This window comes from Lentzea sp. NPDC005914, from assembly GCF_040629405.1.
Lineage (GTDB): Bacteria > Actinomycetota > Actinomycetes > Mycobacteriales > Pseudonocardiaceae > Lentzea.
Map to the genome: position 1 here is coordinate 1 of NZ_JBEXVQ010000045.1, position 57,671 is coordinate 57,671.

18 protein-coding genes and 1 pseudogene (1 of these 19 running past the window's edge) are annotated in these 57,671 nt (G+C 69.1%); 14 read left to right on the top strand and 5 right to left on the bottom strand.

Annotation, left to right across the window (positions count from 1 at the left end):
* Nucleotides 1-78 precede the first annotated feature (78 nt).
* Nucleotides 79-636, bottom strand: a complete 558-nt coding sequence (locus tag ABZ345_RS40930) for an NAD(P)-binding domain-containing protein (protein ID WP_359860355.1) — start codon at nt 634-636, stop codon at nt 79-81.
* A gap of 138 nt (nt 637-774) precedes the next feature.
* Here ABZ345_RS40930 and ABZ345_RS40935 point away from each other — a divergent pair, with 138 nt between their 5' ends.
* Both ABZ345_RS40935 and ABZ345_RS40940 read left to right on the top strand, forming a co-directional pair.
* The gene (locus tag ABZ345_RS40935; protein WP_359860356.1) at nt 775-2,043 is read left to right on the top strand and encodes an epoxide hydrolase; all 1,269 of its coding nucleotides are present in this window, start codon (nt 775-777) and stop codon (nt 2,041-2,043) included.
* Between the two features lie 10 nt (nt 2,044-2,053).
* A complete protein-coding gene (locus ABZ345_RS40940) occupies nt 2,054-2,806 on the top strand; it encodes a class I SAM-dependent methyltransferase (protein WP_359860357.1) in 753 nt (250 codons plus the stop codon).
* Here the strand turns inward: ABZ345_RS40940 and ABZ345_RS40945 are convergent.
* Complete coding sequence (locus ABZ345_RS40945) at nt 2,790-3,566, bottom strand: alpha/beta fold hydrolase (protein ID WP_359860358.1); 777 nt, start codon at nt 3,564-3,566, stop codon at nt 2,790-2,792. The genes ABZ345_RS40940 and ABZ345_RS40945 overlap by 17 nt on opposite strands.
* 77 nt (nt 3,567-3,643) lie before the next feature.
* Between ABZ345_RS40945 and ABZ345_RS40950 the strand changes: the two genes are divergently transcribed.
* From ABZ345_RS40950 to ABZ345_RS40965, 4 genes are all read left to right on the top strand, one after another.
* Complete coding sequence (locus tag ABZ345_RS40950; RefSeq protein ID WP_359860359.1) at nt 3,644-5,107, top strand: ABC transporter substrate-binding protein/permease; 1,464 nt, start codon at nt 3,644-3,646, stop codon at nt 5,105-5,107.
* Nucleotides 5,104-5,871 (top strand): amino acid ABC transporter ATP-binding protein, encoded by a 768-nt coding sequence (locus ABZ345_RS40955; protein ID WP_359860360.1) that lies wholly within the window; start codon nt 5,104-5,106, stop codon nt 5,869-5,871. The genes ABZ345_RS40950 and ABZ345_RS40955 overlap by 4 nt, the downstream gene beginning before the upstream one ends.
* On the top strand, nt 5,868-6,470 hold the full coding sequence (locus ABZ345_RS40960; protein ID WP_359860361.1) for an amino acid transporter: 603 nt from the start codon (nt 5,868-5,870) through the stop codon (nt 6,468-6,470). The genes ABZ345_RS40955 and ABZ345_RS40960 overlap by 4 nt, the downstream gene beginning before the upstream one ends.
* 79 nt (nt 6,471-6,549) lie before the next feature.
* Nucleotides 6,550-6,858, top strand: coding sequence for a DUF1540 domain-containing protein (locus tag ABZ345_RS40965; RefSeq protein ID WP_359860362.1), 309 nt, complete (start codon nt 6,550-6,552; stop codon nt 6,856-6,858).
* 14 nt (nt 6,859-6,872) lie between these two features.
* On the opposite strand, the pseudogene ABZ345_RS40970 reads toward ABZ345_RS40965, so the two are convergent.
* Nucleotides 6,873-7,280: pseudogene (locus tag ABZ345_RS40970) on the bottom strand (MgtC/SapB family protein); the annotation flags it as partial.
* 162 nt (nt 7,281-7,442) lie between these two features.
* The gene (locus tag ABZ345_RS40975; protein WP_359860363.1) at nt 7,443-8,027 is read right to left on the bottom strand and encodes a TetR/AcrR family transcriptional regulator; all 585 of its coding nucleotides are present in this window, start codon (nt 8,025-8,027) and stop codon (nt 7,443-7,445) included.
* A 101-nt stretch (nt 8,028-8,128) separates the two neighbouring features.
* Between ABZ345_RS40975 and ABZ345_RS40980 the strand changes: the two genes are divergently transcribed.
* The 3 genes from ABZ345_RS40980 (at nt 8,129) to ABZ345_RS40990 (ending at nt 12,194) form a co-directional block, all read left to right on the top strand.
* A complete protein-coding gene (locus tag ABZ345_RS40980) occupies nt 8,129-8,662 on the top strand; it encodes a hypothetical protein (RefSeq protein ID WP_359860364.1) in 534 nt (177 codons plus the stop codon).
* 83 nt (nt 8,663-8,745) lie between these two features.
* A complete protein-coding gene (locus tag ABZ345_RS40985; RefSeq protein ID WP_359860365.1) occupies nt 8,746-11,529 on the top strand; it encodes an AIR synthase-related protein in 2,784 nt (927 codons plus the stop codon).
* On the top strand, nt 11,526-12,194 hold the full coding sequence (locus ABZ345_RS40990) for a phosphoribosylformylglycinamidine synthase subunit PurQ (RefSeq protein ID WP_359860366.1): 669 nt from the start codon (nt 11,526-11,528) through the stop codon (nt 12,192-12,194). The genes ABZ345_RS40985 and ABZ345_RS40990 overlap by 4 nt, the downstream gene beginning before the upstream one ends.
* 129 nt (nt 12,195-12,323) lie before the next feature.
* Here ABZ345_RS40990 and ABZ345_RS40995 read toward each other — a convergent pair whose 3' ends face one another.
* Nucleotides 12,324-13,859 (bottom strand): glycosyltransferase family 39 protein, encoded by a 1,536-nt coding sequence (locus tag ABZ345_RS40995; protein ID WP_359860367.1) that lies wholly within the window; start codon nt 13,857-13,859, stop codon nt 12,324-12,326.
* 549 nt (nt 13,860-14,408) lie between these two features.
* Between ABZ345_RS40995 and ABZ345_RS41000 the strand changes: the two genes are divergently transcribed.
* From ABZ345_RS41000 to ABZ345_RS41020, 5 genes are all read left to right on the top strand, one after another.
* Entirely contained in the window at nt 14,409-40,925 is a 26,517-nt protein-coding gene (locus ABZ345_RS41000) for a non-ribosomal peptide synthase/polyketide synthase (protein ID WP_359860368.1), read from the top strand.
* A 232-nt stretch (nt 40,926-41,157) separates the two neighbouring features.
* Nucleotides 41,158-53,319: an amino acid adenylation domain-containing protein gene (locus ABZ345_RS41005; protein WP_359860396.1), complete on the top strand. Its 12,162-nt coding sequence runs from the start codon at nt 41,158-41,160 to the stop codon at nt 53,317-53,319.
* A gap of 12 nt (nt 53,320-53,331) precedes the next feature.
* Entirely contained in the window at nt 53,332-54,342 is a 1,011-nt protein-coding gene (gene gntD / locus ABZ345_RS41010; RefSeq protein WP_359860369.1) for a guanitoxin biosynthesis L-enduracididine beta-hydroxylase GntD, read from the top strand.
* Between the two features lie 14 nt (nt 54,343-54,356).
* Nucleotides 54,357-56,201 carry an ABC transporter ATP-binding protein gene (locus ABZ345_RS41015; RefSeq protein ID WP_359860370.1) on the top strand — a complete coding sequence of 615 codons (1,845 nt, stop codon included), beginning with the start codon at nt 54,357-54,359 and terminating at the stop codon, nt 56,199-56,201.
* Nucleotides 56,194-57,671, top strand: partial view of an ABC transporter ATP-binding protein gene (locus tag ABZ345_RS41020; RefSeq protein ID WP_359860371.1) — the 5' portion only. 307 nt of this gene lie beyond the right edge of the window; only the first 1,478 of its 1,785 coding nucleotides appear in the window; its start codon is at nt 56,194-56,196; its stop codon lies off the right edge, out of view. The genes ABZ345_RS41015 and ABZ345_RS41020 overlap by 8 nt, the downstream gene beginning before the upstream one ends.

The following is a 57,671-nucleotide window of genomic DNA, read 5'->3' on the forward strand; positions in this document are numbered from 1 at the left end:
GCTCTGGGCGCTGCTGCGCGACGGCCGGAAGTTCACCCCGACCGCGCCACAACCCGCTACCGCAGCGGCTTGACACGATCATTCAGATTCCTTCGCGAACTTTCCGAACGCTGGACTGCCGGGTTCCAGCAGCCGTCCGTCGAACAACGAACCCACGCGCATCGGCTCGAAACCGATGCGGGACAGGAACTCCGACACGACCTCCAAAGCCGCGGGGGAGTCACCGGCCACACCTACGGCGTGCCCAGCCGGCGGTTCCATGTCCTGGTAGGCGATGTGGTTGAGGGTTTTGACGACGTCCGCGCCGGCCAGCCGCCGGGCGACCTCCTCGCTCGTTCCCTGGGGCTCCTCGGCGGGCGGCCAGTGGTTCATCGCGTCGATGACGACCTTGCCCGCGAACAGGGCCGGCTCGAGCGTCGCGAACCGGTGCCACGGGATCGCCAGCACCACGAGATCGGCGTCCGCGACGGCGTCCGAGGCGGATAGCGGCACCGCGCCCGGCGCGAGGAACTCGGTGATCATCTCGATCCGCGACGGGTCACCGGAGCCCGCGATGGCGACCGGGTAGCCCGCCGCCAGTGCGAGGCGCGCGATGACGGGACCGACGTGGCCCGCACCGAGAACAGCGATCTTCACAGCACACCCGACCTGGTTGGTTGACGTGTCATCCAAGCATAACCGGACCAGCCCCCGTTTATTCCGGAGGGGTGACGTACCAGAACGCCGTCACTCGACGCTAGCGACGGACTACTCAGCGTCCCTACGGTGAGGGACGTGTCCAACGAGCCGTCCCGCCGCAGCTTCCTGTCCGCCTCCGCCGCCGCAGCGCTCACGTTCGGGCAGCTCAAAGCCGATCCCGCCCACGCGAGCGACCAGATCCGGCCGTTCCGCGTACGGATCCCGGAACGCGACGTGGCCGAGATGCGCCGCCGCGTCCTGCAGACCCGCTGGCCCGACGCGGAGACCGTCACCGACCTGTCCCAGGGCGCGCCGCAGCGGACCGTGAAAGCCCTCGCCCGCTACTGGGCGCACGACTACGTCTGGCGCACCACCGAAGCCAAGCTCAACGCGCTGCCGCAGTTCATGACCGAGATCGACGGCCTGGACATCCACTTCCTCCACGTCCGCTCGAAGCACGAGAACGCGATGCCGCTGCTGGTCTCGCACGGCTGGCCGGGCTCGGTCATCGAACAACTGAAGATCATCGGACCGCTGACCGACCCGACCGCCCACGGCGGCCAGGCCTCGGACGCCTTCCACCTCGTCATCCCGTCGATGCCCGGCTACGGCTTCTCCGGCAAACCCACGACGACCGGCTGGGGCCCCGACCACATCGCCCGTGCGTGGATCGAGCTGATGAAACGCCTCGGCTACGACCGCTACGTCGCGCAGGGCGGCGACTGGGGCGCGCTGATCGTGGATCTCATGGCGTTGCAGAAGCCCGCCGGACTGCTCGGCGTGCACACGAACCTGCCCGGCGCCGTGCCCGTCGACATCGACAACGCCGCTCGCGCCGGTGGCCCGCAGCCGCCCGGACTGCAGGGCGACGAGCTCAAGGCGTGGCAGGACGTGCTCTTCCGGTACGCCAAGGGGCAGAACTACGCGCGGATCATGGGCACCCGCCCGCAGACGCTGCGGGCGTTCGCGGACTCCCCGGTCGGGCTGGCCTCGTTCATGATCGACCACAACCTCGCGAGCCTCGCGCTGATCGCCAGGGCGTTCGACGGCCACCGCGAAAGCCTGAGCCGGCAGGACATCGTCGAGAACATCTCGCTGTACTGGCTGACGAACACGGCGATCTCGTCGGCTCGGTTGTACTGGGAGAGCAAGTACTCGGTGATCGCGGCCAAGGGCGTCACGCTGCCGGTCGCGGTGAGCGTGTTCCCCGAGGAGGTCTACCAGGCGCCGCGCAGCTGGGCCGAGCGCGCGTATCCGAACCTGATCCACTACAACCGCGTCGCCGCGGGCGGGCACTTCGCGGCCTGGGAGCAGCCGCAGATCCTCGCCGAGGAGCTGCGAGCGGGATTCCGGCCGCTGCGCTAGCTTTCGGGCCATGTGGGACGCGGGTGACGCCTACGAGCGGTACGTCGGCCGGTGGAGCAGGCCGGTCGCGGTGGAGTTCCTGCGGTGGCTGGACGTGCCACCGGGCCGCACCTGGCTCGACGTCGGCTGCGGTACCGGCGCGCTGACCGAGACGGTGCTGGACCACGCCCAGCCGGAGTCGATCACGGGCGTCGACCCGTCCGCCGGCTTCCTCGACCTCGCGCGGCAACGGGTGCCCGGCGCGACGTTCGAGGTCGGCAGCGCGGTCGATCTGGGGGAGCGTCAGGCCGACGTCGTGGTGAGCGGGCTCGTGCTGACGTTCGTGCCCGACGTCGCGCGCGCGATCGCCGAGTTCGCTCGCGTCGGCTCGTACGTGGGATCCTATCTGTGGGACTACACGAGCGGTATGCAGATGATGCGCCTGTTCTGGGACGCCGCCCGCGACATCGACCCGGCCGCGGAGTCCCAGGACGAAGGGCTGCGATTCGGCGGCGTGAGCGACCCCGACCCGTTGCGCTCGTTCTGGATCGGCGCCGGACTGCGCGACGTCGAGGTGACCGGCATCGTCGTGCCCACGGTGTTCCGCGACTTCGACGACTTCTGGGAACCGTTCGAGGGCGGTACGGGCGCCGCGCCCGCCTATGCCGCGACGCTGCCCGTGGAGCAGCGCGACGAGATCCGTGACCTGCTCCGCTCTCGTCTTCCGGAAGCAGGCCCGATCGAGTTGACCGCCAGGGCGTGGGCGGTCAGAGGTTCGCGCTGAGGAACTGCCGCAGGTACGGGTTCACGTCGGCGGCGTGCGTGAGGCTCAGGAAGTGCGCGCCGCCCTCGACGACGACCAGTTCGGCCTTCGGCAGCGCGGCCACGAGCGCCTCGGCCTTCGCGACGGGGTACGCCAGATCCGCCGTGCCGTGCAGGACGAGCGCGGGAACGGTGATCTCGCCGACGCGGTCCAGCACGCCGTCGCGGCTGACCAGGGCGTTCGCGATCAGCCGCAGCCGCTCCGGCTCGACCGCGCTCCACTTCGGCGTCCACTCCGAGGCGTCGTAGTCGCCCAGGCAGATCTTGGCGGTGGCCTCGATCACCGTCTCCGGCCCCTGCGCGATCCACACCTCGGTGAGCTGGTTGTAGGCGGCGGCGATCTGCTCGTCCTCGACCTCGCCGGAGGTGCCCAGTACCGCGAGCGCCGCCACCCGTTCCGGCGCCAGCAACGCCATCCGCAGCGCAACGAAACCGCCCTGGCTCGTGCCGATGACGGCGGCGCGGCCGACGTCCAGGTGGTCCAGGACCGCGAGCACGTCCCCGGCGACGTCCCAGTAGTCGAACGGCGCGTTCGCGGGCGTCTCGCCGTGGCCGCGCTCGTCGACCGCGATCAGCCGGTAGTCCTGCCCGAACGCCGCGACCTGCGGCGCCCACATCGTGACGTCCATGAGGAAGCTGTGCAGCAGCACGACCGCGGGGCCGTCACCGCCGTGGTCCACGTAGGACACCAGCTGCCCGTCGCCCGTCGTCACCGTCGCCATCGCCGGCACACCTCATCTCGCGTTCCCGCATTGTGGATCATCAGCGCCACCTGCCCTGTTCGTTCTACCCTGCCGGGATGCGACAACTGATCAGGGGCGCGGTGCTGCTCCTGCTGCTGTTGATCGTGGTCCCCGCACCGGCGACCGCGCAACAACAACCCGTGGTCAAGGTCGGCACCGAGGGCACCTATCCGCCGTTCTCGTTCCACGACCCCCAGACCTCCGAGCTGACCGGCTACGACATCGAGGTGATCAAGGCGGTCGCCGCGAAGGCCGGGTGGCGGCTGGAGTTCGTCGAGACGCAGTGGGACGCGATCTTCCCCGCGCTGGACTCCGGACGGATCGACCTGATCGCCAACCAGGTGTCGCTCAACCCGGAACGCCAGGCGAAGTACGGGTTGTCGATCCCGTACACGTACTCGCGCGGCGTGATCGTCCGCCGCACGGGCGACACCCGCATCAAGTCGATCTCGGACCTCAACGGCAAGACCACCGCGCAGTCCAGCACCAGCAACTGGGCCAAGGTCGCCCGCGACGCCGGTGCCCGCGTGGAGGCCGTCGAAGGCTTCGCCCAGGCCGCCGCGTTGCTGCAGCAGGGCCGGGTCGACGCGATCGTGAACGACAACATCGCCGTGCTCGACTACCTCGCCACCACCGGCTCGAAGGACGTCGAGATCGCGGGTGACGCGGGTCAGGCGGGCAGCCAGCAGGTCCTGGCGCTGCGCAAGACCGATGCTTCATTGCTGACGCAGGCGAACCAGGCGATCGACGCGTTGAAGGCGGACGGGACTCTGCGCGGCATCTCGCAGAAGTACTTCAAGGCCGATGTGTCCGTTGAAAACGGTGGTGCCGCGGACCTGTCCCAGGGGCGTGGTCCGCGCAGCACCTGGGACGTCATCCGCTCCACCGCGTGGCCCATGTTCGTGGGCCTGGTGAAGGTGACGATCCCGCTGACCGCGCTGTCGTTCGCCATCGGGCTGGTGCTGGCGCTTCTCGTTGCCCTGGCCCGAATTTCGTCCTATCGGGTTCTCTCGGGTCTGGCCCGGGGGTTCATCTCGATCATCCGCGGCACGCCGTTGCTGCTGCAGCTGTTCATCGTCTTCTACGGCCTGCCGCAGGTGGGCCTGAAGTTCCCGCCGTTCACCGCCGCCGTCGTCGCGTTCTCGCTGAACGTCGCGGGCTACGCCGCCGAGGTCGTCCGCTCGGCGATCCTGGCCGTGCCGCGCGGCCAGTTCGAGGCGGCGGCGACCATCGGCCTGAACTACCCGCAGACCCTGCGCCGCATCATCCTGCCCCAGGCCGCCCGCACCGCCGTGCCACCGCTGTCCAACACGCTGCTGTCGCTGCTGAAGGACACCTCGCTGGGTTCCGTGGTGCTGCTGACCGAACTCTTCCGCGAGTCACAGCTGGCAGCGGCCGAGAGCAACGAGTTCCTGGCGTTGTACTCGTTCGCGGGGCTCTACTACTGGCTGATCTGCGTGGCGCTGTCCGCCGGGCAGAAACGACTGGAGACCAGGCTGAACAGGTACGTGATCGCATGACCGACATCCGCATCGAGGTCTCCGGCCTGCACAAGTCCTTCGGCTCCCTGGACGTGCTGCGCGGCATCGACTTCTCGGTTCCGCGCGGCACCTCGACCGCGCTGCTGGGCCCGTCCGGCTCCGGCAAGACGACCGTGCTGCGCTCGCTGAACGTCCTCGACACGCCTGATTCCGGTGTCGTCCGGATCGACGACGTCTCCGTCGATTTCGCTGCTCTGCCCGCGGACAAGGCAGGACGTGCTGTTGCTCAACGGCTGCGCGGGCAGAGCGGCATGGTCTTCCAGTCGCACAACCTGTTCCCGCACCGCACGGTCCTCGAGAACCTGACCGAGGGCCCGGTCGTCGCGCAGAAACGTCCGGTCGACGAGGTGGTCGCCGAGGCGCGGGTCCTGCTCGACCAGGTCGGCCTGGCAGATCGGGCCGACTCGTACCCGTACCAGCTTTCCGGCGGGCAGCAGCAGCGTGTCGGCATCGCCCGTGCGCTGGCGTTGAAGCCGCGCGTGGTGCTGTTCGACGAGCCGACGTCCGCGCTGGACCCGGAACTGGTGGGGGAGGTGCTGGCGGTGATCAAGGATCTGGCCTCGCAGGGCTGGACCATGGTCATCGTGACGCACGAGATCCAGTTCGCCTCGAACGTGGCCGACCAGGTGCTGTTCCTCGACGGCGGCGTGATCGTGGAGAGCGGCCCGCCCGCGCAGGTGATCGGCGCCCCGCGAGAGGAACGCACGCAACGGTTCCTGCGCCGAATCCTGGACCACGGTTGACCCTGACGGAGCTCCCGTGGGACCCGCTGAGCCCGGCCGAGGTGGCCGGCCTGTTCGGCGGCGTTCAGTTCTGGGTGGCCGGTGGGTACGCGATCGAACTGGCGGTGGGCCGCCCGGTGCGGCCCCACGGCGACATCGACGTGTTGTTGTTGCGCCGCGACCAGTTTGCGGCGCAACGCGCGCTGGCCGGGTGGGAGTGGTGGGCGGCCGATCCGCCCGGAACGCTGCGCCCGTGGCGGCCCGGCGAGATCCTGCCGCCCGACGTTCACGACATCTGGTGCCGCACCGCCGATTCCTGGCAGGTGCAGGTGATGCTCGACGAATCCGACGGCGACGACTGGGTTTCGCGACGCAATCGACGCGTGCGCCGAAGGATCGAGACGATCGGGAACGTCAGTTCTTCCGGCATCCCGTACCTGGCTCCCGAGATCCAGCTCTTCTACAAGTCCCGATCGCCACGAGCAAAAGACGCCATTGATCTCCACGCGGCGTTACCGCTGCTCAGCGCCACGCAGCGACAGTGGCTGGCCGATGCGATCACCGAGACCGGCGGCTCGCACGCGTGGCTGGAAATGATTCTTGAGGATAGGCTCGCCTAATTCCCTTCGAATTGCGGGCCTTCTGCCGTGGTGGCATCGTCCGAATCACCGAACCTTTCCCACCACGGCAGGAGCGGACATGACCACCCTCGAGAACCCGGCGATGCCCGCCGTCCACGACTGCAGCGTGAGCGACTGCTCCTACAACCACGACGGCTGCCACGCGTTCGCGATCACCGTGCGCGGCGACAACGGCGCCGCCGACTGCGGCACGTTCATCCCGTTGAGCACCAAGGGCGGCCTCGACAAGGTCGTGGCACAGGTGGGTGCCTGTCTTCGCACCGACTGCACGCACAACGCCTCGCTGGAGTGCACGGCGCAGAGCGTGCGCATCGGGCCCGGCGCCGGCGACCACCACGCGAACTGCCTGACTTACGAGCCTCGCTAGACCTCTTCGTCCAAGCGGTCGACAGCCCGGCCCAACTCCCGCAGGCCGACGTTGACCGCGATGATCGCCACCGTGCCGGCCGCCGCCACGACGTGCAGCCCGGCGCCCGCCAGTGACCCCACCGCGGCCGCGCACCAGAGCGTGGCCGCGGTGTTGAGTCCGCGCACCGAGAGACCGTCGCGCAGGATCACGCCCGCGCCCAGGAAACCGATGCCGGACACCACCTGTGCGGCGACCCGCGTGGGGTCGCCCTGGCCGTCGAAGCCTTGTGCCGACAGCAGAACGAACAGCGCCGCGCCCACCGCCACGAGGGCGTTGGTGCGCAGGCCCGCCATGCGCGAGCGGTACTGCCGTTCGAAACCGATCAACGCGCCGAGGCCCATGCTCTCGGCAATGCGCAGTGTCATGTCGAAGACGTGCATCGTGTGACTCCCCTTGTGTGCAGGGGTGTGCGTCACACGCCAGAAACCGAAGCGTGTCCAAATAGGACGTGCGAGGTGAATGACCTGCGCGGGCTGCTGTCGCCTGGCATGTGTCGCTCACCTCGCTTTCTCGTGTCTGGTTGGTAAGACCGGCGGTCCACGTTAGTGAACCGGCTGTGAGACCTGGGTGAGAAGTCCTTCGACACCACGGAGAAAGGTGTCGCAGACCACCTCCGCGTCGGAGAGGCACCCTGCCGCCATGGCGCCGTCGCGCAGCATCACGAAGTGCCGGGCGGCCGGTTCGGCGGTGGCCTCCTGGATCTGGGTGAACAGCTCCGTCACGGTGTCGTGGAACCACTGGCGGTGTGCGAGCACGGCCTGATGCACCGGGTGGTCGGGCTCGGGGTACTCGGCGGCGGCGTTGAGGAAGGCGCAGCCGCGGAACTCGGGGGAGCGGATGCCCTGCGCGATGGCCCTGGCGAGTCCGCGCAGGGTGTCGGCGGGGTCATCCGCCCGGGCTTGCGCCGCCTGGGCGCGCATGGCCGCGTCGACCTCGTTCAGGTAGGCGACGACGAGCTCCTCCTTGCCCAGGAAGTGGCGGTAGAGGGTCGCGCGGGTGACCTGCGCCTGCTCGACGATGCGGTCGATGCCGACGGCGTGGATGCCCTCGGCGTAGAAGATCCGCAGGGCGGTGTTGAGCAGCCGGGACCGCGCTTCGGACGGCTTGGTCGGTTCGGTGCGCGCCATGGTGCCGATTCTAGTCGATAGAACGTTCGGTCTTGACGGGAAGCGTCCGACCCGTCACTCTCGAAAGAGGTAGAACGTTCGGTCTCTTTGAGAGGACCTCCATGACCGCCGTCGCTTCATCCACCGGCAACACCGCGCAGGCGCTGCGCAAGCTGTACCTCGTCCGGTTCGGGTTCGCCGTCGTCTGGGCCGCCCTGCTGGTCCTGACCAGCGCGAACCTGGGCCCCGTCGCCATCACCCTGCTGGTGCTGTACCCGCTGTTCGACGTGGCAGCGGCGGTGGTGGACGCCCGCTCGTCGCACGCCCCCGCGCTGTACGTGAACATCGCGATCAGCCTGCTCGCCGCGGTGGGCCTCGCCATCGCCGGTACCGCGGGCATCCTGGCGGTGCTGCGCGTGTGGGGTGCCTGGGCGATCGTCGCGGGCCTGGTGCAGCTGTTCGTGGCCGTGAGCCGCCGCCGGATGGGCGGCCAGTGGCCGATGATCCTCAGCGGCGGCATCTCGGTGCTGGCCGGCTCGTCGTTCGTCGTCATGGCGTCCGCCGAACACCCGACGCTGGCGAACCTCGCTGGTTACGCCACCATCGGCGGCATCTTCTTCCTGGTCTCGGCACTGCGGCTGCGGCGCTCGGTCTAGGCCGATCGCCGAGGTGGGTCAACGGGCTCGGGCGCCATTGAGGAGAATGTCCCCGACGGCCCGTCCCAGCTCCAGGAGGATTGTTGATCCACAAGTTCTCGGTTCGCTCCGCAGGCACCGCGGAGCCCGACATCCGTGAGCTAGGCCGATCGTGGGAGCTCGACGACCTCGACGTGTGGCGCGACTACTACGTCGAGTTCGAGGGAGCGCCGGAGCCGTCGGCACTGACCGAGGTGGCCGCGGTGCTCGGCGACCAGCTCGACGTCGAGGTCGTCCTGGACCAGCCGCTGGAGCCGGGTGACGTGCAGGTCGCCTACAAGCGCGGCGTGGTCGACAACGAGAGCGACTCGATCATCACCGTGTGCGCCCTGCTCGGCGTCAAGGCGCGCGCGGGCAAGGTCGCGACCAGCTACCGGTCGGCGTCGCCCCGGCTGCGCGACCTGGTCGCCTCGACGCGGTTCAACGCGACGATCGAAGAGCTGCACGACGAGGAACCGCGCTACGACACGCTCGTGCCGCAGGGGCACTACGAGTCGGCCGCGCAGTACGACCTGCGCGGGCTCGACGACGCCGCCCTCACCGAGCTGGGCGTGGCCGGCGGCCGCAACCTCTCGCTCGCCCAGATGAAGCACGTCCAGCACGTGCAGCGGACGCTCGGCGACGAGTTCGTCACCGACGTCCTGCTGGAGGCACTGGACGCGCGCTGGAGCGACCACTGCGCGCACACCACGTGGAAGTCGCTGGGCAGCCTGCTCGGCCGCCTGATCCAGGCGGCGAAGGACGTCGACAACCCGAACGTGCTGAGCATGTTCCACGACAACGCGGGCGTCTGGGACTTCTACGACGGCCACGCGATCGCGATCAAGGCCGAGACGCACAACGGCCCGTCGGCGATCTCCGGCTACTTCGGCCAGCTGACCAAGCTGGGCGGCGTGTTGCGCGACATCCTCGGCACTGGCTTGTCCGCCGACCCGATCGGCAGCTTCGAGTACACGGCGATCGGCGAGCCCGAGGCGCCCGCGCCGATCAAGGGCCGGCCGGACGCGCGACGGCTCGCCGGCGAGACGATCCGGGCGATCAAGGAGTACGGCAACACGTTCGGCGTGCCGATGATGTCGTCGCGCATGACGTTCCACCCCTCCTACCGCGCCAAGCCGTTCGCGCTCGGTGGCAGCATCGGCCTGCTGCCGGTGTCCGCGGCCCAGCGCGGCACCCCTCGTCCGGGTGACTTCGTCGTGCTGATCGGCGGCCTGACCGGCAACGAGGGCATCCACGGCGCGTCCGCCAGTTCCGCGGGCGCCACGATGGACACCGCCGCGGTGCAGATCGGCGCGCCGCTGGAGCAGGTCAAGTTCCGCAAGGCGCTGATCGAGCTGCGCGAGGCGGGCTGCATGAGCGCGCTGACCGACGTCGGTGGCGCGGGCCTGAACAGCGCCGTCGGTGAGATCGGCGAGGCGTGCGGGGTGTGGATCAACACCGCGCTGGTGCCGTTGAAGACCGCGGCGCTGCCGATGTGGCGGATCCTGCTGTCGGAGTCGCAGGAACGCATGCTGCTCGCCGTGCCGCCTGAGCACCAGGAGCGCGCGAAGAAGATCCTCGACCGGCACATGGTGCGGTCGACGGTCATCGGCCGGTTCGCGGACACGGGCCGCTACCACGTGTTCCACGCCCCGGACCTGACCGAGGAGGCGCTGATCGCGGGCGCACCGGACGCCGTGCCCGCGCACCAGGGTGAACTCGGCTTCGACGTCGCGTACGACCTGCTGGACATCGAGGTCGAACGGTTCGAGGTCGGCCCGCCGCCGCGTCCGGCCGACGTGGTGGAGTGGCCGGAGCTCGCGCCCACGCAGCTCGCCGGGCTGCTGGAGGAGGTCGTCGCCGACGCGGAGGTGGCGTCGCAGCACCACGCCGACTCGCAGTACGACTCCACGGTCCAGGGCAACACCTGGTACGGCCCGCACTACGGCACCGTGAACTCGGTCCGCACGGCCTACTGGGCGGGCACCCCGGTCTCGGGTTCGCCCGCCGCCGCCGTCGTGAACACCGCGTTCAACCCGTGGATGTTCGAGGCGGACCCGGTCGCCGCCACGCGCCAGATGTTCTGCTCGGTGCTCGCGGGCCAGGTGCTCGCCGGCGTCGCGGTGAAGGACGTCTGCATGTGCGACAACTTCTACACCCCGCACCTGTCGCCGCACTGGCGCGAGTGGCTGGTCGGCATGGTCGACGAGCTCGCGGTGCTGGTCCGCCACTTCGGCGTGCCGCTCATCTCGGGCAAGGACTCCTCGGCCGGCTCCGTGCACACCGAGGAGGGGCTCGTCAGCGTGCCGCCCGCGGTGTTCCTGAGCGCGCTGGGCAAGGTGCCGCACACCGACCGGCTGCTGCGCGAGCAGTGGACCACGCCGGGCAACGTGCTCGTGCGCGTCGGTCTGGCCACCTCGTCGCCGGTCGGCACGGTGGCCGCGCGCAAGCTCGGCCTGCCGTCCGGTGGGCTGGACGACCTGGCACTGTCCGATGTGGACAGCTACCTGACCGCGCTCGCCGCGAGCAGGAACCTGTTGCGCAGCGGTGCCCGCATCGGCGCCGGCGGCGTCGCGGCCACGCTCGCCCAGGGCGCGCTGGCCAGCGGCATCGGCGTGAGGCTGGAGTCCGCGACCACGGAGTCGCTCTTCGCCGAGCACCGCGTCGGCGCTGTCGTCGAGGTCGCCCCCGGTGACGTCGCCGCCCTGCCCGCCGAGCTCGCCCCGGTCGTCCTCGGCACGCTCGAAGGCACGCTGGAGGGCACCGGAATCGTGCTCGACGGCATCGACCTGTTCGCCCCGGCCGCGCGCGACGGCTGGCTCAACTCGTTCACGGCGAGGATCGCATGAAGCCGACCGTCAACGTCCTGTACCTGCCCGGCACGAACTGCCAGGAGGAGACCGTCCGAGCGTTCGCCGAGGTGGGTGCGACCCCTCGCATGAGGTTCGCGGCCGACCTTCTCGCCGGCGACGAGCGGCTCGACGACGCCGACATCCTCTGCATCCCAGGCGGGTTCTCGTTCGGCGACCACCTCGGCGCGGGTGCCGTGGCGGGTGCGTTGCTGCGCAGTCATCTCGCGGACCAGTTCGAGGCGTGCCGCACGCGCCCGTTGATCGGCATCTGCAACGGCTTCCAGATCGCGGTGCGAGGCGGCTGCTTCGGCAAGGTGGGCCTGAAGGTCAACAGCGCCGGCACGTTCCGCAACGAGGAGAACCAGCGCCACGTCGTCGACACCGACAACGACAGCCCGTGGCTCACGGGCCTGGGCGGCCAGACCCTCTCCTTCCCGTGCGCGCACGGCGAGGGCCGCTTCGACCCCGGCAGCGAGACCGCCGGGTACCGCGTCGCGCTGCGGTACGAGAAGGACTCCAACCCGGACGGGTCGTTCGAGGACGTCGCGGGCATCACGAGCCTGGACGGACTGGCGTTCGGGCTGATGGACCACCCGGAACGGGCCGTGGACCGCGAGGTTCGGCTCGCGTTCTTCGAGAACGGCGTGCGCGCGGTCCGCTGACATGGTTGGTGGGACCGGGCCGCGAGGTCCGGTCCCACCGTCCCGTTCGGGGTCGAGTGCGCCTGGATGGACCGCGGACTAGGGCTTCCACCCGTGGGACTGGGCGAGCGTGACCGACGTGTGCTCCGGCTAGTACGGCCCCACCAGCCGGTATCCGGGCCACAGTTCGGCCCACGGCGCCCGTGGACCGCGGCACACCGAGATGGACCGGCCCTGCTCCCTGGTGTCCAGCCCGTGCCCGTTGTCGATGCGTGCCACCGCGGTGCACTCGCGGAAGTCGCGACCCAGCCGGTCGTCGTCCGCGGCCACGGTGATCACGACGTCGGCCGTGTCGGGCGGCGGTCCCCAGGTGTACAGCTCGTTGTGTCCACTGTAGACCTGGGGGAGCGGGTGTTCGGCGCGCATCCAGTTCAACGCGCCCGCTTCGCCGAAGTTCCGGGTCAGCACCACGGCGCGTGATCGTTCGTCGGCGGGCAGTGCGGCGTAGGCGTCGGCGACCTGTCCGGCCAGCCGCTGCCAGCCGATGGTCTCCGTCGTCAGGCTCGTCATGGGGAACCGCGCGAACATCCGTTCCGGCGCCACCGGCAGGATCATTACCACCTGCAGCAGGGCGAACACCGACATCACCGCCACCGCCGCCGGCCAGCGCGTCCGGGACTGGGCGAACCACCGGTCCGCGACCACGCACCCGGCGGCCATCAGCGGCACCAGGTAGCCCTCGGTGTAGTCGATGCCGCTGGGCGCGACGGCGAGCACCAGGACCGTGCCGGCGAGGTAGGCCGCCGCGAGTGCCCGCGCCGGGTGCCACTCGGGGCGGCGCAGCAGACCGGCCAGGCCCGCCACCAGGATCGGGGCCACGGCCGGACCGATCAGGAACGCCACCTCGAGCGGCGACAGCAACCGGTCCGCCCAGTCGCCCTCGGCCAGCGACCGCGCCATGACGAGCTGCGGCCAGCCGTTGACGGCCTGGTAGACCAGGTTCGGCGCGCTGATCACCAGCATGAGCCCGGCGCCGGCCCACAACCACCGGCTGCGGAGTTCCCGGCGCGGGCCCACGAGCAGTAGCGCCACCAACAATGTCAGCGGCAGCAGGAGGATGACGTACTTGGCGTACGTGGCCGCGCCGCACGTCGCACCGGCGGCCAGCCACCACCGGCCGTCCCCGCGCAGCAGTGCCCGCAGTGCGAACAGCGCCACCGCGCACCAGGCGACGAGGTCGGGGCTGTTGGTCAGCAGGAAGTGCGCCGCGACGAGCACGGTCACCGACGTGCCGGCCGCGGCCGAGGCGAGAACCTGTGCGCGCCGCCCGCCGCCCAGTTCGGCGGCGACCAGCGCGGCGAGCACGACGACCGCCACGCCGCACAGCAGGGCCGCCAGCCGGATGCCCCACACGGTGTCGGCGAACAGCATCGAGGCCGCCTTCGCGAGCAGCGGTGTGAGCGGTGGCTGGTCGAAGTAGCCCCAGCGCGGCTCGTCGCCCAGCAGGCGGAAGTACAGCTCGTCGGCGGTGAGCCCGTAATTCCGGCGAACGGGAACACCAGGGCCGCGTGGAGCATCGCGACCACCGCCACCGCGCGTCCCGCCAGAGGTACGGCGCTGGTCCGCGCTGCCACGTTCTCCGCCGTCAACAACGGAATCGTCTCCCCCTCGCACGTCTCCGAGCACCGCGTTGGCGATGCTATCGACAAGATCGGCTCGGCCTGTTGCTCCGATCGGCAGCAAACACCTCGAGTTCTCCCGGCAGACATCCGCACGACCTATTTGGACTGAATGGTTCGGCATTTGGCGCAATGGCGTTCGGTTGGCGAAGAATTCCCTCGGTTGTATGTATTTAAAAGGGTGGTGGTGACTCGTCGGCCCTGGCGTAAGATAGTGGTCACTGGGTGTATTTGCGCGAGCGCGGCAAGTGATCATGGTGCTGTACTGCTGCGATAGGCGTATGTGCAGATTGTTGAAATTTATGGGACCGTGAATTGGGCTGTTCAGCGGATTCATGCCGGTCGCGGGCGTGGTTAATCTGCGTTTTGTCGCTGTGCGGCACGGGGGTCTCTTTGGTGTGGTTGCTGTCCGGCAACTAACTGATTCGCGCGCGTGTGCCGTGAATCCGCACTTCACAGGCGTTCCTGCCTTCGCTGTATCTGCGACTTCGGCAGTCTCACTGTTCCGCTGTAGCGGGAACGGTTTTCGCATGTCCTGGTTACGAGGAGCGGTTCTGTGGTTGAGCGGCGTGAGCCTGGCGTTCGGTACTCGCTGACCGCCGCGCAGGTGGACATGTGGCTGTCGGCGGAACTGCTCGGGAACACTCCGGAGTTCAACCCGGCCCAGTACGTCGTGCTCCGCGGGCCTGTCGACGTGGAACTCCTGCGGTCGAGCGCCCGTGTCGCCGCTGGGGAAACCGACGCGTATCGGCTGTTCTTCGGAGAGCACACGGACGGTGCGCCGTGGCAGGCCTTCACCGACGACCTGCCCGCCGACGTCATGCCTGTCGTGGATCTCCGCGCGGACGATGATCCCGCGGGTGCGGCGCGCGCGTGGATGCACGCCGACGGCGGCCGGCCGATCGACCACCGGGTGGCGCCGCTCTGGCGTTGGGTGCTGCTACGTGTCGCCGACGACGAGAACTGGTGGTACCACCGGGCGCACCACCTCGTCTCCGACATCTTCTCGTTCAGCCTGATCACGCAACGCGTCGCGGAGATCTACTCCGGCGTGGACCGGCCTCGCCACTTCGGTTCGTGGGTCGACGTGGTGGCCGAGGACCAGGCGTACCAGCGGTCCGCCGACCGGCTCGCCGACGAGCGGTACTGGCTGGACTCGGTCGCGGATGTGGTGCGCGCCCGCGAGGACGAACGCCGTCCCGAACGGCAGCGGCCGTCACGGCGGCGCACGGTCGCCGTCGACTCGGCGTTGCGCGGTGCTGTCCTCGATCGCTGCGCTGAGCTGGGCCTGCGCGTCCCGCACTTCCTCGTGTCGGCGTTCGCCGCATATCAACGCCAGCTGGTCGACCGTGACGACGTGGTGTTCAGCCTCCCCACGGCCGCGCGCCGCAGTCCGCTGGCGCGCGCCACTCCCGGGTTGCTGGCCAACGTCGCACCCGTGGTCCTGCACCTGCCGGACGGCACGACGGTCCGGCGGTTGACCGAGGTGACCACCGCGCGGCTGGCCGAGATCGCGCCCAGGTCGCGGTATCGGGGCGAGGACCTGGCCCGCAAGCTCGGCGTCACCGGCAACGGTGCCTGGTTCGGTCCCACGCTCAACGTGGTCGACTTCAACCGGCCGCTGAGCTTCGGCGACGCGGTGCACGCCGACGCGCCTCGCAACCTGGCGGTCGGCCCCATCCGCGACCTCACCGTCACCACCTACGGCTGGTCACGGGGTGATCAGGCCTGGCTCGACATCGACGTCGAGGACGGCGTGGCCGCCGGTGCCGAGCTGGCACTGCACGAGGAGCGGTTCCTGGGGCTGCTCGACCGGCTCGCCTGCGGACCGGTGGACGCGACCGCAGGTGCGTCCACTGTGGACATCCAGCTCACCCGGCGCTGGGGAGCGGGGCCCGAGCCTAGCCACACCGCGAACGTCCCCGACCTCATCGCGAGCTACGTCGACACCCGGCCTGAGCAGACCGCGGTCGTGTGCGGTCAGGACCAGCTCTCCTTCGGTGAGCTGGGGGAACGGGCTGACACGCTCGCCGCCCGGCTCCAGCAGGCCGGAGTCACCGTGGAGTCTGCGGTGGCGGTGCTCGTGCCTCGGGGTGTCGAGCTGGCGGTGGCCTTCCAGGGCGTTCTCCGCAGCGGTGGCGTGTACGTGCCGATCAACCCTGGCCTGCCTGCCGAACGGCTCGAGTTCCTGCTGACCGACGTCGGTGTGGCGGTCACGACCGAAGAACTCGCCGGTGAGCTGGCAGGGTTCGTCGGCGAAGTCCTCGTGCTGGACGACTCTGCGATCGTCGGCGCGCGGCCCGTGAGCATCGAGTCCGGTGCGCTGGCGTACGTGGCTTACACGTCCGGCTCGACGGGCCGGCCCAAGGGTGTGGCGGTGACGCATGCCGCGTTGTCGTCGTACGTGGCCGGGTGGAGCCAGGCGCTCGAACCGCTGGGCGGGCCCGGAACCGTGCTGTCGATGTCAGGTCCCGGGTTCGACGTGTCCATCGGTGACATGACGCGGGCGCTAGCGTTCGGCCAGACCGTGGTGTTCCTCCCGCACGACGAGGTCGTGTCGGTCGACTCGCTGCACCGCACGTTGGCTGATCACGCGGTCGAGGTCGCCGAGATCGTGCCCGGCATGCTGCTGCGCGATCTCGCCGCGCACTGCCGCGAGGCGGGCCCGATCGAGTCGCTGCGCCTGGTGATCTCGGGCACCGACATGTGGACGTACGACGCGTTGACGAGCGCGGTGGCCGAGGTGGCGCCGAACGCGGTGCCGGGCAACGTCTTCGGCGTCACCGAGGCCGCGATCGACTCGATCTTCCACCCCGTCACGGCGCTGCCGGAGCACGAGGGTGAGGTGGTCCCGATCGGCGGGCCTCTCGCCGGCGTCGACGCCTTCGTCGTGGACGGCTCGCTGCGACCGGTGCCGGTGGGCGTCGAGGGTGAGCTGCTGGTCGGTGGCGCGGGGCTGGCCCGGGGATACCTGGGCCGTCCGGACCTGACCGCGGAACGGTTCCTGCCCAACGTGTTCGGCTCGGGCCGGTTGTACCGCACCGGCGACCGAGCCCGGTGGCGGGCCGACGGCGTGCTCGAGTTCCTCGGCCGGGTGGACGAGCAGGTCAAGATCCGCGGCTATCGGGTCGAGCCTGGTGAGGTCGAGGTCGTCATCGGCGATCACCCCGGTGTGCGTGATGTTGTTGTGGTGGCGCGTGATGGTGGCCCGCACGGTGGCAAGCGCCTGGTGGCCTACGTCGTGGCCGAGCAGGCTGGTCTGGAACTGCGTGCCTGGTTGCGCGAGCGGATGCCGGACTACCTGGTGCCGTCGGTGTTCGTCGCTCTGGACCGGTTGCCGCTGACGCCGAACGGCAAGGTCGACCGCCGCGGTCTGCCCGACCCCGAGCCCGAGACGTCCGAAGCCTACGAGGCGCCCCGAACGTCCATTGAGGACACTCTGGCGTCGGTGTGGGCGCAGGTTCTCGGGGTCGACCGCGTCGGTGTGCACGACAACTTCTTCGAGCTCGGCGGCGACTCGATCCTGAGCCTGCAGATCGTCGCCCGCGTGCGTGCGGCCGGTCTGGGCGTCGACGTGGCCGAGGTGCTGTCCCACCAGACCGTCGCCGAGTTGGCAGCGGTCGTGCGGGACACGCCCGTGGTGACGCTGGCGGAGCAGGGTGTCGTCACCGGTCCTGTGCCCTTGACGCCGATCCAACACTGGTTCGTGGCGCAGGACATCGCCGATCGCGACCACTGGAACTGGTCGGGCGTGTTCGAGCTGGCACCGGGCACTGATCCGGAACGCCTGAGCCGGGCGCTCGATGCCGTGGTCGCCCATCACGACGCGTTGCGCCTCCGGTTCACGCCGGACGGCCAGGTCAACGCGCCGGTCGACGGCGGCGGGTTCCTGCGCGTGGCCGGTGACGAGGCTGTGGCCGAGGAGATGACCGCGGCGCAGAAGTCGGTGCGGCTGGCCGATGGTCCGCTCGTCGCGGCTGTTTTCTTCGATCGTGGTTCGGAGCCCGCGTGGCTCGGTCTCGTCGTGCACCACCTGGTGATGGACGGCGTGTCGTGGAACGTGCTGCTGGAGGATCTCGGCACGGTTTACCTCGGCGAGAAGCTCGGGCCGAAGACGACCTCGTTCCGGCAGTGGGCGGAGCTGCTCCAGGAGTTCGACGCCGGCGCCGAACGGGACCACTGGGCCGCAGCGACGTCGGACGTGGTCGCGGTGCCGCTCGACGGCGACGGGCCCAACGACGAGAGTTCCGCACAGGTCCACACGACGCTGCTGGACGCCGGGACGACCGCCGCGCTGCTGGGTGACGCGCACAAGGCGTATCGCACGCAGGGCAACGATCTGCTGCTGACGGCGTTGGTGCGCACGCTGGGTCCGTGGGCGGGCGCCGATGAGCTGACCATCGACCTGGAGAGCCACGGTCGTGAGGCGATCGCGGACGGGGTCGACCTCTCACACACGGTCGGGTGGTTCACGTCGATCTTCCCGGTGCGGTTGAGCCGTTCCGATGATGTCGGCACGACGGTGAAGGCGGTCAAGGAACAGCTGCGGGCCGTGCCGCGCCGAGGTGTCGGCTATGGCGCGTTGCGCTGGCTGCACGGCGAACTGGCCGACGCGCCGGACCGTCCGGTGCTGTTCAACTACCTCGGATCCGCCGCGGGAACCGGGGATCTGCTGCGCCGTGAGCTGCCCGCGAACCTGCGAGGCGCCGCGACGTCCGGCCGTGGCACGCGGTCCCACGTGCTGAACCTGGAAGTGATCCGGACCGCCGACGGGCAGTTGCAGGTCGAGTGGCACTACAGCGCCGACCTGCACACGGCGGCGACCGTCGAACGACTGGCGTCGACCTATCAGCGGGAACTGGAAACGCTTGTCGCGCACTGCCAGTCCGGGATCTCCGGTTTCACGCCGTCGGACTTCCCGCTGGCGTCGTTGGCGCAGAACGAGATCGACCGGCTCGCGGCGCGGTTCCCCGCGCTGACGGACGTGTACCGGTTGGCGCCGGTGCAGTCCGGCATGGTGTTCGGGGTCGTGGGTGCTCCGGCCGAAGGGGACGGGCTCTACTGGGGCCAGGGGGTCTACGAGCTCACCGGCACCGTTGACGCCGATCGGCTCGCCGGGGCGTGGCGCACGGTGATCGCGCGGCAGGCGGCGTTGCGCAGCGGGTTCGTCTGGGAAGGCGTCAGCGAACCTGTGCAGGTCGTGCTGGCCGAGGTCGACGTGCCGTTGACGGTCCACGACTGGTCCGAAGTGGACGATCAGGACGCCCGGTTGCGGGAGCTGCTGGCGGAGGATCGCGCGCTGGGCTTCGATCTCGCGGCGCCGCCGTTGACGCGCCTGTACCTCGTCGATCGGGGTTGCGGGCAGTACTGGCTGGTGTGGGGGCTGTACCAGGGTTTGTGCGACGGGTGGAGTCTGCCCGTGGTGATGGACGAGGTGTCCGCCGCTTACGAGGGCCGGGCGCTCGCTCCCGTGCGGCCGTACCGCGAGTTCATCTCCTGGCTCGACGGGCGTGATCCGGGCGAGCGGTTCTGGCGGTCCTGTTTGGACGGTTTCGAGGCACCTACCCCGTTGCCGGTGGACCGGTTGGCGGCCAGCCACTACGCGCAGGACCGGCGGCGGACCGCGCTGTCCGCGGAGGTCACGGCCCGCTTGGTCGAGCTGGCCCGGCGGGAGCGGGTGACGTTGTCAGCGGTGGTGCAGGCGGCGTGGGCGAAGGTGCTGTCGGCGACCTCGGGCGAGGACGAGGTGGTGTTCGGCCTGACCGTGTCGGGTCGCCCGGCTGACCTGGCCGGCGTCGAGTCGACGGTCGGGTTGTTCATCAATACCTTGCCGGTGCGGACCGTGGTGCCGACAGATGTGCCGTTCACCTCGTGGTTGCGCGAACTGCGGGACAACCAGGTTGCGCTACAACGGTTCGAGTACACGCCGTTGGTGGACGTGCAGCGGTGGTCCGGTGTTCCGGGTGGCCGTGCGTTGTTCGACAGCATCGTCGTGCTGCGCAACTATCCCGGCAGCCGCACCCGTGTCGCCGACTTCGACCTGTCGCCGCTGCTCGACTCGGTGGAGCAGGGCAACTACCCGCTCACCTTCGCGGTCGACGTGGACGCCGAGCTCCGGATCGAGGCCGAGTTCTCCACCGGCGCGTTCGACGCTGTGACGGTGGAACGGGTTCTGGACCAGCTCACCGTTGTGCTGACAGCGGTGGCCGAGCAGCCGGACCTCGTGGTCCGGGACGTGCCGTTGCAGCGGCCGGAGCAGGCGGCGGCGCTGGTGGCGTGGGGCGAGACTCGCGAGCCCGCCACCGAACGGCCCGTGCCGGACCTGATCGACGACTGGGCGCGGATCTCGCCCGAGGTCGCCGTCGTCTGCGGAGCGGAGAGCCTGACGTTCGCCGAACTGGGGTTCCGGGCCGACGGGCTGGCCGGTCGCCTCCAGGGGATGGGGGTGACGGTCGGCTCGCGGGTCGCGGTGCTGGTGCCGCGCGGCGTCGATCTCGCTGTCGCCTTCCAGGGTGTGCTGCGTTCCGGTGGCGTGTACGTGCCGATCAATCCGGGGCTTCCCGCCGAACGTCTGGCGTTCCTGCTGGCGGACGTCCGTGCGACGGTCGCGGTGACGACTTCGGCCCTGGCCGATGAGCTGGCCGGGTTCGCCGACGTGCTGGTGCTGGACGACGACTCTCCGGGTTTCGGTGCCCTGCCGGTGCCGATTGATCCGGACGCGTTGGCGTACGTGGCTTACACCTCGGGCTCGACGGGCCGTCCGAAGGGTGTGGCGGTGACGCATGCCGCGTTGTCGTCGTACGTGGCGGGCTGGCGGGAAGGGCTCGCGTCACTGGGCGGTCCGGGCACGGTGCTGTCGATGTCGGGCCCTGGGTTCGACGTGTCCATCGGGGACATGACGCGTGCGCTGGCGTTCGGCCGGACGTTGGTGTTCCTGCCGCACGACGAGCACGTGACGGTGGAGTCGTTGCACGAGACGCTGGTCGACCACGAGGTCGAGGTCGCGGAGATCGTGCCGGGCATGCTCCTGCGCGACCTGGCCGCGCACTGCCGGGAGGCCGGGCCGGTCAAGTCGCTTCGCCTGGTGATCTCGGGCACGGACATGTGGACGCACGACGCGCTGACGAGCGCGGTGGGCGACGTGGCACCGAACGCGGTGCCGGGCAACGTCTTCGGTGTCACCGAGGCGGCGATCGACTCGATCTTCCACCCGGTCGGTGAGGATCATCCGGCCGCTGTCGTGCCGATCGGCACGCCGTTGGCCGGTGCCAGGGCCGTCGTGGTCGACCGCATGATGCGGCCGGCGCCGGTGGGTGTTCCCGGTGAGCTGCTGGTCGGTGGTTCCGGTGTGGCGCAGGGCTATGTGGGGCGCCCGGACCTGACCGCGGAACGGTTCGTGCCCGATGTGTTCGGTGCGGCCGGCGAGCGGTTGTACCGCACCGGTGACCGGGCGCGGTGGCGTGCTGACGGGACGATCGAGTTCCTTGGTCGTGTCGATGAGCAGGTGAAGATCCGTGGCTATCGGGTTGAACCTGGTGAGGTCGAGGTTGTCATCGGCGACCACCCTGACGTGCGTGATGTTGTTGTGGTGGCACGGGATGGCGGACCGCATGGCGGTAAGCGTCTGGTCGCGTATGTCGTGGCTGAGGGTGAGTTCAGTGGTTCGGTGTTGCGTGCGTGGTTGCGTGAGCGGGTGCCGGATTATCTTGTGCCGTCTGTGTTCGTTGCGCTGGACCGGTTGCCGCTGACGCCGAACGGGAAGGTCGACCGTCGCGGGCTGCCCGCGCCGGAGCCCGAGACGGTCGCCGACTCGTATGTCGCGCCCCGCAACGCTGTCGAGGAAACACTCGCGGCGGTGTGGAGTGGCGTGCTGGGTGTCGAGCGCGTTGGTGTGCATGACAACTTCTTCGAGCTCGGTGGCGACTCGATCCTGAGCCTGCAGATCGTGGCGCGCATCCGTGCTGCAGAGCTGGGTGTCGACGTGGCGGACGTGTTCGCCCACCAGACGGTTGCCGAGCTCGCTCTGGCCGTGCGCTCGGCGCCTGCGGTCACGATGGCCGAGCAGGGGGTGGTGACCGGGCCGGTACCGTTGACGCCGATCCAGCACTGGTTCCTGGCTCAGGACATCCCGGACCGTGATCACTGGAATTGGTCGGGCATGTTCGAGCTGGCGCCCGGTACCGATCCTGAACGTCTCGCGGCGGCGCTCGATGTCGTGGTGGCGCACCACGACGCGCTTCGGATCCGCTTCGGTGCGGATGGCCAGTTCAACGCGCCGGTCGGTGGTGGCGGGTTCCTGCGTGTGGGTGTTGATGTTGTTGCGGATATGGCTGCGGCGCAGAAGTCGTTGCGTCTGGCTGATGGTCCGCTTCTCGCTGGCGTTTTCTTTGATCGTGGTTCGGAGCCTCCGTGGCTTGGGTTGACCGTGCATCACCTGGTGATGGACGGGGTGTCGTGGAACATCCTGCTGGAGGACCTCGACACCGCGTATCGCTCGGAGGCGTTGGGGCCCAAGACAACGTCGTTCCAGCGGTGGGCCGAGCACCTGCTCGAGCTGGATGCCTCCGGGGAACGGGACCATTGGGCCGCGGCGACGTCGGACGTGGTCGCGCTGCCGGTCGACGGCGACGGTCCGAACACCGAAGAGTCCGGCGCCGTGGTGCGCACCTGGCTGGACGCCGACACCACCGCCGCGCTGTTCGGTGAGGCCCACAAGGCTTATCGGACGCAGGCGAACGACCTGCTGCTGGCTGCGCTGGCCGATGTCCTGGGGGAGTGGGCCGGCACCGATCACGTCACGGTCGACCTGGAGAGCCACGGTCGCGAAGGTCTCGATCTGTCGCGCACGGTCGGGTGGTTCACCTCGATCTTCCCGGTGCGGTTGAGCCGTGCCGGAGATGTCGGTGCGACGGTGAAGGCGGTCAAGGAGCAACTGCGGGCCGTGCCGCGCCGGGGTGTCGGCTACGGCGCGTTGCAGTGGTTGCAGGGTGAGTCCGGTGGGCCGGATCGGCCGGTGTTGTTCAACTACCTGGGTGCATTCGACGCTGTCGAGTCGGTCGGGCTGATCCGGCGGGAGCTTCCGGCCGAGCTGGCCGGTCCGATGCAGGGACCCGGTGGGACCAGGGCGTACCCGCTGCAGCTGGAGGTCGTCCGCGAGAGTGACGGGCGGCTGCGGATCGACTGGCTGCACAGCACCAACCTGCACTCGTCCGGCACTGTCGAACGGGTCGCGGCTCGATATGTCTCGGCGTTGCGCGGGGTGGTGGCGCATTGCCGGTCCGGGGTTTCCGGTTTCACGCCGTCGGACTTCCCGTTGGCGTCGCTGGCTCAGTCTGAGGTTGATCGGCTCGCGGTTCGGTATCCGCTGGCGGATGTGTACCGGTTGGCGCCGGTGCAGTCGGGCATGTTGTTCGGTGTCGTGGGGTCTCCCGTTGATGGTTTGTACTGGGGGCAGAGCGTCTACGACCTTCGAGGTCCGCTGGATGCTGTCCGGTTCGCTGATGCCTGGCGGTCGGTGATTGCCCGGCATGCCGCGTTGCGCAGTGGGTTCGTGTGGGAGGGCGTCAGCGAACCGGTGCAGGTCGTGCTCGCGGATGTCGACGTACCGCTTGAGCTGCAGGACTGGTCCGGCCTGGACGGGGACACCCAGCAGGTGCGGTTGCGCGAGTTGCTGGCTTTCGACCGTGCGCGGGGCTTCGATCTCGCCGCGCCACCGTTGATGCGGCTGTACCTGGTGGATCGCGGCGACGGCCGGTTGTGGCTGGTTTGGGGGCTGTACCAGGGTTTGTGCGACGGGTGGAGTCTGCCCGTGGTGATGGACGAGGTGCTGGCCGCCTATGACGGCGAGACGCTCGCTCCGGCGCGGTCGTACCGCGAGTTCATCGCGTGGCTGGACGGGCGCGATCCGGACGAGTCCGAGGGGTTCTGGCGGTCCTGTTTGGACGGTTTCGAGGCGCCCACGCCGTTGCCGGTGGACCGGTTGGCGGCCAGCCACTACGAGCAGGACCGGCGGCGGACCGCGCTGTCCACGGACGTCACGGCCAAGCTGGTCGAGCTGGCCCGGCGCGAGCGCGTGACGTTGTCGACGGTCGTGCAGGCGGCGTGGGCCAAGGTCCTCGCCGAGTCGTCGGGCGAGAACGACGTGGTGTTCGGTCTGACCGTGTCGGGCCGCCCTGCCGAGCTGGCCGGTGTGGAGTCGACGGTCGGGTTGTTCATCAACACGTTGCCGGTGCGGGCTTTGGTCCCGGCGGACGTGCCGTTCACGTCGTGGCTGCGCGAGCTGCGGGACAATCAGGTCGCGCTGCAGCGGTTCGAGTACACGCCACTGGTGGATGTGCAGCGCTGGTCCTCTGTTCCGGGTGGCCGGGCGCTGTTCGACTCCATCGTCGTGTTCGGCAACTACCCGCACCGGGAACTGCCGGACGACCTGGCCGCGATCCCCGACGGGTACGCCACCGTCGACTCGGTGGAACAGGGGAACTATCCGCTCACGTTCGCGGTCGACCTGGAGCGCACGCTGCGCATCGAGGCGGAGTTCTCGACGGCTGCTTTCGACGCGGTGACGGTCGAGCGGATTCTCGACCAGTTGGTCGTCGTGCTCACCGCGGTCGCTGAGCGGCCTGAGCTGGCGGTCGTGGACTTGCCGTTGCAGCGGCCCGAGCAGGCTTCGGAACTGGTGGCGTGGGGTGCAACGCCAGTGCCGTCCGCCGAGCGGCCGGTGCCGGAGCTGATCGCGGGGTGGGGCTCGGCCGAGGTCGCGGTGATCTGCGGTGAGGAGCGGTTGACGTTCGCCGAGTTGGGGGCTCGGGCTGATGCCCTGGCTGCTCGGCTCCGGCGGGTGGGTGTGACGGTGGAGTCGCCGGTTGCGGTGTTGGTGCCGCGTGGGGTTGAGCTGGCGGTCGCCTTCCAGGGTGTGCTGCGTTCGGGTGGCGTGTATGTGCCGATCAACCCCGGGCTGCCTGCGGAACGGCTGGAGTTCCTGCTGGCTGATGCCGGGGTGGTCGCCGCGGTGACGACCGGGGAACTCGCCGGGGAGCTCGGTGGGTTCGCTGGGGCAGTGGTGGTGCTGGGTGAGGTGGCTGGGCTCCTCGGCGACGTGTCCGTGGTCTCTGGCGAGCTGTGCTCCCCGTTGATCCACCCTTCTGCTTTGGCCTACATCGCTTACACCTCAGGCTCGACCGGCCGTCCCAAGGGCGTAGCGGTCACTCATGCCGCGTTGTCCTCGTATTTGGCCGGTTGGCGTGATGGGTTGGGCGCGCTGGGTGGTCCGGGCCGGGTGCTGTCGATGTCCGGACCTGGGTTCGACGTGTCCATCGGGGACATGACGCGGGCTCTGGCGTTTGGGCAGACGGTGGTGTTCCTGCCGCACGACGAGCACGTGTCGGTGGAGTCGCTGCACGCCACGTTGGTGGAGCACCAGATCGAAGTGGCCGAGATCGTGCCGGGCATGCTTCTGCGTGACTTGGCGGCGCATTGCCGTGTTGTCGGGCCGGTGGAGAGCCTCCGCCTGGTGATTTCGGGTACCGATATGTGGACGCACGATGCATTGACTGGTGCGGTGGCTGAGGTGGCGCCCAATGCGGTGCCGGGCAACGTGTTCGGTGTGACCGAGGCGGCGATCGACTCGATCTTCCACGCTGTGACCGAGGATCACCCGGCGGCGGTCGTGCCGATCGGTACGCCTTTGGCTGGTGCACAGGCTTTTGTGGTGGATGGGTCGTTGCGGCCGGTGCCGGTGGGTGTTCCCGGTGAACTGCTGGTGGGTGGCGCCGGTGTGGCACGTGGCTACCTGGGCCGGCCCGACCTCACCGCTGCGCGGTTCGTGCCCAACGTGTTCGGCTCGGGCCGGTTGTATCGCACTGGTGACCGGGCTCGGTGGCGTGCTGACGGGACGATCGAGTTCCTGGGCCGGGTGGACGAACAGGTCAAGATCCGCGGTTACCGGGTCGAGCCCGGCGAGGTCGAAGTTGTTATCGGCGACCACCCCGATGTGCGTGATGTCGTTGTGGTGGCCCGTGATGGTGGCCCGCACGGCGGTAAGCGGCTTGTTGCGTATGTGGTCGCCGAAGGTGAGTTCAGCGGCTCAGCGTTGCGTGCGTGGTTGCGCGAGCGGGTGCCGGATTACCTGGTGCCGTCGGTGTTCGTCGCGCTGGACCGGCTGCCGCTGACGCCGAACGGCAAGGTTGACCGTCGCGGTCTGCCCGACCCGGAGCCCGAGACGGCTGGTGAGGCCTTTGTCGCGCCGCGGACTGCTGTCGAGGAGACGCTCGCGGCGGTGTGGGGTGGTGTGTTGGGGGTCGAGCGCGTTGGTGTGCATGACAACTTCTTCGAGCTCGGTGGCGACTCGATCCTGAGCTTGCAGATCGTGGCGCGCGTTCGTGCGGCTGGTCTGGGTGTGGATGTTGCGGATGTGTTCGCGCATCAGACGGTCGCCGCGCTAGCGGGCGTTGTGCGGGACGTCCCCGCGGTGACGCTGGCTGAGCAGGGCGTGGTCACCGGGCCGGTTCCGTTGACGCCTATCCAGCACTGGTTCCTGGCTCAGGACATCCCGGATCGCGATCACTGGAACTGGTCGGGCATGTTCGAGCTGGCGCCTGGCATCGACCCCGAGCGCTTGGCCAGGGCGCTCGATGTCGTTGTGGCACACCACGATGCACTGAGGATCCGCTTCAGCGCAGACGGCCAGTTCAACGCGCCGGTCGGTGGCGGTGGGTTCCTGCGGCTGGGCGTTGATGTTGTTGCGGAGATGACCGCAGCGCAGAAGTCGTTGCGTCTGGCTGATGGTCCGCTTCTCGCTGCTGTGTTCTTCGATCGTGGTTCGGAGCCTGCGTGGCTTGGTTTGACCGTGCATCACCTTGTGATGGACGGGGTGTCGTGGAACGTGTTGCTGGAGGACCTCGACGCGGCTTACGAGGGTCGGGCGCTCGGACCGAAGACGACGTCGTTCCAGCAGTGGGCCGAGGTTCTGCAGGAGCTGGACGCGCGGGCCGAGCGGGAGATCTGGCTGGCCCAGACCGCGGACGTGGTGGAGCTGCCGCGGGATCGCGAGGGCCCCAACACCGAGACCTCGGCCGGTGTCGTGCAGTCGTGGCTGGACACCGGCACCACCGCGGCGCTGCTGAGTGACGCCCACCGCGCTTATCGCACGCAGGGCAACGACCTGTTGCTGACCGCGCTCGCCCAGGCGTTGGGGGAGTGGGCGGGTACCGGGCACGTGACGGTGGACCTGGAGAGCCACGGCCGTGAGGCGGTCGCGGACGGCGTGGATCTGTCGCGGACGGTCGGGTACTTCACGTCGATCTTCCCGGTGCGACTCACGCACGACGGTGATCCGGCTGCGGCGATCAAGGCTGTCAAGGAGGAGCTGCGGGGCATTCCGCGCCGCGGTGTCGGGTACGGCGCGTTGCGCTGGTTGCAGGGCGATCTGGCCGATGCGCCGGATCGGCCGGTGCTGTTCAACTACCTGGGGGCTTTCGACGCCGTCGACTCGGTCGGGCTGATTCGCCGGGAGCTCCCCGCCGAGCTGGCCGGTCCGAGCGAGGGGCCGGGCGGGACGCGGTCGCACGTCCTGCAGATCGAAGCCCAGCAGGACGCTGACGGACGCCTCCAGATCGACTGGCACTTCAGCCACAACCTGCACGACACCGCCACCGTCGAACGGGTCGCGGCTCGGTATGTCGAGGCGTTGCGTCAGCTGGTGGCGCATTGCCGGTCCGGGGTGTCGGGCTTCACGCCGTCGGACTTCCCGTTGGCGTCGCTGGCTCAGGTAGAAGTCGACCGGCTTGCCGAGCGTTATCCGCTGGTCGACGTGCATCGGTTGGCGCCGGTGCAGTCGGGCATGTTGTTCGGTGTCGCGGGTTCTCCTGTCGATGGGCTCTACTGGGGCCAAGGGGTCTACGACCTGGCGGGTCCGCTGGATGCCGGGCGGCTTGCCGATGCCTGGCGTTCGGTGATCGCGCGGCATGCCGCGTTGCGCAGCGGGTTCGTGTGGGAGGGCGTCAGCGAACCGGTGCAGGTCGTGCTCGCCGACGTCGACGTTCCGCTGGAGCGGCGGGACTGGTCCGGGCTCGACGACGGTGCTCAGCAGGAACAACTGCGCGAGTTGCTGGCTTTCGACCGTGCGCTGGGCTTCGATCTCGCCGCGCCGCCGTTGACGCGGCTGTACCTGGTGGATCGCGGTTCGGACCGGTTGTGGCTGGTGTGGGGGCTGTACCAGGGTCTTTGCGACGGGTGGAGTCTGCCCGTCGTCATGGACGAGGTGTCCGCCACCTACCAGGGCCGGTCTCTGGAGCCGGTTCGGTCCTATCGGGACTTCATCGCGTGGCTGGGCCGTCGTGACTCGGCCGAGTCCGAAGGGTTCTGGCGCACGTACCTGGGCGGTTTCGAGGCTCCCACGGCACTTCCGGTCGATCGGCTGGCGAGCAGCCACTACGACCAGGACTGGCGTCGCATGGGCCTGGACGAGACCGTCACGGCCCGGCTGGTCGAGCTGGCCCGCCGCGAGCGCGTGACGCTGTCGACGGTCGTGCAGGCGGCCTGGGCGTTGCTGCTGTCGACGTACTCGGGTGACGACGACGTGGTGTTCGGCCTCACGGTGTCGGGTCGTCCGGCCGATTTGGCCGGCGTGGAGTCGATGGTCGGGTTGTTCATCAACACCTTGCCTGTGCGGACCGTGGTGCCGACGGACATGTCGTTCGCCGCGTGGTTGCCTGAGCTGCAGGACAATCAGGTTGCGCTGCAACGGTTCGAGTACACGCCGTTGGTGGATGTCCAGCGGTGGTCGGCTGTTCCGCATGGCCGGGCGTTGTTCGACTCCATCGTGGTGTTCGGCAACTACCCGCAGGAGGAGCTGCCGGAGGACCTGGGTGGGGTGCAAGCCGTTGACTCCGTGGAGCAGGGGAACTATCCGCTGACGTTCGCGGTCGACCTGGAGCGCTCGCTGCGGGTCGAGGCGGAGTTCTCGACGGCTGCGTTCGACGCAGTCACGGTCGAGCGGATCCTCGACCAGCTCGCGGTTGTGCTGACTGCCGTCGCGGAACGTCCTGAGCTGGCGGTCGCAGACGTGCCGGTGCAGCGGCCTGAGCAGGCGGCGGAGTTGGTGGCGTGGGGTGCTACTCCGGTGCCTGCCGTCGAGCGGCCCGTGCCGGAGCTGATCGCCGGATGGGACTCGGCCGAGATCGCTGTGGTGTGTGGCGACGAGCAGCTGACGTTCGCCGAGCTGAACGCGCGGGCCGATGCTCTTGCCACACGTCTGCGCTCGGCCGGAGCGACGGTGGGCTCGCCAGTCGCGGTGCTGGTGCCGCGTGGGCTCGAGCTGGCGGTCGCGTTCCAGGGTGTGTTGCGTTCGGGTGGTGTGTACGTACCGATCAATCCTGGGCTGCCGGCTGAGCGTGTGGAGTTCTTGCTGGCTGATGCCGGGGTGGTCGCCGCGGTGACGACCGGGGAACTGGCCGGGTTCGCTGGTGAAGTAGTGGTGCTGGGTGACGTGTCCGCGGACTGTGGCGAGCAGTTCTCCGCGGTGATCGACCCCTCTGCGTTGGCTTACATCGCTTACACCTCGGGTTCGACCGGCCGTCCCAAGGGCGTGGCGGTCACACACGCGGCGCTGTCTTCCTACGTGGCCGGTTGGCGTGACGGGTTGGGCGCGTTGGGCGGTCCGGGCCGGGTGTTGTCGATGTCGGGTCCCGGCTTCGACGTGTCCGTTGGGGACATGACGCGGGCCCTGGCGTTCGGTCAGCGAGTGGTGTTCCTCCCGCACGATGAGCACGTCACTGTGGAGTCGTTGCACCGCACTTTGGTCGACCACGAGGTCGAGGTCGCCGAGATCGTGCCGGGCATGCTTCTGCGCGATCTGGCGGCGCACTGTCGCGTTGCCGGGCCGGTGGAGAGTCTGCGCCTGGTGATCTCGGGTACCGACTTGTGGACCCATGACGCGTTGACCACCGCGGTGGCGGAGGTGGCGCCGAATGCGGTGCCGGGCAACGTTTTCGGTGTGACCGAGGCGGCGATCGACTCGATCTTCCACGCTGTGACCGAGGATCATCCCGCAGCGGTGGTGCCGATCGGTACGCCTTTGTCCGGTGCTCAGGCGTTCGTGGTGGACGGGTCGTTGCGGCCGGTGCCCGTGGGTGTTCCTGGCGAGCTGCTGGTCGGTGGTTCTGGTGTGGCCCAGGGGTATGTGGGGCGTCCGGACCTGACTGCGGAACGGTTCGTGCCCAACGTGTTCGGCACAGGAAGGCTCTATCGGACGGGCGACCGGGCGCGGTGGCGGGCGGACGGCACGATCGAGTTCCTGGGCCGGGTGGACGAGCAGGTCAAGATCCGTGGTTACCGGGTCGAGCCCGGTGAGGTCGAAGTTGTCATTGGTGATCACCCCGACGTGCGTGATGTCGTTGTGGTGGCGCGTGATGGCGGGCCGCACGGCGGTAAGCGCCTGGTCGCGTATGTGGTGGCTGAGGGTGAGTTCAGTGGTTCGGTTTTGCGTGCGTGGTTGCGCGAGCGGGTGCCGGATTACCTTGTGCCGTCGGTGTTTGTTGCGCTGGAGCGGTTGCCGCTGACGCCGAACGGCAAGGTCGACCGGCGCGGTCTGCCGGATCCCGAGCCGGAGGTGACTGGGGAGGCCTTTGTCGCGCCTCGGACCGCTGTCGAGCAGACTCTCGCGGCGGTGTGGAGTGGCGTGCTGCGCGTTGAACGCGTTGGTGTGCATGACAACTTCTTCGAGCTCGGTGGCGACTCGATCCTCAGCCTGCAGATCGTGGCCCGCGTTCGTGCGGCGGGCCTAGGTGTCGACGTGGCGGACGTGTTCGCCCACCAGACCATCGCCGAGCTCGCTCTCGCGGTGCACGAGGCTCCTGCCGTGACGTTGGCTGAGCAGGGTGTGGTCACCGGGCCGGTGCCGTTCACCCCGATCCAGCACTGGTTCCTGGCGCAGGACATCCCGAACCGGGACCACTGGAACTGGTCGGGCATGTTCGAGCTGGCACCCGGTACCGATCCCGATCGTCTCGCGGTGGCGTTCGAGGCTGTGGTGGCGCATCACGACGCGTTGCGCCTCCGGTTCGCGCCTGATGGTCAGTTCAACGCGCCAGTCGGTGGCAGTGGGTTCCTGCAGGTGGCCAGTGACGTTGCGGAGATGGCTGCGGCGCAGAAGTCTTTGAGTCTGGCTGATGGTCCGCTGCTTGCGGCTGTTTTCTTGGATCGTGGTGCTGAGCCTTCGTGGCTCGGTTTGACAGTGCATCACTTGGTGATGGACGGGGTGTCGTGGGACATCCTGCTGGAGGACCTCGACACGGCTTACCGTGGCGGCAAGCTCGGGCCGAAGACGACGTCGTTCCGGCAGTGGGCGTTGCAGCTGCAGGATGACGACGCCAGTGGTGAACGTGAGCATTGGGTGGCGGCGACTGCGGATGTCGTCGCGCTTCCCGTTGATGGCAGCGGCACGAACAGCGATGCGTCCGAGGCGATCGTGCAGTCGTGGCTGGATGCCGAGACGACCGCGGCACTCCTCGGGGACGCGCACAAGGCGTATCGCACGCAGGGCAACGACTTGCTGCTGGCGGCGCTGGCTCAGGCGCTGGGGGAGTGGGCTGACAGCGATCACGTCACCGTGGACTTGGAGAGCCACGGCCGTGAGGGTGCGGACCTGTCGCGCACGGTCGGGTGGTTCACGTCGATCTTCCCGGTGCGTCTCAGCAGCCAGCGTGATCCTGGCGCGGCCATCAAGGCGGTGAAGGAGGAGCTGCGGGCGGTTCCGCGCCGTGGTGTGGGTTATGGCGTGCTGCGGTGGTCGCAGGGTGAGTTGGCCGACGCGGCTGATCGGCCGGTGTTGTTCAACTACCTCGGGGCCTACACCGCCGGTGACGACGACGGCTTGATCCGTCGCGAGTTGGACAGCGAGTTGGCCGGCCCGAGTGAGGGCGCGGGTGGGACGCGGTCGCACTTGTTGCAACTCGAGGTGCAGCAGACTGCTGACGGACGGTTGTCGATCGAGTGGTTCCACTCCACGAACCGGCACGACACCGCCACCGTCGAACGGGTGGCGGCTCGGTACGTCGAGGCGTTGCGCGAGCTGGTGGCGCATTGCCGGTCCGGGGTTTCCGGGTTCACGCCGTCGGACTTCTCGTTGGCGTCGCTGGCTCAGTCTGAGGTTGATCGGCTGGCGGTGCGGTATCCGCTGGCGGATGTGTATCGGTTGGCTCCGGTGCAGTCGGGCATGTTGTTCGGTGTCGTGGGTTCTCCCGTCGATGGTTTGTACTGGGGGCAGAGCGTTTACGACCTCGCGGGCCCGATCGAGGTGGAACGGTTCGCGGCGGCGTGGCGTGAGGTGATCGCGCGGCATGCGTCGCTGCGCAGCGGGTTCGTGTGGGAGGGCGTGGCCGAGCCGGTTCAGGTGGTGCTCGGTGACGTTGAGGTTCCGCTGGAGCGGCGGGACTGGTCGGGTCTGGACGATGCCGCACAACAGGTGCGGCTGCAGGAATTGCTGGCGGAGGACCGTGCGCTCGGCTTCGACCTGGCGCGACCGCCGTTGATGCGGTTGTACGTCGTCGACCGCGGCGACGGGCGGAACTGGCTTGTTTGGGGGCTGTACCAGGGTTTGTGCGACGGGTGGAGTCTGCCCGTGGTGATGGACGAGGTGTCTGCCGCCTATCTCGGCAGCGCCCTCGAACCCACCCGGCCCTACCGGGACTTCATCGCCTGGCTGGACGGACGTGACCCGGCCGAGCCAGAAGCCTTCTGGCGCAACTACTTGAGCGGGTTCGAGGCGCCGACTCCACTGCCCGCGGACCGGTTGGCCGCGAGCCATTACGACCAGGACCGCCGGCGTACCCACTTGACCGAAGGCGTGACGGCACAGCTGGTCGAGCTGGCCCGGCGCGAACGTGTGACGTTGTCGACGGTCGTGCAAGCCGCGTGGGCCAAGGTCCTCGCGGAGACCTCCAGTGAGGACGACGTTGTGTTCGGCCTGACAGTCTCGGGTCGTCCGGCCGAGTTGGCCGGCGCGGAGTCGATGGTCGGGTTGTTCATCAACACGTTGCCGGTACGGGCTCTGGTTCCCGCGGACGTGCCGTTCACGTCGTGGTTGCATGACCTGCGGGACAGCCAGGTTGCGGTGCAACGGTTCGAGTACACGCCGTTGGTGGATGTTCAGCGATGGTCGGCTGTGCCGCATGGCCGGGCGTTGTTCGACTCGATCGTGGTGTTCGGCAACTACCCGCAGGAGGAACTGCCGGAGGACCTGGGCGAGGACTGGTTGCGCGCCACCGAGTCGGTGGAGCAGGGCAACTACCCGCTCACGTTCGCGGTCGACCTGGAGGACACGCTCAAGATCGAGGCCGAGTTCTCCACGGCGGCCTTCGACGTGGGCACGGTCGAACGGATCCTCGACCAGCTCACGGTCGTGCTCACGGCGATGGCGGAGCGTCCGGACTCGCTGGTCCAGGACATCCCGCTGCACCGGCCGGCCCAGGCTGCCGAGATCGTCGAGCGGGGCAGCACGACCCCGCCGGCGGTGGAGCGGCCGGTGCCGGACCTGATCGCCGGGTGGGACTCGGCCGAGGTCGCGGTGATCTGCGGTGAGGAGCGGCTGACGTTCGCCGAGCTGAACGCGCGGGCAGATGCCTTGGCGGTACGGCTGCGGCGGGCTGGTGTGACGGTGGGGTCGCCGGTCGCGGTGCTGGTGCCTCGCGGGGTCGAGCTGGCGGTCGCCTTCCAGGGTGTGTTGCGTTCAGGTGGCGTGTATGTGCCGATCAACCCCGGATTGCCTGCTGAGCGTGTGGAGTTCCTGCTCGCTGGTGGCGGGGTGGTCGCCGCAGTGACGACCAGGGAACTGGCTGGGGAATTGGGGGGATTCTCCGGGGAAGTGGTGGTGCTGGTCGAGGCGGCTGAGTACGCGGCCGCTGGGAGCGAGGTGGCGGGGCTCCTCGACGACGTGTCCGCGGCCCTTGGCGATCTGTCCTCCACGCTGATCGACCCCTCTGCGTTGGCGTACATCGCCTACACCTCAGGTTCGACCGGCCGTCCCAAGGGCGTGGCGGTCACCCATGGCGCGCTGTCCTCGTACGTGGCGGGATGGCGCGCCGGGCTCGCCGAACTGGGTGGACCTGGCGCGGTGTTGTCGATGTCGGGTCCGGGCTTCGACGTGTCGATCGGTGACATGACCCGCGCGTTGGCATTCGGGCAGACGGTGGTGTTCCTGCCGCACGACGAACACGTGTCGGTCGAGTCGCTGCACCACACGCTGTCCATGCACGACGTGGCGATCGCCGAGATCGTGCCCGGCATGCTTCTGCGTGATCTGGCGGCGCACTGCCGCGTTGCCGGGCCGGTGGAGAGCCTGCGTCTGGTGATCTCCGGTACCGATATGTGGACCCATGACGCGCTCACCACCGCGGTGGCTGGGGTGGCGCCGAATGCGGTGCCGGGCAACGTGTTCGGCGTGACCGAGGCGGCCATCGACTCGATCTTCCATCCGGTGGGCAACGACCACCCGGCGGCTGTCGTGCCGATCGGTACTCCGCTCGCGGGGGCTCAGGCGTTCGTGGTGGACGGGTCGTTGCGGCCGGTGCCCGTGGGTGTTCCTGGCGAACTGCTGGTTGGCGGCGACGGAGTGGCCCAAGGGTATGTGGGCCGCCCCGACCTGACCGCTGAACGGTTCGTGCCCAACGTGTTCGGCAGTGGCCGGCTCTACCGGACGGGCGACCGGGCTCGGTGGCGCCCGGACGGCACGATCGAGTTCCTGGGCCGGGTGGACGAGCAGGTCAAGATTCGCGGCTACCGGGTCGAACCCGGTGAGGTCGAGGTCGTCATCGGTGACCACCCCGAGGTGCGTGATGTCGTTGTGGTGGCACGGGAAGGTGGGCCACACGGCGGTAAGCGTCTCGTCGCGTACGTGGTCGCCGAAGGCGAGTTCAGCGGTTCTGTGCTGCGTGCGTGGCTGCGTGAGCGGGTGCCGGATTACCTTGTGCCGTCGGTGTTCGTGGCGCTGGAAAGGTTGCCGCTCACCCCGAACGGCAAGGTCGACCGGAGAGGGCTTCCTGACCCGGAGCCCGAGACGGTCGGTGAGGCCTATGTCGCGCCTCGGACCGCTGTCGAGGAGTCCCTCGCGGCGGTGTGGAGTGGCGTGTTGGGGGTCGAGCGCGTTGGTGTGCACGACAACTTCTTCGAGCTCGGCGGCGACTCGATCCTGAGTCTGCAGATCGTGGCTCGGGCGCGTGCTGCCGGACTCGGGATCGACGTGGCCGACGTGTTCGCCCATCAGTCGGTGGCCGAGTTGGCGCCGGTCGTGCGTGACGCTCCGGCGGCGACGCTGGCCGAACAGGGGGTTGTCACCGGACCTGTTCCGCTGACGCCGATTCAGCGCTGGTTCCTGGCTCAGGACATCCCGAACCGTGATCACTGGAACTGGTCGGGCATGTTCGAACTGGCACCCGGCACCGATCCTGAACGCTTGAGCCAGGCCCTCGACGCCCTGGTCGTCCATCACGACGCGTTGCGCCTCCGGTTCACGCCGGATGGTCAGTTCAACGCACCCGTTGGTGGCGGTGGGTTCCTGCGGGTGGCCAGTGACGTTGCGGAGATGGCTGCTGCGCAGAAGTCGTTGCGTCTGGCTGATGGTCCGCTGCTTGCGGCTGTTTTCTTGGATCGTGGTTCGGAGCCCGCGTGGCTTGGGCTGACGGTGCATCACCTGGTGATGGACGGCGTGTCGTGGGACATCCTGCTGGAGGACCTTGACACCGCATACCGTGGCGAGAAGCTCGGGCCGAAGACGACGTCGCTCCGGCAGTGGGCGTTGCAGCTGCAGGACGACGATGCGAGCGGTGAACGCGAGCATTGGGCGGCGGCGACCGCGGATGTGGTTGCGCTTCCGGCAGATGGCAGCGGCCCGAACACCGATGCGTCCGAGGCGATCGTGCAGTCGTGGCTGGACGCGGACACGACGGCCACGCTGCTCGGTGACGCGCACAAGGCATATCGCACGCAGGGCAACGACTTGCTGCTGGCAGCACTGGCACAGGCGCTGGGCGAGTGGACCGGAACTGATCACGTCACGATCGACCTGGAGAGCCACGGCCGTGAGGGTGCCGATCTGTCGCGCACGGTCGGGTGGTTCACGTCGATCTTCCCGGTGCGCCTGACGAACCAGCGTGACCCGGCCAGAGCGATCAAGGCGGTCAAGGAACAACTCCGTGCGGTGCCGCGCCGCGGTGTGGGCTACGGCGTGCTGCGGTGGCTGCGGGACGACCTGGCCGGTGCGCCTGACCGACCGGTGTTGTTCAACTACCTCGGCGCGCACACCGCCGGTGACGACGACGCCGGCCTGATCCGTCGCGAGCTGAACGGTGACCTGGCCGGGCCGAGCGAGAGCGAAGGTGGGACGCGTTCGCATCTGGTGCAGATCGAGGTGCAACAGACCGCTGACGGACGGTTGTCGATCGAGTGGTTCCACTCCACGAACCGGCACGACACCGCCACCGTCGAACGGGTCGCGGCCAGGTATGTCGAGGCGTTGCGCGAGTTGGTCGAGCACTGCCGGAAGACCAGCGGTGGGTTCACGCCGTCGGACTTCCCGCTGGCGTCCCTCACCCAGGACGAGGTCGACGGGCTCGCGCGGAGTCGTCCGTCGCTTGTGGACGTTTACCGGCTGGCGCCCGTGCAGTCGGGCATGTTGTTCGGTGTCGTCGGCGCCCCGGACGAAGGCGACGGGCTCTACTGGGGTCAGGGCGTCTACGACCTGACCGGTCCGATCGACGCCGACCGGCTGGCGGGTGCCTGGCGGGAAGTGATCTCCCGGCACGCCGCGCTCCGAAGCGGCTTCGTGTGGGAGGGCGTCAGCGAGCCCGTGCAGATCGTGCTGGCAGACGTTGAGGTTCCGCTGGAGCAGCGCGACTGGTCGGGCCTGGACGAGGCGACGCAACAGGTGCGGCTGCAGGAACTGCTCGCGGAGGACCGTGCGCTCGGCTTCGATCTGGCGCGGCCGCCGTTGACGCGGTTGTACCTCGTCGACCGCGGCAACGGGCAGAACTGGCTCATCTGGGGCCTGTACCAGGGTTTGTGCGACGGGTGGAGCCTGCCTGTCGTCATGGACGAGGTGTCCGTCACCTACCAGCGGCAGCCACTGCCGCCGGCGCGTCCGTACCGCGACTACATCGCCTGGCTCGACCAGCGCGACTCCGCTGCCACCGAAGGGTTCTGGCGCACCTACCTGGACGGCTTCGAGGCACCGACGGCACTGCCGGTGGACCGCCTGGCCGCCTCCCACTACGCCCAGGACAGGCGGCGCACGCACCTCGACGAGGCCGTCACCACCAGGCTCGTGGAGTTGGCCCGGCGGGAGCGCGTGACGTTGTCGACGGTCGTGCAGGCGGCGTGGGCCAAGGTCCTCTCCGCGAGCTCGGGTGAGGACGACGTGGTGTTCGGCCTGACCGTCTCGGGTCGTCCGGCTGATCTGGCCGGGGTGGAGTCGATGGTCGGGTTGTTCATCAACACGCTGCCGGTCCGGGCCGTGGTGCCGTCGGACACGTCGTTCGCCGCGTGGTTGCACGACCTGAGGGACAACCAGGTTGCGCTGCAACGGTACGAGTACACGCCGTTGGTGGACGTGCAGCGGTGGTCCGCTGTGCCGCACGGCCGTGGGCTGTTCGACAGCATCGTCGTGTTCGGCAACTACCCGCAGGAGGAAGCACCCACCGACACCGGCGAGGACTGGGCCGACGCCGTCGAGTCCGTCGAGCAGGGCAACTACCCGCTCACGTTCGCGGTCGACCTGGAGGACACGCTCAAGATCGAGGCCGAGTTCTCCACGGCGGCGTTCGACACGGCCACCGTCGAACGCGTTCTCGACCAGCTCGTCGTCGTCCTCACCGCCGTCGCTCACGAGCCGGAACTGGCCGTCGCCGACCTGCCGCTGCAGCGCCCGGACCAGGCTGCGCGGCTGGTGGCGCGGGGCGAGACCGCACCGGTCGCCGAACTGCCGGTGCCCGAGCTGATCCACGGCTGGGCGCACACCAATGCCGTGGCCGCGAAGTGCGGCGACGAACGCCTGACGTTCGCCGAACTGGGTGCGCGGGCCGATGCAGTGGCGGCACGGCTCCAACGGGCTGGCGTGACGGTGGGCTCGCCCGTCGCGGTGCTGGTGCCGCGTGGGATCGAGCTGGCGGTGGCGTTCCAGGGTGTGTTGCGCAGTGGTGGCGTGTACGTGCCGATCAACCCCGGATTGCCTGCCGAACGCCTGGACTTCCTGCTGGCCGATGCCGGGGTGGTCGCCGCGGTGACGACTGCGGAACTCGCCGGCGAGCTGGCGGGATTCGCCGGGGAGATCGTGGTTCTGGACGACACCACCGCGAAGGTCGGTGCGTTCGATGCTTCCCCCATCGACCCCCACGCGGTGGCGTACATCGCCTACACCTCAGGCTCGACCGGCCGTCCCAAGGGCGTGGCGGTCACCCATGGCGCGCTGTCGTCGTACGTCGCCGGCTGGCGAGATGGCCTGACCGCACTGGGCGGGCCCGGCCCGGTGTTGTCGATGTCGGGTCCGGGCTTCGACGTGTCGATCGGTGACATGACCCGCGCGCTGGCGTTCGGTCAGACGGTGGTGTTCCTGCCGCATGACGAGCACGTGTCCGTGGAGTCGTTGCACAGCACGCTGTCCAACGACGGCGTGGCGATCGCCGAGATCGTCCCCGGCATGCTTCTCCGAGATCTGGCGGCGCACTGCCGTACTGCGGGATCCGTGGAGAGCCTCCGCCTGGTGATCTCCGGTACCGATATGTGGACCCATGACGCGCTCACCACGGCGGTGGCAGAGGTGGCGCCGAATGCGGTGCCGGGCAACGTGTTCGGTGTGACCGAGGCCGCGATCGACTCGATCTTCCACCCGGTGGGTGACGATCACCCGGCGGCGGTGGTGCCGATCGGTACTCCGCTCGCGGGTGCTCAGGCGTTCGTGGTGGACCGGTCGTTGCGGCCGGTACCGGTGGGCGTGCCGGGTGAGCTGCTGGTCGGTGGTGCCGGCCTGGCCCAGGGGTATGTGGGGCGCCCGGACCTGACTGCGGAACGGTTCGTGCCCAACGTGTTCGGCACAGGAAGGCTCTATCGGACGGGCGACCGGGCCCGGTGGCGCGCGGACGGGACGATCGAGTTCCTGGGCCGCGTCGACGAGCAGGTCAAGATCCGCGGTTACCGGGTCGAACCCGGCGAGGTCGAGATCGTCATCGGTGACCACCCCGACGTGCGTGACGTCGTCGTGGTGGCACGGGATGGCGGACCGCACGGCGGCAAACGGCTGGTCGCCTACGTGGTCGCGGAAGGCGAGTTCAGCGCGAAGGCACTGCGGACGTGGTTGCGCGAGCGCGTGCCGGACTACCTGGTGCCGTCGGTGTTCGTGGCGCTGGAAAGGCTGCCGCTCACCCCGAACGGCAAGGTCGACCGCAAGGGCCTGCCCGACCCCGAGCCCGAGACGTCGGCCGAGGTCTTCGAGGCACCTCGGACGTCCATTGAGGACACTCTCGCGGCGGTCTGGTCCCAGGTGCTGGGAGTCGAACGCGTCGGCGTGCACGACAACTTCTTCGAGTTGGGCGGCGACTCGATCCTGAGCCTGCAGATCGTCGCCCGCGTCCGTGCCGCGGGATGGGGCGTGGACGTGGCGGACGTGTTCGCCCACCAGACCATCGCCGAACTCGCACCCGTCGTGCGCGACACCCCGAAAGCCCTGCTCGCCGAACAGGGTGTCGTCACCGGTCCCGTGCCGCTCACGCCGATCCAGCACTGGTTCGTCGAGCAGGACATCCCCGACCGCGACCACTGGAACTGGTCGGGCGTGTTCGAGCTGGCCACGGGCACCGACCCAGACAGGCTCTCGCGGGCACTCGACACCGTCATCGCCCATCACGACGCCCTGCGCATCAGGTTCCGCCAGGACGGCGACACCTGGGTGCAGGACAACGACGGTGAGCCCCGCGAGGTCCTGCGCGTGGTCACCGCTGAAGACGTCGTCGCGCACATGACCGAAGCGCAGACGTCGTTGCGCCTGGCGGACGGTCCGCTCGTCGCCGCGATCTACTTCGCCCGCGGCACCGAACCGGCCTGGCTGGGGCTCATCGCGCACCACTTCGTCATGGACGGCGTGGCGTGGAACATCCTGCTGGAGGACCTCGACACGGCCTACACGGGCGGAGAGCTCGGGCCGAAGACGACGTCGTTCCGGCAGTGGGCCGAGGTGCTGCACAACGACAACCCCGAAGCCGAACGCGACCACTGGGCCGCGCAGACCGAGCGGGTCGTGGCGGTGCCCGTCGACGGCCGCGGCGCCAACACCGAGGCGTCGGCCGACACCGTCCGCACGTGGCTCGACGCGAAGTCCACCGAGGTGCTGCTGGGCGAGGCCCACAAGGCCTACCGCACCCAGATCAACGACCTGCTGCTGGCCGCCCTGCTCAAGACCCTGGGCGAGTGGACGGGCTCCGGAGACGTCACCATCGACCTCGAAAGCCACGGCCGCGAGGCGATCACGGACGGCGTCGACTTGTCCCGCACCGTCGGGTGGTTCACGTCGATCTTCCCGGTGCGCCTGCGCCACCGCCGCCTCGACGACAGCGGCGAGCTGATCAAGGCGGTCAAGGAACAGCTGCGCACCGTACCGCGCCGTGGTGTCGGATACGGGATTCTGCGTTACCTGGAACGTGACGAACGTTTGGTCAACGCACCCGTTCGGCCCGTGTTGTTCAACTATCTGGGCGCATTCGACGCGGCGGGAGACGACGCCGTCGGGCTGATCCGCAAGGAACTGCCCGCCGACCTGTGCGGCGTGACCGAGAACGAACAGGGAAGCCGTTCGCATCTGCTGCAGATCGAGGCCGAACAGACCTCGGACGGCCGCCTGCTGGTCGAGTGGTATTTCAGCACCAACGTGCACCGGCCGACGACGGTCGAACGGCTCGCGGCGCGGTACGTGGACGTGCTGCGAGAGCTGGTCGAGCACTGCCAGTCAGGGGCCGGCGGCGTCACCCCGTCCGACTTCCCGCTGGCCAACATCGACCAGGCGAGTCTCGCCGCCGTGCTCAAGCAGATGGGCGGGTGATCCGGGCAAACGAGGGGGGCATCCAGCGCACTGGTTTTCCGCAATTGGACCAGTGAATTGCACTTCGTTGTAGAGCTCTATTCAGGCATGCCATTTTAAAGTGGCGATGATCATCGCGAATGAGCCCTATGTGAATGTCCTATGCCTGCTCGGCGGGAATAGCTTGACCCCTTAAATGACGGTTGTGTAAAAATGTTGTCAGGGGAGGGGCGGAATTTCTGTGATCGAAGACATGTATCCGTTGGCGCCTGTTCAGCAGGGCATGCTTTTCCATGTCCTGGAGGCGGAATCGGACAAGGGCGTCTACTGGGCGCAGGGCCTGTACGAGTTCGACGGAGTGCTCGACCTCGACGCCATGCGGCGCGCCTGGGAACTGGTGGTCGACCGCCACGCCGTGTTGCGCACCGGTTTCGTGTGGGAGGGCGTGCCCGAACCGCTTCAGGTCGTCATGAGAGACGTCCAGGTGCCCTTCGAGGTGCACGACTGGACCGCCGTGACCGACCAGCGGGCCGCGCTCGACGACCTGCTCGCCCGCGACCGCGCCCAGGGCTTCGATCTCACCAAGCCGCCGCTCATGCGCGTGCACGTCATCAACGACGGCACGAGCCACCACCGCATGGTGTGGGCCCTCTACTCCGGGCTGTGCGACGGCTGGAGCGTGCCCGTCGTCCTGGAAGAGGTCGGCGCCACCTACGACGCCCTGTGCCGCGGCACGACGCCCGGCCTCGAACCCGTGCGGCCGTACCGGGACTTCATCGCCTGGCTGGGCAAGCGCGACCGCGCCGAGGCCGAGTCGTTCTGGCGTGACTACCTCGCTGGATTCGACGCCCCGACGGCACTGCCCGTCGACCGGTCGGTCCGCGACCACTGGGCCCAGGGCCGCCGCCGCGCCGAACTGCCGGAGGACCTGACCACGTCGATCATGGACCTCGCCCGGCGTCGGCGCGTCACGCCGTCGACGGTGATCCAGGCCGCGTGGGCACTTCTGCTGTCCGCCTACTCCGGTGACGACGAGGTCGTCTACGGGCTCACGGTGTCCGGCCGCCCCGCGGACCTGCCCGGCGTCGAGTCGATGGTGGGTGTCTTCATCAACACGCTGCCCGTGCGCGTGCGGGTGTCGTGGGAGCGCACGTTCGCCGACTGGCTGGGTGAGCTGCAGGAGAACCAGGTCGCGGTGCAGCGCTACGAGTTCACCGCGCTGACCGACATCAAGCGGTGGTCGGAGCTGCCGCGGGGCAGCGGTGTCTTCGACAGCATCGTGGTGTTCGGCAACTACCCGCAGGCCCTGCTGTCCGAAGAGGACGAAGAGAGCGACGACGAGGACCGCTTCGGCGCCCTCGACTCCATCGAGCAGGTCAACTACCCGATCGCGTTCGCGGTCGACCTCGAGGACACGCTCAAGATCGAGGCCGAGTTCTCCACCGGCGCGTTCGACGAGACCACCGTCGACCGGCTGCTCGTCCAGTTGCAGGAGGTGCTGGCCTCCGCGGTGGCCCGGCCCGACCAACTCGTGCGTGAGGTGACGCCGACGTCGGCGGCCTCGGACGCGGGCCCTGCGGTCGACGAGGCGTACGTCGGCTTGGCTGAGCGGTTCCGCCTGGCTGTCAAGGATTTCGCCGATCAGGTGGCGGTCCGTGGTGGTGGCGTCGAGCTGACCTATGCCGAACTGGGCGAACGGGTGGCGCGGGTGGCGTCCGGTCTGCGCGCCGCCGGTGTTCGGGACGAGACGCGGGTCGGGCTGTGGTTCGAGCGGTCGGTCGACCTCGTGGTCGCGCTTCTCGGTGTGGTGCAGGCGGGTGGTGCGTATGTGCCGCTTGATCCCGCGTTGCCGCACGGCCGGTTGAGCGATGTGCAGGCGGCTGCCGGGGTCGAGCTGGTCGTGTCCCGGGGTGACTACGCCCTGGACGGCCCGCGGGTCGTCGAACTGGCGGACCTGATGACCGCGCCTGCCGAGTGGCCTGAATTCGATGCCCTGCCTGAACGTCTGGTCTACACGATGTTCACGTCGGGCTCGACCGGTGTGCCCAAGGGCGTGGAGGTCACCGAGGAAGGTGTCGTGCGGGTCGTGCTCGACCCCGCGGTGGCCGCACAGCCCGGTGACGTGGTCGCGCACATGGCGGCGGTGTCGTTCGACGCCTCGACGTGGGAGATCTGGACGGCGTTGCTGAGCGGCGCGACGCTGGCCATAGCGCCTTCGAATCTGGCCGAGCGGCTCGACGTCGCCAAGCTCTACGCGACGCACGGCATCACGTTGTCGTTCATGACCACCGGGTTGTTCCATCAGCTGGCGGACACGGATCCGGGCGTGTTCTCGGGGCACCGGCTGGTACTCGCCGGTGGTGAGGCGATGTCGCCCCTGCAGGCGCGCAAGGTGCTCGACGCGAACCCTGCCGTTGCTCTCTACAACATGTACGGACCGACTGAGTCCACTGTGTACGCGTCGTTCCACGACATGCACACCGGTCGGCTGGGTCCGGCGTCGGTTCCGATCGGCAATGCCCTGCGGGGCCTGCGGTTCTACGTGCTGGACCGCTGGCTGCAGCCGACACCCGTCGGCGTGCCGGGGGAGTTGTACATCGGCGGTACCGGTTTGGCCCGTGGCTACGCGGGCCGTGCGGACCTGGCCGCTGAGCGGTTCGTCGCGGACCCGTACGTGCCTGGCGCGCGGATGTATCGCACCGGGGACCTGGTGCGGTGGGGTGCTGATGGCGCGGTCGACTTCGTTGGCCGGACGGATGACCAGGTGAAGATCCGGGGGTTCCGGGTCGAGCCGGGCGAGGTCGAGCACGTGCTCGTCGCACACCCGGACGTCGCCAACGCCGCCGTGATCGTGAACGACAAGCGCCTGCTCGCCTACGTCGTGAGCACCGCTCTTGCGGCAGACCTCCGGCGCTTCCTCGCCGAACGCCTGCCCGAGTTCCTGGTGCCGTCGGCGATCGTGCTGGTGGACGAGCTGCCGTTGAACGCCAACGGAAAGCTCGACAAACGCGCGCTGCCCGATCCCGGCGCCCCCGAGACCACGACCGCCTACGAAGCGCCCAGCACGGAGGCCGAGCGCACGCTGGCCGCGGTGTGGTCCGACGTGCTCGGCGTCGAGCGGGTCGGTGTGCACGACAACTTCTTCGAGCTGGGTGGCGACTCGATCGTGAGCCTCCAGATCGTGTCGCGGGCTCGTGCCGCCGGGCTGCAGCTGGGGATTGCCGATCTCTTCACCCGTCAGACCGTGCACGAGCTCGCGGCCGGCGTGACCACGGCTGTTTCCAGCACGATCGACCAGGGTGCCGTCAGCGGGCCCGTGGCTTTCACGCCGATCCAGCGCTGGTTCCTGCGCGAGGACCTGCCCGAACGTGACCACTTCAACTGGTCGGGCATGTTCGAGCTGGCACCGGGAACGGACGCGGACGCGCTACGGGCCGCGCTCGGCACCGTCGTCGCCCACCACGACGCGCTGCGGCTGCGGCTGCGCGGCGACGCTCAGGAGAACGCGCCGGTCGAGACCTCCGACCTGGTGACTGTGATCAACACGGACCTGGACGAGGACGTCATCGCGGCCATGACCGCCGCGCAGACGTCGTTGAGCCTCACGGACGGGCCGTTGCTGCGTGCCGTGTACGTCGACCGCGGCTCCCGGCCCGCGTGGTTCGGGTTGACCGTGCACCACTACGTCGTGGACGCGGTGTCGTGGAACGTCCTTTTGGAGGACCTCGACACCGTGTACTCCGGTGGTGTCCTCGGGCCGAAGACCACCTCGTACCAGGAGTGGGCCGCCGCGCTGGAGGCCTTCGACCCGCGGGACGAGTTGCCGTGGTGGCGTGAGGTCGTGCGGACTTCGGCGGCCGTACCCACGGACTTCGACGGGCTCAACACCGAGGACTCGACCGAGTCCGTGCGCGTCTCCCTCGACGCTGAGCGTGCTTCTGCGTTGCTGACGAGCGCTCACCGCGCTTACCGCACCCAGGGTCACGAACTGCTTCTTGCCGCGTTGCTGCAGGTGCTCGGGCGATGGACCGGTGTCGGTGCCGCCGCTGTCGACCTGGAGAGCCACGGTCGCGAGCCGATCGCCGACGGCATCGACCTCAGCCGCACGGTCGGCTGGTTCACCGCCATCCATCCCGTTGCGCTGCACCACTCATCGCTCGACGACACTGCTGGGGTCATCAAGGCGGTCAAGGAACAGCTGCGGTCCGTGCCGCGCCGGGGTGTCGGCTACACCGTGTTGCGTGAGCGGGACCCGGAGCTGCGTTCGGCTTTGGATCGCCCTGTCGTCTTCAACTACCTCGGTGGTGCCGACGCGGCCGAGGACGCGGGCCTGTTCGCTCGTGAGCTGTCCGAGGACCTGTGCGGTCCTGCCGAGGGTGACGGCGGGCTGCGCTCGCACGTGCTCGGCGTCGAGCTGGTCCAGGCCGCCGACGGGACGCTGGCGGTGGAGTGGCAGTACAGCGCCAACCTGCACCAGCGGTCGACGATCTCGCAGCTCGCTGAGGCGTACGTGCTGGCGCTGGCCGAGCTCGTCGATCACTGCCGGTCGGGTGCGCACGGCCTCACGCCGTCCGACGTTCCGCTGGCTGCTCTCGATCAGTCCTCGTTGGACTCGTTGGTCACTCGCGTGCCCGGGATGGTCGACGCTTACCCGTTGTCGCCACTGCAGCAGGGAATGCTGTTCCACGCCGTCGAGTCACCGGACAGCGGTGTCTACTGGACGCAGGACGTGCGCGAGCTGGCCGGCTCGCTCGATCTCGACGCCATGCGTGCGGCCTGGCAGTTGGTGATCGACCGGCACCCGGCGTTGCGCACCGCTTTCGTGTGGGAGGGCGTGCGTTCGCCGCTCCAGGTCGTCGTGGGTGACGTCTCCGTGCCGTTCGAGGTGCACGACTGGTCTTCCGTTGCCGATCCCGAAGCTGCTGTCGACCGGCTGCTGTCCGAGGATCGTGCTCGCGGCTGTGATCTCACCGCGGCTCCGTTGCTGCGGGTCCACGTCGCTCGGGGACGTGACCGCCACTGGATTCTGCTGGCGTTCCACCACCTCTACGCGGACGGCTGGAGCATCCCGCTGCTGTGGGACGAGGTCACGGCCGCCTATCAGGGCGAATCCCTGCCGCCGGTGCGTCCTTACCGCGACTTCATCGCGTGGCTGGGTCAGCGCGACTCCGTTGAGGCCGAGGCGTTCTGGCGCGAGTACCTCGCCGGGTTCGACTCGCCGACGCCGTTGCCGGTGGACCGCGTGGTGCGCGAGCACTGGGCCCAGGACCGGCGCGAGCTGGCGCTGCCCCGTGACGTCACATCGGACCTCGTCTCGCTGGCCCGCGACCGGCGGGTCACCCTGTCGACGGTCGTGCAGGCTGCGTGGGCCGTGCTGTTGTCGGCCTACTCGGGCGAGGACGACATCGTGTTCGGGCTGACGGTGTCCGGGCGTCCGGCCGACCTGCCCGGCGTGGAGTCGATCGTCGGGCTGTTCATCAACACCCTGCCGGTCCGGGTGCGGGTGGCGTGGGAGACGTCGTTCGCCGACTGGCTCGGTTCGTTGCAGGAGAACCAGGTTCTCGTGCAGCGGCACGAGCACACGCCGCTCGCGGACATCCAGCGTGTTGCCACCGGTGGGTTGTTCGACAGCATGCTCGTCTTCGGCAACTACCCGCAGGGTGCGGCGCCTGAGGAGGGCGAGGAGGACCCCGAGGAGTTGTTCGCGTCGACCGACTCGGTCGAGCAGATGCACTACCCGATCATTCTCGCGGTCGACCTCGAAGCGACCTTGAAGGTGGAGGCCAACTTCTCCACCGGCGCCTTCGATTCGTCCACTGTGGAGCGGTTGCTCGCACAGCTCGCCGAGGTGCTGACCGCTGTCGCTCGCCGGCCTTCTGTTGTCGTGCGGGAGGTGACGCCCGCGCCGGTCACCGGGTGGGGCGTCGGGCCTGTGGTGGACTCGGCTTTTGCCGGGTTGGCCTCGCGGTTCCGGCTGGCTGTCAGGGACTTCGCTGACCAGGTGGCCGTCCGTGACGGTGGCGTTGGGCTGACCTATGCCGAGCTGGGCGAACGGGTGGCACGCGTGGCGTCCGGGCTGCGGGCTGCTGGTGTGGGTGTGGAGACGCGGGTCGGCCTGTGGTTCGAACGGTCGGTCGATCTCGTGGTCGCGATCCTGGGCGTGGTGCAGGCGGGTGGGACGTACGTGCCGCTTGATCCTGCGTTGCCGCACGGCCGGTTGAGCGACGTGCAGGCGGCCGCCGGGGTCGAGCTGGTCGTGTCGCGTGGTGACTACGCGCTGGATGGTCCGCGCGTTGTCGAGCTCGCGGAGTTGGTGAGCGCGCCCGCTGAGTGGCCGGAACTTGTTGCTGTGCCTGAACGTCTGGTCTACACGATGTTCACGTCGGGCTCGACCGGTGTGCCCAAGGGCGTGGAAGCCACCGAAGAGGGCGTCGTGCGGGTCGCGCTCGACCCTGCGGTGGCTGCCCGGCCCGGTGATGTCGTGGCGCACATGGCGGCGGTGTCGTTCGACGCCTCGACGTGGGAGATCTGGACGGCGTTGCTGAGCGGTGCCACTCTTGCGGTGGCGCCCGCGAACTTGGCCGAGCGGCTGGATGTTGCGACTTTCTACGCGGCGCACGGTGTGACGTTGTCGTTCATGACCACCGGATTGTTCCATCAGCTGGCGGACACCGATCCTGGCGTGTTCTCGGGTCACCGGCTGGTGCTTGCCGGTGGCGAAGGGATGTCGCCTGTTCAGGCGCGCAAGGTCGTTGACGCCAATCCGGCTGTTGGTCTTTACAACATGTATGGCCCCACCGAGTCCACTGTGTACGCGTCGTTCCACGACATGCACACCGGCCGGCTCGGTCCGGCCACCGTGCCCATCGGTGGTGCCCTGAGGGGCCTGCGGTTCTACGTCCTGGACCGGTGGTTGCGACCTGCACCCGTTGGCGTGCCGGGGGAGCTGTACATCGGCGGTACCGGTTTGGCTCGTGGTTATGCGGGCCGGGCTGACTTGGCTGCTGAGCGGTTCGTTCCCGACCCGTCAGTGCCTGGCGCGCGGATGTATCGCACCGGTGACCTGGCGCGGTGGGGTGCGGATGGAGCGGTCGATTTCGTCGGCCGGACAGATGACCAGGTGAAGATTCGGGGGTTCCGGGTCGAGCCGGGCGAGGTCGAGCACGTGCTCGTGGGTCATCCTGCTGTCGCCAACGCCGCTGTTGTCGTTCGTGAGTTGCAGCAGGGCAAGCGACTCGTGGCCTATGTCGTGGGTTCGGCGTCGGTGACGGACCTTCGGCAGTTCCTCGCCGAGCGGTTGCCGGAGTTCCTGGTGCCGTCGGCGATCGTGCTGCTGGACGAGTTGCCGTTGAACTCCAACGGAAAGCTCGACAAGCGCGCACTGCCGCTGCCGGACGCGCCGGACTCGACGAGCTACGTGGCACCGGGCACCGACGTCGAGCGTGCGCTCGCCGCGGTGTGGTCCGAGGTGCTCGGGGTCGAGCGGGTCGGTGTGCACGACAACTACTTCGAGCTGGGCGGCGACTCGATCGTCAGCCTTCAGATCGTGGCCAGGGCGCGGGAAGCGGGCCTGTCGCTGACGATCGCCGACCTCTTCACGCACCAGACCGTCGGGCAGCTCGCCGCCCACACCGGCGTCGCGGCGGGCTCTTCGGTCGTGGCTGAGCCGCTGGCCGATCTGGAGCCACTGCGGGCGCGTGTTCCGGGTCTGGTCGACGCCTACCCGTTGTCGCCCATGCAGCAGGGCATGCTCTTCCACGTCCTGGAGGCACCCGCCGACACCGCGGTGTACTGGGCGCAGGACGTGCGCGAGCTGAGCGGACCGCTCGACGTGGCCGCCCTGCGAGAAGCCTGGCACACCGTCGTGGGCCGGCACCCCGCGTTGCGCAGCGCGTTCGTGTGGGAGGGCGTCGACTCACCGCTGCAGGTCGTCGTGGATGACGTCTCCGTGCCGTTCGAGGTGCTCGACTGGACCTCCGTCGCCGATCCCGCCGCCGCGCTGGACTCGTTGCTCGACGCCGACCAGCGGCGCGGGTTCGACGTCACCGCCGCACCGTTGCTGCGCGTCTACGTGGCCGATCGGGGCGACCGGCAGTGGGTCGTGTTCACGTTCCACCACCTGTACCTCGACGGCTGGAGCATCCCGCTCGTGTGGGACGAGGTGTTCGCGGCCTACCGGCGTGAGTCGCTGCCGCCGGTGCGCCCGTACCGCGACTACATCGCCTGGCTGCAGGAACAGCCCGCCGCCGACGACTTCTGGCGCTCGTACCTCGACGGCTTCACCTCGCCGACAGCCTTGCCCGTCGACCGCACCACCCGCCTGCACTGGTCACAGGGCAGGCGCCACCGCGAGCTGCCGACGTCCGTGGCCCTCTCGTTGGAGGCGCTGGCACGACGCGAGCACGTGACGATCAGTGCCGTCGTGCAGGCGGCGTGGGCGCTGCTGCTGGCGTCGCACAGCGGCGAGGACGACGTCGTCTTCGGCCTCACGGTGTCGGGACGTCCCGCTTCGCTGGCCGGCGTCGAGTCCATCGTCGGACTGTTCATCAACACCCTGCCCGTCCGGATCCAGGTCCCCGGCGATCGCACGCCGTTCGACCGGTGGCTGCGCACTGTCCAAGATGGACAGGTTGCTGTGCAGCGGTTCGAGCACTCGCCGCTGGTCGACATCCAGCGGGTGGCGGGCGTGTCGCGGTTGTTCGAGAGCATCGTGGCGGTCCAGAACCTGCCCGGCGGCTTCGACGACGGCGACGACGCCGACGAGTTCGACTCGCCCGCGCTGCTCGAACAGGGCCGCTACCCGCTGAAGCTAGTCGTCGACGTGGACGGCCAGCTCGCTCTGCTGTGCGAGTACTCGACCGGCGCGTTCGACGACGCCACCGTCGAGGCGCTGCTGGACCAGCTCGAACGCATCCTCACGACCGTCGCCGTCACGCCGGGGACGCCGGTGCGGGAGATCGCGCTGCTCGACGCCGGCCAGCGGGGCGAGGTGCTGACGTGGAGCGCGTCGGAGTCGCTTCCGATGCCTGCGGCACACCTGGCGGCGCTGTTCGGGCGGCAGGTTGTGGCGCATCCAGACCGTGTCGCGCTGCGCGGAGACGGGGTCGAGCTCAGCTATGCCGAGCTCGATCGCCGGGCCAGCGGGGTGGCGCGGTGGCTGCGTGATCAGGGGGTCGGCGCGGGTGTCCGGGTGGGGTTGTACCTGGAGCGCGGCCCGGAGCTGATCATCGCGATGCTCGGGGTTATGGGCGCGGGTGGGAGCTACGTTCCGCTCGACCCTGCTCAGGGGGTGGGGCGGATCGGGCAGATGATCGGCACGGCGGAGGTCGGGCTGGTCGTGACGGCCGGCGAGTGGCCGCTCGAGGTCCCCGGCGTGCGCGTTGTGGACGTGGCTGGGTCGGTGCCGCCCGCCGCTGCTGGCGTTGCCGGCGTGACTGGGGTCGTATCGCCGACCGCTGTTGGCGTTGGCGTTGGCGGCGTGGCGAGGGCTGTGTCGTCGACCGCTTCCGGTGTTGGCGTTGGCGATGTGGCCGCGGCCGCTTCGCCGACCGCTCCTGGCGTTCGCGTTGCGGACGTGGCTGAGGCTGTGAGGCCGACCGTTCCCGGTGTTCGCGTCGCAGACATGGCCGGGGCCGTGCCGCCCGCCGCTTCCGGTGTTCGGGTTGGCGATGTGGCCGAGGCCGTGTCGCCCGCCGTTCCTAGCGTTGGTGTTGCTGGCGTGGCTGGGGCTGTGGCGCCCACCGCTTCCGGCGTGGGTGTTGCCGACATGGCCGAGGCCGTGTCGCCCAACGCTCCTGCCGTTTCCCACGTGCGCGTGTTCCCACTGCCGGAGACCGAGGCCGAAGGTCCGCTGCCCGTGTCCGGCGGCTCGGACAGCGAGCTGTACGTGCTGTTCACGTCGGGCTCGACCGGCGTGCCCAAGGGCGTGTCGCTCACCCACGAAGGCGTGGCCAGGGTGTGCACCGACCCCGCCGTGCGCGTCGAGCCCGGCGACGTCGTGTCGCACCTCGCGGGCATCGGCTTCGACACCGGCGCCTTCGAGATCTGGCTGGCGCTGCTCAACGGCGCCACCCTCGTCGTCGGGCCGGCGGACTTGGCCGAGCGGTTGGACGTCGGGAAGTTCCTGCGCCGCAACGGGATCACCGCGTCGCTGCTCACCACGGGACTGTTCCACCAGCTGGTCGAGACCTCGCCCGACGTGCTCGACGGCCTGCGACTGCTCGTCGTCGGCGGGGACGCGCTGCAGGCCCAGCACGCCCGCACGGCTCGGAAGCACAAGCCGGACTTGCGCATCGTGAACGCCTACGGGCCCACCGAGACCACCATGACGTGCACCATCCACACTCTCGAAGACGAAATCGGCGCGCAGGTGCCCATCGGCAGGCCGTTCGCGGGCATGCGGGCGTACGTGCTCGACCCGTGGCTGCAACTCGTGCCACCCGGTGTGGCGGGCGAGTTGTTCGTCGGCGGGCCGGGTGTGGCACGGGGCTATGTCGGTCGTGCGGACTTCACCGCCGAACGGTTCGTGCCCGACCCCACCCAGCGCGGCGAACGCCTGTACCGCACCGGTGACCGGGCTCGCTGGAGTCCGGACGGGACGCTGGAGTTCCTCGGCCGGGCCGACGACCAGGTCAAGATCCGGGGATTCCGGGTCGAGCCCGGCGAGGTCGAGGCACTGCTCACCAGCCGCGAGGACGTGCGGGCCGCCGCGGTCGTCGCCAGCGCCCAGCGTCTGGTGGCCTACGTGGTCACCGGCACCGACACGAAGGAGCTGAAGGAGTTCCTGCGTGAACGGCTGCCCGACTACCTGGTGCCGTCGAGTTTCGTCGTGCTCGAGGCCCTGCCGCTGACGGCCAACGGCAAGCTCGACCGCCGCGCCCTGCCCGAACCGCAGGCACTCGAGACGGACGCGTACGTCGCTCCGCGCACCGCGCGGGAACAGGCGCTGGCAGACATCTGGGCGAAGCTGCTGCAGGCCGAGAAGGTCGGCGTGCACGACAACTTCTTCGACCTGGGCGGCGACTCCATCGCGGTCCTGAAGGTCGTGGCACGCGCCCGCAACGCCGGCCTCGGCCTCGCGGTAGCCGACGTGTTCACCCACCAGACGGTTGCCGAACTGGCCGCCGTCACCACAGCTCCAACGCAAAAGGAAGCAGGCCCCGCAACCGGACCGGTACCGCTGACACCCATCAAGAAGTGGTTCACCAACGCCACCATCGACGACCGGAACCACTGGAACTGGTCGGGCCTCTTCGAGCTGACCCAGAACGTCGACGAGGACAGGCTGAAAGCCGCGCTCGACACCCTGGTGACCCACCACGACGCCCTGCGCACCCGCCTGCACCACGACGCCGACGGCTGGCACCAGGAGATAGTCGAACCAGGCGAGGCACCCAGGTTCACGGTCGTCCAGGGCGACGTCCAGGAGCACATGGAGGCGCTGCAACGCGAGTTGGACCTCGCCCACGGCCCGCTCGTGGCAGCGGTCCTGTTCGACCGCGGCGACGAACCCGCGTGGCTCGGCCTCGCGATCCACCACCTGGTCGTCGACGGCGTGTCGTGGAACATCCTGCTGGAAGACCTCGAAGCGGCCTACAACGACGAACCCCTCGCACCGAAGACGACGTCGTACCGGCAGTGGGCCGAGTCCGTGGCGGCCTTCGCGGCGAGCGACGAGGTCCGAGCCGAACTGCCTTACTGGCGAACGAAAGCGGAGACGGCCTTCACGCTGCCCGTCGACGCGACCGGCGCCAACACCGAGGACTCGGCCGCCGTCGTCGAGGTCACCGTCGACGCCAGAACCGTGCCGAACAACCAGGTGCTCGACGTGGTCCTGGCCGCACTCCACCAGACGCTGGGGGAGTGGGCCGGCACGGACACGGTCGTCGTCGACGTCGAACACCACGGCAGGGAAAGCGTCGCACCGGGCACCGACCTGTCCCGCACGGTCGGCTGGTTCACGTCCGTCCACCCGGTGGTGCTCCAGCACAACGACCTGAGCGACCACAACAAAATCCTCACCGCAGCGCGCGAAAGCCTGAAGTCCGTGCCACGCCACGGAGTCGGCTACGGCGCGCTGCGTCACCTGGCCCCGGACGACCCGGAGGTGCGCAGCCTGCGAGCCGCACCCGACCGCCAGGTCAACGTGAACTTCACGGGCGGGCTCGACCCCGTGAACGACGGCGAGGCAGGCCTCATCGTCGACGAACTACCGGGTGACCTGTGCGGCGACAGCACAAGTGGGGGCTTGCGCCCGTACGCGCTGCACCTGGAGATCGAGCGCACCGGCGAGGGAGAGCTCCTCGTCGAGTGGCACCACAGCACGAACCTCCACCGGACCGAGACCGTGCGGCGGGTCGCCACCCGCTTCCGGCAGGCCGCGGAGAGCTTCGTCGAACACCTGAACAGGAATTGAGGGGAGCAGTCCTTGTCCACGTCCAGAAGGATCTACCACCTGTCGGCCGAAGAGGCCGCCGAGGTGGAGAACCTGACATTGCGCATTGCCAAGGAGTACACGGGCCCGGAGGACGAGCAGTTGCTGCGCGACCTGCCGCTGCTCGCCGCCGAACTGCCCGTGGGCCAGCGACGTTTCCTGCGCGACTTCGCGCTCGAGGACGAGCTGGGCTACTGCGTGATCCGCGGCCACGTCTTCGACGACGCCCGCATCGGGCCCACACCGCAGCACTGGCGCGGCCGGCCCGTCCCGTCGCCGGAGTTCGCCGAGGAGATCCTCATCCTGCTGCACGGGTCTCTGCTCGGTGAGCCGTTCGGCTGGAAGACCCAGCAGGACGCGCGCCTGGTGCACGACATCTTCCCCATCAAGGGTTTCGAGACCGAGCAGATGGGGATCGGCAGCACCGACACGCTCACGCTGCACACCGAGGACGCCTTCCACCCGTGGCGGGCGGACTACCTGCTGCTGGAGTGCCTGCGCAACCCCGACAAGGTCGCCACGATCGTCTCGGAGCCCGACCTCTCGACGCTCGACGCCGAACACCTGGAACTGCTGCACCAGCAGAACTTCCTGATCCGGCCGGACGACTCGCACCTGGCCAAGCACAACGTCACCGAGGGCGTCGACGCCGAGTTCAGCGAGATCGCCGAGATGAAGGCCGACGACAACCGCGTCGCCGTGCTGTACGGGTCCCGCAAGCACCCGTACATGCGTCTCGACCCGTACTTCATGGAGACCCCTCGCGACCCCGCCGCGCGCGAGGCCATGGAAGCGGTCAACGAACTCCTGGAGAAGTCCTGCCTGGACGTCGCCCTGGAGCCGGGCGACATCCTCGTCATCAACAACCACCGCCTCGCGCACGGCCGGCAGGCGTTCCAGGCCCGCTACGACGGCACCGACCGCTGGCTCAAGCGGGTCAGCATCACGACCGACCTGCGGAAGTCCCACGAGCGGCGCGCCTCGGCGACCGCACGCCTCATCTGACGGATACGGACCTCATGCCCAACCCGCTCCACAGCCTCCCGCCCACCGCCAAGGGCATCCTCGCCGTCCTCCGAGTCCTGCCACGGGTCAGCCGGCCCCGCACGGCGCTCCTGGCGGGCGGGGTGGTGGTGAGCGCCGCGCTGCCCATCGGGATCGCAGTCCTCACCGGTCTGCTCATCGGCGCCATCCCCGGTGCCGCGCGCGACGGTGCGGACTCGGCCGCCGCCGCCCGGGTGGGCACGCTGCTGGTCGCCGTCGCGATCGCGATCCTCGTCGAACGCCTGACGTCCCCGCTGCTGCGGGCCGCCGTGTCCACACTCGGCCGCGACGTCGACCGGTACCTGCAGGAGGTCGTGCTCAACGCCCTGGCGAGGCCGAGAGGCATCGCTCACCTGGAAGACCCAAGCGTGATCGACGAGGTCCGCATCGTGCGGGGCCTCGGCATGAGCGCGCACCGGCCGGGCCAGACCGTCGAGGCCCTGCCCGAGGTGCTCACGTCGTGGCTGCGGGCCGTGGGCTCGGCGGCCGTGCTCACCTGGTTCCACTGGTGGCTCGGTCTGCTGTGGCTCGTGGTCTGGCCGATCATCGTCTACCGGATGCAGCGCGACTACCTGCGGGTCGGGCAGGAGGGCTTCGGGCAGAGCGCCCAGCTGCGGCAGGCCGAGTACGTCCGGGACCTGGCGCTGGATCCACCGCCCGCCAAGGAGGTCAGGCTCTGGGGGATCCTCGACTGGCTCACGACCCGGTTCGACACGTTGTGGCAGGCGGGGATCGGCCCCATTCGCCGGGCGCGCCGTCCGAGGCCCGGCATGGTGCTCGGCTCCGCGTCGGCGATCCTGGCGATCAACGCCCTGTCCTACGGTCTGCTGGCCTACGCCGCGGTGCAGGGGAACCTGACGCTCGCCGCTCTCGCCGTGTTCGTGGAGGCCCTGGCCAACGCGAACGAGTACGCGGTCGGCGACGAGCACCTGTACCTGTCGCACGCCGCCGTCACCGTGCCGAAGGTGCTCTCGCTGGAGAAACGTCTCGCCGAGAGCTCACCACCGCAGTCCGGATTGCCGGTCGGAGACGTTCCCTCGCAGGAGATCCGCTACGAAGCAGTGACGTTCCGCTATCCCAGCAGTGAACGCGATGTCCTCAACGGACTGGATCTCACCATCCCCGCTGGCAGGTCGCTGGCGATCGTCGGCGACAACGGCGCGGGCAAGACCTCGCTCGTCAAGCTGCTCGCCGGTTTCTACGAGCCCACCGGGGGCAAGATCACGGTCGACGGCGCCGACCTGGCAAGTCTGGATCCGCAGGCGTGGCGTCGGCGAGTGGCCGTGCTGTTCCAGGACTTCACCCGCTACCACCTGCCGGTGCGCGACAACATCGGCCTCGGCGCTCCCGAGCACGCGGGCGACGAGGACATGCTGCGCCGCGCCGCCGACCGGGCCGGGATCGGCGACCTGATCGAGTCGTTGCCGCACGGCTGGGACACCGTCCTGTCGCAGGCCTACACCGATGGCGTGGACCTGTCGGGTGGGCAGTGGCAGCGCGTCGCACTGGCCCGCGCGATGTTCGCCGTCGAGGCCGGCGCCAAGGTCCTCGTGCTCGACGAGCCCGCCGCGGCACTCGACGTGCGCGCGGAAGCCGAGTTGTACGAACGGTTCCTGGATCTCACCCAGGGGCTCACCACGATCCTCATCTCGCACCGCTTCTCCACCGTGCGGCGCGCGGACCGGATCGTGGTCGTGTCCGACGGGCGTGTCATCGAGGCAGGCGGCCACGACGAGCTGATCGACCTCGACGGCCGCTACGCCCACCTGTTCCGCCTGCAGGCAGAACGTTTCCAGCCGGTGGGAGGCACCGATGCGTGACACCTGGCGGGCGTTCGTCACCACCATCAGCTTCGGGTTCCGCGCGGCACGCTGGTACGCGGTCTTCCAGATCGCCACCGAGATCGCGCTCGCCCTCACCGGACCCCTGATCGCCTACTGCGGCAGCGTTCTCGTCGACGCCGCCGCCACCCACGACCTGAACCTCGCGCTCACCGCCGGGCTCGGTGTCGCCGCCGCCACCGGGCTGCTCGTCGTCGGCCAGTACTACAACGCTCACTGCGTGTTCGCGGTGCTCGAACGCACACAGGCGTTGTCCGACCGCACGTTGATGCGCCTGCTCGGCGGGATCGACAGCCTCGCCCCGCACGAGAATCCCAAGTACCTGGACCAGATCCAGCTGTTGCGCGAGGAACGCGAGAGCCTCGCCGAGATGACCAACGCCACCGCCGGTCTGATCAGCGCGTTCGTCGGCTTCGGTGCCACGGCGTTCCTGCTCGCCGACGTCCACCCCGCGCTGATCTCGCTGGCACTGCTGGCCTTCATCTCGTTGTGGATCACCAGCCGGGCCAACGACCTCGCCGTCGACGCCCAGGAGGACACCGGCGAACCCGAACGGCTGCGCCGCCACCTCTTCGACATCGGCACGACCGCCGGTGCGGGCAAGGAACTCCGCGTCTTCGGTCTCACGCAGGAGCTGATCCGGCGCCACCACGAGGTTTCCGACGAGGTGCTCGGTACCCGCAACCGCGCGGCCTGGCGAGGCGCGGTGCTCAAGAGCGCCGACGCGGTGATCAACGCGGGCGGGTTCGTCGGCGCCGTCGCACTGGTGGTCTGGCTCGCGATCCAGGGCCGGGCGACCCCCGGCGACGTCGTCCTGGTCGTCGCGCTCACCATCGAGATGGCCGCCGTCGTCGCCACCTCCGTGGGCTACAGCGGCGACTTCCTGTGGTGCCTCAAGCAAGCCCGGCGCTACGTCTGGCTCGAACGCTTCGCCGCCACCGCGGGCAAACGTCCGGAAGAGCCCGCCACGCCGCCAGCGTCGCTGAGCCACGGCATCGACCTCGTGGACGTCACCTACCGCTATCCGGGCAGCGAACACACCGTCCTGGACGCAGTGTCGCTGCATCTGCCCGCCGGGTCCGTGGTGGCGCTGGTGGGCGAGAACGGCGCGGGCAAGTCCACGCTCGTGAAGCTGCTGTGCGACTTCTACGAACCGGACGGCGGTGAGATCCAGATCGACGGCGTCGACCTCCGCCGCATCCCCGCCCGCGAGTGGCGGACCAGGCTCAGCGGTGCCTTCCAGGACTTCGTGGAACTGCAGCTCCAAGCCCGCGAAACCATTGGTGTGGCGGACATTCCCCGAATCGACGACGACGCCGCCCTGCACGGGGCTCTCGAACGGGCAGGCGCGACCACCGTCGTCGACGGGCTGCCCCGCGGCCTCGACACCCGGCTCGGCCGCGCGTGGGACGAGGGTGTCGAACTGTCCGGTGGCCAGTGGCAGAAGCT

Bases quoted from the DNA above. Each gene is read 5' to 3' on its own strand.
- ABZ345_RS40940 (WP_359860357.1), top strand. From the start codon at position 2,054: ATGTGGGACGCGGGTGACGCCTACGAGCGGTACGTCGGCCGGTGGAGC.
- ABZ345_RS40945 (WP_359860358.1), bottom strand. From the start codon at position 3,566: ATGGCGACGGTGACGACGGGCGACGGGCAGCTGGTGTCCTACGTGGAC.
- ABZ345_RS40950 (WP_359860359.1), top strand. From the start codon at position 3,644: ATGCGACAACTGATCAGGGGCGCGGTGCTGCTCCTGCTGCTGTTGATC.
- ABZ345_RS40955 (WP_359860360.1), top strand. From the start codon at position 5,104: ATGACCGACATCCGCATCGAGGTCTCCGGCCTGCACAAGTCCTTCGGC.
- ABZ345_RS40965 (WP_359860362.1), top strand. From the start codon at position 6,550: ATGACCACCCTCGAGAACCCGGCGATGCCCGCCGTCCACGACTGCAGC.
- ABZ345_RS40975 (WP_359860363.1), bottom strand. From the start codon at position 8,027: ATGGCGCGCACCGAACCGACCAAGCCGTCCGAAGCGCGGTCCCGGCTG.
- ABZ345_RS40980 (WP_359860364.1), top strand. From the start codon at position 8,129: ATGACCGCCGTCGCTTCATCCACCGGCAACACCGCGCAGGCGCTGCGC.
- ABZ345_RS40990 (WP_359860366.1), top strand. From the start codon at position 11,526: ATGAAGCCGACCGTCAACGTCCTGTACCTGCCCGGCACGAACTGCCAG.
- ABZ345_RS41005 (WP_359860396.1), top strand. From the start codon at position 41,158: ATGTATCCGTTGGCGCCTGTTCAGCAGGGCATGCTTTTCCATGTCCTG.
- ABZ345_RS41015 (WP_359860370.1), top strand. From the start codon at position 54,357: ATGCCCAACCCGCTCCACAGCCTCCCGCCCACCGCCAAGGGCATCCTC.